This window comes from Thalassobacillus devorans (genome assembly GCF_900176565.1).
Lineage (GTDB): Bacteria > Bacillota > Bacilli > Bacillales > Halobacillaceae > Thalassobacillus > Thalassobacillus devorans_A.
In genome coordinates this window covers 1-57,671 of the sequence record NZ_FXEH01000006.1, presented here as the reverse complement: position 1 = coordinate 57,671, position 57,671 = coordinate 1, and the positions used below count along the sequence as shown (strand labels likewise).

The 57,671-nt window shown below is 43.7% G+C and carries 46 protein-coding genes, 19 tRNA genes and 2 rRNA genes (1 of these 67 running past the window's edge); 12 read left to right on the top strand and 55 right to left on the bottom strand.

The features are described from left to right. The 4 genes from B9Y67_RS11175 to B9Y67_RS11160 all read right to left on the bottom strand — a co-directional run. Positions 1-798 carry the 5' portion of a S1C family serine protease gene (locus B9Y67_RS11175; RefSeq protein WP_085506808.1) on the bottom strand. 15 nt of this gene lie to the left of the window's left edge, so only the first 798 of its 813 coding nucleotides appear in the window; it begins with the start codon at positions 796-798; its stop codon lies beyond the left edge, outside the window. 33 nt (positions 799-831) lie between these two features. After that, entirely contained in the window at positions 832-2,817 is a 1,986-nt protein-coding gene (locus tag B9Y67_RS11170; protein ID WP_085509156.1) for an ABC transporter ATP-binding protein, read from the bottom strand. A gap of 44 nt (positions 2,818-2,861) precedes the next feature. Continuing rightward, on the bottom strand, positions 2,862-4,610 hold the full coding sequence (locus tag B9Y67_RS11165; protein WP_085506807.1) for an ABC transporter ATP-binding protein: 1,749 nt from the start codon (positions 4,608-4,610) through the stop codon (positions 2,862-2,864). 383 nt (positions 4,611-4,993) lie between these two features. Further along, positions 4,994-6,061 carry a TIGR00341 family protein gene (locus B9Y67_RS11160; protein WP_085506806.1) on the bottom strand — a complete coding sequence of 356 codons (1,068 nt, stop codon included), beginning with the start codon at positions 6,059-6,061 and terminating at the stop codon, positions 4,994-4,996. 120 nt (positions 6,062-6,181) lie between these two features. Between B9Y67_RS11160 and B9Y67_RS11155 the strand changes: the two genes are divergently transcribed. Next, positions 6,182-6,742 (top strand): beta-class carbonic anhydrase, encoded by a 561-nt coding sequence (locus B9Y67_RS11155; protein ID WP_085506805.1) that lies wholly within the window; start codon positions 6,182-6,184, stop codon positions 6,740-6,742. A gap of 56 nt (positions 6,743-6,798) precedes the next feature. Here B9Y67_RS11155 and ku read toward each other — a convergent pair whose 3' ends face one another. Then, positions 6,799-7,671, bottom strand: coding sequence for a non-homologous end joining protein Ku (ku, locus tag B9Y67_RS11150; RefSeq protein WP_085506804.1), 873 nt, complete (start codon positions 7,669-7,671; stop codon positions 6,799-6,801). 96 nt (positions 7,672-7,767) lie between these two features. Between ku and ligD the strand changes: the two genes are divergently transcribed. From ligD to B9Y67_RS11135, 3 genes are all read left to right on the top strand, one after another. Next, the gene (gene ligD / locus B9Y67_RS11145; RefSeq protein WP_176223973.1) at positions 7,768-9,573 is read left to right on the top strand and encodes a DNA ligase D; all 1,806 of its coding nucleotides are present in this window, start codon (positions 7,768-7,770) and stop codon (positions 9,571-9,573) included. Positions 9,574-9,757: 184 nt separating this feature from the next. Beyond that, positions 9,758-10,318 carry a CotY/CotZ family spore coat protein gene (locus tag B9Y67_RS11140; protein ID WP_085506802.1) on the top strand — a complete coding sequence of 187 codons (561 nt, stop codon included), beginning with the start codon at positions 9,758-9,760 and terminating at the stop codon, positions 10,316-10,318. A gap of 184 nt (positions 10,319-10,502) precedes the next feature. Continuing rightward, on the top strand, positions 10,503-11,174 hold the full coding sequence (locus tag B9Y67_RS11135) for a hypothetical protein (protein WP_085506801.1): 672 nt from the start codon (positions 10,503-10,505) through the stop codon (positions 11,172-11,174). Positions 11,175-11,225: 51 nt separating this feature from the next. On the opposite strand, the gene B9Y67_RS11130 is transcribed toward B9Y67_RS11135, so the two are convergent. Further along, entirely contained in the window at positions 11,226-12,056 is an 831-nt protein-coding gene (locus B9Y67_RS11130) for an aldo/keto reductase (RefSeq protein WP_085506800.1), read from the bottom strand. A 146-nt stretch (positions 12,057-12,202) separates the two neighbouring features. Between B9Y67_RS11130 and B9Y67_RS11125 the strand changes: the two genes are divergently transcribed. Then, positions 12,203-12,469 (top strand): hypothetical protein, encoded by a 267-nt coding sequence (locus B9Y67_RS11125; RefSeq protein ID WP_085506799.1) that lies wholly within the window; start codon positions 12,203-12,205, stop codon positions 12,467-12,469. A 9-nt stretch (positions 12,470-12,478) separates the two neighbouring features. Here the strand turns inward: B9Y67_RS11125 and B9Y67_RS11120 are convergent, their stop codons facing one another. Both B9Y67_RS11120 and B9Y67_RS11115 read right to left on the bottom strand, forming a co-directional pair. Beyond that, the gene (locus B9Y67_RS11120; RefSeq protein WP_085506798.1) at positions 12,479-12,829 is read right to left on the bottom strand and encodes a hypothetical protein; all 351 of its coding nucleotides are present in this window, start codon (positions 12,827-12,829) and stop codon (positions 12,479-12,481) included. Between the two features lie 24 nt (positions 12,830-12,853). After that, positions 12,854-13,924 carry an undecaprenyldiphospho-muramoylpentapeptide beta-N-acetylglucosaminyltransferase gene (locus B9Y67_RS11115; protein WP_085506797.1) on the bottom strand — a complete coding sequence of 357 codons (1,071 nt, stop codon included), beginning with the start codon at positions 13,922-13,924 and terminating at the stop codon, positions 12,854-12,856. 120 nt (positions 13,925-14,044) lie between these two features. Here B9Y67_RS11115 and B9Y67_RS11110 point away from each other — a divergent pair, with 120 nt between their 5' ends. After that, on the top strand, positions 14,045-15,403 hold the full coding sequence (locus B9Y67_RS11110; protein ID WP_085506796.1) for an MATE family efflux transporter: 1,359 nt from the start codon (positions 14,045-14,047) through the stop codon (positions 15,401-15,403). Between the two features lie 39 nt (positions 15,404-15,442). Here the strand turns inward: B9Y67_RS11110 and B9Y67_RS11105 are convergent, their stop codons facing one another. The 17 genes from B9Y67_RS11105 to B9Y67_RS11025 all read right to left on the bottom strand — a co-directional run bounded on the left by B9Y67_RS11105 (position 15,443) and on the right by B9Y67_RS11025 (position 37,410). Further along, complete coding sequence (locus tag B9Y67_RS11105; protein ID WP_085506795.1) at positions 15,443-16,870, bottom strand: aldehyde dehydrogenase family protein; 1,428 nt, start codon at positions 16,868-16,870, stop codon at positions 15,443-15,445. Between the two features lie 124 nt (positions 16,871-16,994). After that, positions 16,995-18,188, bottom strand: a complete 1,194-nt coding sequence (locus tag B9Y67_RS11100; protein ID WP_085506794.1) for a NupC/NupG family nucleoside CNT transporter — start codon at positions 18,186-18,188, stop codon at positions 16,995-16,997. A 257-nt stretch (positions 18,189-18,445) separates the two neighbouring features. Further along, positions 18,446-19,108: a CAP domain-containing protein gene (locus tag B9Y67_RS11095; RefSeq protein ID WP_176223972.1), complete on the bottom strand. Its 663-nt coding sequence runs from the start codon at positions 19,106-19,108 to the stop codon at positions 18,446-18,448. Between the two features lie 59 nt (positions 19,109-19,167). Beyond that, the gene (locus B9Y67_RS11090) at positions 19,168-19,668 is read right to left on the bottom strand and encodes a hypothetical protein (protein WP_085506792.1); all 501 of its coding nucleotides are present in this window, start codon (positions 19,666-19,668) and stop codon (positions 19,168-19,170) included. Positions 19,669-19,749: 81 nt separating this feature from the next. Further along, on the bottom strand, positions 19,750-20,871 hold the full coding sequence (locus B9Y67_RS11085; RefSeq protein ID WP_085506791.1) for a Ger(x)C family spore germination protein: 1,122 nt from the start codon (positions 20,869-20,871) through the stop codon (positions 19,750-19,752). Beyond that, positions 20,868-22,016, bottom strand: a complete 1,149-nt coding sequence (locus B9Y67_RS11080) for a GerAB/ArcD/ProY family transporter (protein WP_176223971.1) — start codon at positions 22,014-22,016, stop codon at positions 20,868-20,870. The genes B9Y67_RS11085 and B9Y67_RS11080 overlap by 4 nt, the downstream gene beginning before the upstream one ends. Then, the gene (locus B9Y67_RS11075; protein ID WP_085506789.1) at positions 21,973-23,529 is read right to left on the bottom strand and encodes a spore germination protein; all 1,557 of its coding nucleotides are present in this window, start codon (positions 23,527-23,529) and stop codon (positions 21,973-21,975) included. Before B9Y67_RS11075 ends, B9Y67_RS11080 begins: the two co-directional genes overlap by 44 nt. A gap of 210 nt (positions 23,530-23,739) precedes the next feature. After that, positions 23,740-25,032, bottom strand: coding sequence for an NCS2 family permease (locus tag B9Y67_RS11070; protein WP_085506788.1), 1,293 nt, complete (start codon positions 25,030-25,032; stop codon positions 23,740-23,742). Positions 25,033-25,216: 184 nt separating this feature from the next. Beyond that, positions 25,217-26,032: a pyrroline-5-carboxylate reductase gene (proC, locus tag B9Y67_RS11065; RefSeq protein ID WP_085506787.1), complete on the bottom strand. Its 816-nt coding sequence runs from the start codon at positions 26,030-26,032 to the stop codon at positions 25,217-25,219. Positions 26,033-26,451: 419 nt separating this feature from the next. Then, entirely contained in the window at positions 26,452-27,948 is a 1,497-nt protein-coding gene (locus tag B9Y67_RS11060) for a potassium/proton antiporter (RefSeq protein ID WP_085506786.1), read from the bottom strand. Positions 27,949-28,635: 687 nt separating this feature from the next. Further along, entirely contained in the window at positions 28,636-29,796 is a 1,161-nt protein-coding gene (gene yhbH, locus B9Y67_RS11050; RefSeq protein WP_229717952.1) for a sporulation protein YhbH, read from the bottom strand. A gap of 249 nt (positions 29,797-30,045) precedes the next feature. After that, entirely contained in the window at positions 30,046-30,264 is a 219-nt protein-coding gene (locus B9Y67_RS11045; protein WP_062447664.1) for a hypothetical protein, read from the bottom strand. Between the two features lie 110 nt (positions 30,265-30,374). Continuing rightward, positions 30,375-31,676, bottom strand: coding sequence for a 2-oxoglutarate dehydrogenase complex dihydrolipoyllysine-residue succinyltransferase (gene odhB, locus B9Y67_RS11040; protein ID WP_085506784.1), 1,302 nt, complete (start codon positions 31,674-31,676; stop codon positions 30,375-30,377). Beyond that, a complete protein-coding gene (locus B9Y67_RS11035; protein WP_085506783.1) occupies positions 31,663-34,542 on the bottom strand; it encodes a 2-oxoglutarate dehydrogenase E1 component in 2,880 nt (959 codons plus the stop codon). Before B9Y67_RS11035 ends, odhB begins: the two co-directional genes overlap by 14 nt. A gap of 241 nt (positions 34,543-34,783) precedes the next feature. Beyond that, complete coding sequence (locus tag B9Y67_RS20690; RefSeq protein WP_176223970.1) at positions 34,784-34,945, bottom strand: hypothetical protein; 162 nt, start codon at positions 34,943-34,945, stop codon at positions 34,784-34,786. Between the two features lie 126 nt (positions 34,946-35,071). Then, a complete protein-coding gene (locus tag B9Y67_RS11030) occupies positions 35,072-36,967 on the bottom strand; it encodes a PrkA family serine protein kinase (protein ID WP_085506782.1) in 1,896 nt (631 codons plus the stop codon). A 167-nt stretch (positions 36,968-37,134) separates the two neighbouring features. Beyond that, entirely contained in the window at positions 37,135-37,410 is a 276-nt protein-coding gene (locus B9Y67_RS11025) for a hypothetical protein (protein ID WP_085506781.1), read from the bottom strand. A gap of 153 nt (positions 37,411-37,563) precedes the next feature. Between B9Y67_RS11025 and B9Y67_RS11020 the strand changes: the two genes are divergently transcribed. Next, positions 37,564-38,385 (top strand): lipoate--protein ligase family protein, encoded by an 822-nt coding sequence (locus B9Y67_RS11020; protein ID WP_139823789.1) that lies wholly within the window; start codon positions 37,564-37,566, stop codon positions 38,383-38,385. A gap of 28 nt (positions 38,386-38,413) precedes the next feature. Then, positions 38,414-39,358, top strand: coding sequence for a lipoyl synthase (lipA, locus tag B9Y67_RS11015; protein ID WP_085506779.1), 945 nt, complete (start codon positions 38,414-38,416; stop codon positions 39,356-39,358). Between the two features lie 62 nt (positions 39,359-39,420). On the opposite strand, the gene B9Y67_RS11010 is transcribed toward lipA, so the two are convergent. From B9Y67_RS11010 to B9Y67_RS10960, 10 genes are all read right to left on the bottom strand, one after another. After that, the gene (locus tag B9Y67_RS11010) at positions 39,421-39,618 is read right to left on the bottom strand and encodes a hypothetical protein (RefSeq protein WP_085509155.1); all 198 of its coding nucleotides are present in this window, start codon (positions 39,616-39,618) and stop codon (positions 39,421-39,423) included. 381 nt (positions 39,619-39,999) lie between these two features. Further along, positions 40,000-40,473 carry a tRNA (uridine(34)/cytosine(34)/5-carboxymethylaminomethyluridine(34)-2'-O)-methyltransferase TrmL gene (gene trmL, locus B9Y67_RS11005; protein ID WP_085506778.1) on the bottom strand — a complete coding sequence of 158 codons (474 nt, stop codon included), beginning with the start codon at positions 40,471-40,473 and terminating at the stop codon, positions 40,000-40,002. A 45-nt stretch (positions 40,474-40,518) separates the two neighbouring features. Further along, entirely contained in the window at positions 40,519-41,385 is an 867-nt protein-coding gene (locus B9Y67_RS11000) for an amidase domain-containing protein (protein WP_085506777.1), read from the bottom strand. Positions 41,386-41,967: 582 nt separating this feature from the next. Next, complete coding sequence (locus tag B9Y67_RS10995) at positions 41,968-43,245, bottom strand: IS110 family RNA-guided transposase (protein ID WP_085505375.1); 1,278 nt, start codon at positions 43,243-43,245, stop codon at positions 41,968-41,970. Positions 43,246-43,588: 343 nt separating this feature from the next. Beyond that, entirely contained in the window at positions 43,589-44,125 is a 537-nt protein-coding gene (locus B9Y67_RS10990) for a methylated-DNA--[protein]-cysteine S-methyltransferase (RefSeq protein ID WP_085506776.1), read from the bottom strand. Between the two features lie 71 nt (positions 44,126-44,196). Beyond that, positions 44,197-45,330, bottom strand: coding sequence for a tRNA epoxyqueuosine(34) reductase QueG (gene queG / locus B9Y67_RS10985; protein ID WP_085506775.1), 1,134 nt, complete (start codon positions 45,328-45,330; stop codon positions 44,197-44,199). A 23-nt stretch (positions 45,331-45,353) separates the two neighbouring features. Beyond that, complete coding sequence (locus tag B9Y67_RS10980) at positions 45,354-47,063, bottom strand: ABC-ATPase domain-containing protein (RefSeq protein ID WP_085506774.1); 1,710 nt, start codon at positions 47,061-47,063, stop codon at positions 45,354-45,356. A gap of 162 nt (positions 47,064-47,225) precedes the next feature. Next, positions 47,226-47,296: transfer RNA gene (locus B9Y67_RS10975), tRNA-Gly, on the bottom strand. Between the two features lie 331 nt (positions 47,297-47,627). After that, positions 47,628-48,317 carry a Crp/Fnr family transcriptional regulator gene (locus B9Y67_RS10965; RefSeq protein ID WP_085506772.1) on the bottom strand — a complete coding sequence of 230 codons (690 nt, stop codon included), beginning with the start codon at positions 48,315-48,317 and terminating at the stop codon, positions 47,628-47,630. 147 nt (positions 48,318-48,464) lie between these two features. Further along, positions 48,465-48,836 carry a YidH family protein gene (locus tag B9Y67_RS10960; RefSeq protein ID WP_085506771.1) on the bottom strand — a complete coding sequence of 124 codons (372 nt, stop codon included), beginning with the start codon at positions 48,834-48,836 and terminating at the stop codon, positions 48,465-48,467. Positions 48,837-49,026: 190 nt separating this feature from the next. On the opposite strand from B9Y67_RS10960, the gene B9Y67_RS10955 reads away from it, so the two are divergent. Genes B9Y67_RS10955 through B9Y67_RS10940 form a run of 4 tightly spaced genes read left to right on the top strand, consistent with a single transcriptional unit; the run spans position 49,027 to position 52,233 of the window. Next, complete coding sequence (locus tag B9Y67_RS10955) at positions 49,027-49,962, top strand: ornithine cyclodeaminase family protein (protein WP_085506770.1); 936 nt, start codon at positions 49,027-49,029, stop codon at positions 49,960-49,962. Positions 49,963-49,977: 15 nt separating this feature from the next. Continuing rightward, positions 49,978-50,202 carry a hypothetical protein gene (locus B9Y67_RS10950; protein ID WP_085506769.1) on the top strand — a complete coding sequence of 75 codons (225 nt, stop codon included), beginning with the start codon at positions 49,978-49,980 and terminating at the stop codon, positions 50,200-50,202. A gap of 15 nt (positions 50,203-50,217) precedes the next feature. Continuing rightward, the gene (locus tag B9Y67_RS10945) at positions 50,218-51,654 is read left to right on the top strand and encodes a sodium:solute symporter family protein (RefSeq protein ID WP_085506768.1); all 1,437 of its coding nucleotides are present in this window, start codon (positions 50,218-50,220) and stop codon (positions 51,652-51,654) included. A gap of 12 nt (positions 51,655-51,666) precedes the next feature. After that, complete coding sequence (locus B9Y67_RS10940; RefSeq protein WP_085506767.1) at positions 51,667-52,233, top strand: hypothetical protein; 567 nt, start codon at positions 51,667-51,669, stop codon at positions 52,231-52,233. 53 nt (positions 52,234-52,286) lie between these two features. Here B9Y67_RS10940 and B9Y67_RS10935 read toward each other — a convergent pair. The 20 genes from B9Y67_RS10935 to B9Y67_RS10840 all read right to left on the bottom strand — a co-directional run bounded on the left by B9Y67_RS10935 (position 52,287) and on the right by B9Y67_RS10840 (position 57,603). After that, a tRNA-Leu gene (locus tag B9Y67_RS10935) sits at positions 52,287-52,369 on the bottom strand. Positions 52,370-52,378: 9 nt separating this feature from the next. Then, positions 52,379-52,470 (bottom strand) — tRNA-Ser (locus B9Y67_RS10930). Positions 52,471-52,480: 10 nt separating this feature from the next. Continuing rightward, positions 52,481-52,564 (bottom strand) — tRNA-Leu (locus tag B9Y67_RS10925). A 104-nt stretch (positions 52,565-52,668) separates the two neighbouring features. Then, positions 52,669-52,750, bottom strand: a tRNA-Leu gene (locus tag B9Y67_RS10920). Positions 52,751-52,760: 10 nt separating this feature from the next. After that, positions 52,761-52,834: transfer RNA gene (locus B9Y67_RS10915), tRNA-Cys, on the bottom strand. Between the two features lie 24 nt (positions 52,835-52,858). Beyond that, positions 52,859-52,933, bottom strand: a tRNA-Gly gene (locus B9Y67_RS10910). Between the two features lie 8 nt (positions 52,934-52,941). Beyond that, positions 52,942-53,016, bottom strand: a tRNA-Gln gene (locus B9Y67_RS10905). 16 nt (positions 53,017-53,032) lie between these two features. After that, positions 53,033-53,108 (bottom strand) — tRNA-His (locus B9Y67_RS10900). 5 nt (positions 53,109-53,113) lie between these two features. Then, positions 53,114-53,187 (bottom strand) — tRNA-Trp (locus tag B9Y67_RS10895). A gap of 5 nt (positions 53,188-53,192) precedes the next feature. Continuing rightward, positions 53,193-53,278, bottom strand: a tRNA-Tyr gene (locus tag B9Y67_RS10890). 164 nt (positions 53,279-53,442) lie between these two features. Further along, a tRNA-Thr gene (locus B9Y67_RS10885) sits at positions 53,443-53,518 on the bottom strand. Between the two features lie 13 nt (positions 53,519-53,531). Beyond that, positions 53,532-53,607: transfer RNA gene (locus B9Y67_RS10880), tRNA-Phe, on the bottom strand. Between the two features lie 43 nt (positions 53,608-53,650). Beyond that, positions 53,651-53,727, bottom strand: a tRNA-Asp gene (locus tag B9Y67_RS10875). A gap of 75 nt (positions 53,728-53,802) precedes the next feature. Next, positions 53,803-53,879, bottom strand: a tRNA-Met gene (locus tag B9Y67_RS10870). Positions 53,880-54,075: 196 nt separating this feature from the next. Beyond that, a tRNA-Val gene (locus B9Y67_RS10865) sits at positions 54,076-54,151 on the bottom strand. Positions 54,152-54,159: 8 nt separating this feature from the next. Beyond that, positions 54,160-54,234, bottom strand: a tRNA-Glu gene (locus B9Y67_RS10860). A gap of 9 nt (positions 54,235-54,243) precedes the next feature. Continuing rightward, a tRNA-Ser gene (locus B9Y67_RS10855) sits at positions 54,244-54,336 on the bottom strand. A 1-nt stretch (position 54,337) separates the two neighbouring features. After that, positions 54,338-54,412: transfer RNA gene (locus B9Y67_RS10850), tRNA-Asn, on the bottom strand. Between the two features lie 25 nt (positions 54,413-54,437). Continuing rightward, positions 54,438-54,551, bottom strand: a 5S ribosomal RNA gene (gene rrf / locus B9Y67_RS10845). A gap of 136 nt (positions 54,552-54,687) precedes the next feature. Further along, positions 54,688-57,603: ribosomal RNA gene (locus B9Y67_RS10840) — 23S ribosomal RNA — on the bottom strand. Positions 57,604-57,671 lie beyond the last annotated feature (68 nt).

Here is a 57,671-nt window from a genome sequence, read left to right as displayed (position 1 = left end):
CTCATGGAAATAATCAATCGGAACCGCAAGTCCGACTTTCCCATGCACGTCGTGTTTCAGTGTGGCGAACACCACACCTATCACTTGCCCTTCATCATTGATAACAGGACTCCCGCTGTTTCCCCTATACACTGGGGCATCTAGCATCATCACAGGTTTTTCCCAGTTGTCCAGCTGGATATAATCGATGATGGTCCCCTGGTTAGCAATTCCTGTAAAACGAAGGGGGTTACCAATAAAATAAAAGGATTCATCCGTTTCAAAGGCAGTGCTTTCCGCCAGCTCAAGATGCGGAAGAGATTCGCCTTCCACCGCCAGAACGGCCAGGTCGACATCCGGGTAAGAAGCCTTAACCTCTGCATGAAACAACCCTTCCTCCGGAAAAGCTACAGATATCCTCTTTTCATTCTCAATGACATGATGATTTGTAATAATTGTGCCATTACTTGATATAGCGAATCCCGTCCCTTTACTTTCTCCCCCTTGAACAACCACTACAGCGTCCTGATACTCGTCAATATCCGGGTTGGCAGATAACTTAGCAGAAGTGACCAAAAAATCAATGGCAGGGATCGAATAAGTTTGCGGGATTACCGCTGCCAGATTCAAGACCATTACGATAGCGACAAGCCAAAACGCCCATTTGGGAAACGGGCGCCCAGGCTTCTCTTTTTCTTCACGGGCACGAGCGATGGCTTTTCGCTTTTCTTCCTGGACAAGCTCAAACATCTCTTCTTCATCTATTTCTTCATAAAGATCCTCATCAATTATATCTTTCTTCTGTTCATCTTTCCCCATGATGCCGCCACCTTATTAACAGAATGAAGGAAATCACATGGCAGCTGCTTTCACTTTTCCCTGCTGCATTTGATACATTTGATAATAAAGTCCTTCTTCAGCAAGCAATTGTTCATGTGTTCCCTTTTCCATCATTGTACCATGCTGAAGTACAAAAATTTGATCTGCCTGTTGAATCGTAGATAGCCGATGGGCGATGACAAGGGTGGTGCGCCCCTGCTTAAGGACCTGGAGTGCCTCCTGAATCAGTTTTTCCGTTTCCGTATCGATATTTGCGGTCGCTTCATCGAGGATAAGTATCGCCGGGTCAAAAGCAAGCGCCCTGGCAAAAGAAATAAGCTGGCGTTCCCCCGTGGAAAACGAGCTCCCTTTCTCTTTAACAGGTTCATCATACTGATTTGGCAGCTTTTCAATAAATCTATCTGCCCCAACAGCCTTCAGAGCATGAATCGCCATTTCCCGGGAAATATCAGGATCATTCATCGTAACATTCGACAAAATAGTTCCTGTAAACAAAAATGGATCCTGCAATACTATTCCCATATGACTTCGTACCTGCTGGCGTGACCAACTTTTTGTATCCTGCCCGTCAATTGTAATAGTCCCTTTCTGCGGGTCATAAAAACGAAACAGCAAATTCATGATGGAACTTTTCCCCGAACCGGTATGGCCGACAAATGCTGCCGTTTGTCCTGCTGTTACTTCAAAGTCGATATCTTTTAAGATATATTCATCTTTTTCGTAAGCAAAAGACACATGATCAAAGCGGACGTGCCCTTTATAGCGGGGAACTTTGGTATCTTTGACATCCTCGCCTTCCTCTTCCATCATTTCAAATACCCGTCCGGCTGCTACCCGGGCCTGTTGCAGCTGGGGAAGCTGGTTGACAAGGTCGTTGACAGGCTGAAACAGCCGGGTTAAATAGTCGACAAAAGCGTAGAGAACGCCGACCGTGATTACTCCTTGTGCGCTGATGGACTGGGACCCAAAGTACCAGATGAATGCTACAAATGCCAGGTTCCTCAAAACATTAACCAGGTTATGGGAAGTTAATGCACTCAGACGAATGAGCTTCTTCTGATAGGTGAAATGCTTACTGTTCAAAGCCTCAAATTCTTCTGATGTCTGATGTTGTCTACGAAAAGCCTGGATAATCGACATGCCCTGGATTGCTTCATTGATGTTTCCATTCATATCACTAACCGTAGAACGGACAACTTTGTTATATTTTCCACCATAATATTTATAAACACGCATCCATAACGCTATAATCGGCAACAGCAGCAGACACATAACCGCCAGCCGTACATCAAGCAAAAATAAAGCGATATAAATACCTGTCATATAAACAAAACTGGTCACAAATGTAGCCAAAACACGTACGTAAAGCTCGCGTATCGCTTCTGTATCATTCGTGACACGGGCAACAACCTTCCCTGCCGGCTGATTGATAAAGTAGCTGATCGGCAGCCGCTGGATATGGGCGAAGACATCTTCCCGCATCTGCTGTATGATTCGATTCGATGTCCTTTGCAATAAAAATGTATTCCAGAACTGAAATACTGCCGCAATTAATAGTAATCCAACATACAACCCTAACAGACGGTATATCGCCGGCCGCTCCGGCTGAAAGAAGCGATAAAGTTCTGTCAGGGAAAGCTTTTCTGCCTGTGCAGACAGCTTTTCATCCGGGGTCTGTATCGCCAGCGTTTCGCCTTCTATTTCTCTTTTTCCTGTCGTAGGCACCATTTGATCAACAAAATAATAGCTGCTCCCTACTTGAAGAATGGTGGCTGGATTATCCGTAGTTTCACTCCCACCAAGACGGTCTTCCCGTTTGTATAAGGCTCCTTGATAATTAACCGTATAGTCATCCTCACTTTTTACTTGATGCCAGGTCGATTCAATGCCAACGACATGCTGATCAATCAGTCTTTTTGCGATAAATGGACCAGTAAGTTCCAGTGCTACTGCAAGAACAAGGCAAATTAATCCGATGCTGATGGGTTTACGAAACATCCATGCGTAGTGAAACAATTTCTTCTCTGTCTTGTGTCCTGCTCTCACGAGACCGCCCCCTTTTCATCCATTTGCTGAAGTTCATATTGGGACCGGTACCAGCCACGCGATTTCATCAATTGCTGGTGGCTGCCTTCTTCCACAATTTTGCCATCCTCCAGTACAATAATATGGTCAGCATGGGCAACTGCAGATAGACGATGGGCAGCAATCAATGTGGTCTTCCCTTTTCGTTCTTCTTTGAGATGTTGAATGATATTCGCTTCTGTCTTTCCATCAACCGCTGACATGGCATCATCCAGAATCAAAATCTCTGGCTCCATGACAAAAGCTCTTGCAATCGCTACTCGCTGTTTCTGACCTCCCGACAAGGTGACTCCGCTTTCACCGACCTTTGTATCCAAACCTTCACTCAAGTTTTTGATATCCTCGAGAAAATGAGCAAGCTCCATTACTTGGTAGATTTCGTCATCACTGGCATCCGCTTTGCCGAATTGTATGTTTTCCCTCACGGTTTTTGAAAACAATACTTGTTCCTGAGGCACATAACCAATCCACGCTCGTGTAGTTTCTAATGAAAAGTCTGAGATCGGCGTGTTAGAAATCGTCAAAGAACCGGTCATACCAGGATAGTCTCTTAACAACTGTCGAAACAGCGTGGTCTTCCCTGCTCCTGTTTTACCAACGACGCCAATTGTCTGCCCGGGTTCAATTTCCAGGTCAATCCCCTGCAGGCCTGTCAATGAGCTTTCAGGATACTGGAAGGAAACATCCTTAAATACAATTCTTCCTGGTCGCTTTTGTCGTTTCGGCTGAGAAGGATCAATGACATCGGGTTTATGGTTCAGCGTTTCATTTACACGATCAAGCGATGCATTTCCCCGTTGCATGACATTGATCAGTTCTCCAACTGCAAACATCGGCCAAATCAGCATTCCGAGATAAACGTTGAATGAAACCAGTTCTCCAAGCGTCATCACGTTTTGAAAAACCAGGGACGAGCCGTACCCCAATCCAATCGTGTAAGAGATTCCTACTAATATCGTTATTGTCGGTTCGAACATGGCATCAATTTTAGCGACCTCAACATTCTTGTCATAAACATCTTCCGTCATAGCCTTGAATCGAGTTTCATCCTGCTTTTCCTGCACAAAGGCACGTATGACCCTTACACCCTTCACAGATTCGAGGACATCATCGTTCATGTTTCCAAAAGCTTTCTGTGCTTCCATAAACCGCTTGTGTATCGCTTTTCCATAGCGGTTCATCACCACAGCCATGATCGGTAATGGAATCAGCGCTGCCAGTGTCAGTTTCCAGCTGATCGTAAATCCCATAACTGCAATCAAGAGGAACATGAAAATCGTGGAATCAACGAGGGTAAGAATACCGAAACCAGCCGTCATATTCAATGCCCTTAGATCATTGGTAGCCCTCGCCATCAAATCTCCAGTCCGGAACTTTTGGAAGAAACTTGGCGTCATCCTGAGAAAATGATTCATCAATTTCGAGCGCATCGCCTGCTCCATCATGATTGCCCCGCCGAATAACGTATAGTCCCATAGGAAGGATATCGTATAACTTGCGACGATCAGGCCTCCATAAATCAACATAATTTCTGCTAACCGCTCCAAACTGAGACTGTTGAATTGAATTTCATCAATTGCCATTCCCACTAATTTTGGCGGGATAATATCAATCACACTCGCAATGACCAAAGCAATGATCGCAAATGTGTACCTTTTCCAATGTAATTTAAAAAACCACCCTAACTTACTGAACACACCAAACATGAACTTCTCCACATCCCTTCTGATTTAGTTGCTATCCGCCATCTTTCCATTCTTCTGTTACCTGCTTCTTCAAACGCTTACAAATTTCCATACTAATTCCTCCTAAAAAATTTTATAGTAAGCAATAGGCATTGCCTTACCAACGTAAAAAGGCATACGTCCGTGACGTATGCCAAATACATATAAAAAGGCCACGAAGCTATACGTGGCCTTTTTTCCGCAATAATTTAAACAGGGTGGTTGTGCATGATTATCTATTCAGGCATCAACCGGGCCACGTTTCTTATGAAATTGGTCTTGCACATTTAAAACTAGACGCTTTTTCATTGTCGTGGCCTCCTTTTCTTAATAATTATTTATTATATAGTTTTCAAAATATTTAATCAACAGTTAAATGAAACTTTCGTGCTATATATTTCGACAAATGTCCCTAATACTCCCTGTCCGAACAAGATAGTTAATGCCAAAATGATTACCAATAACGTTATAAATACAATCGATAATGGCCGGGATACGTTGGCCTTTTGCACCTCTTCCCACCGGATCGGGCGAATACCTGCAATCGAAAAAATCGAGACAGCAGCTAATAAAATAGAAGAAATATTAAGCATCAGGAGTAAAAAAGCCCCATATGCATTCCCCCATAATCCCTCACCGATGGAAATACCCAAGGCGACTGTGGGGGGAAGTAATGCTACCGCTACCATTACACCGACCAGGTTTCCGGATAGTCGGTTCAAAAAAGCCAGAGCCCCGGCTGCCCCGGAAGCAATCCCCAGGAATATATCTGATATGGATACCTCTGTTCGAGCCCAGTACTGGGCGGTTTTTAAATCGACATTGAAAAAATAACCAAGTGTCACTGAAATGAAAATAACGATAAGAACCCCAAAGATAGATGCCTGAAAGGCTTTCCATAGGCGTTTATAATCACCGAGTATCGAAGCAAAAGCGATAGCAATGACAGGGCCGATCATGGGAGCGATTACCATTGCACCAATGACAACTGCTTCACTGTCTTTGATGAACCCAACGGTTGCTACAATGGCAGATAAAACGATCATCATCGTATAATTCAAATTAATATTGCTGCTTTTTTCTACGTTACTGATCAATTCATGACGACTGGCCCGCAAAAGCAATGCTTCTTTGTCTTCTTCCTCGTTCTCTTTCTCTTCTTCCTTATCTTCAGCTTTATTGACGGTTTCTTTAGAAAAATATGCCCGAACCGGAAGAAGCATCGTTTCAAACCCATCTACTACGCCTGATACGCCTTCCAAATAATCCAATACATCTTCTACATCTTTTGTCGTTACTAAAATACGTACCAGCTTCCGGTCTTCTGACTCGTTCGAAACCCAGATAGACTGTGCGTCGAAACTTTGCAGCTTTTCATATACTGATTCAAACCGCTTATTAGGAATATAAACCTCAACCAGTTGCATGTCCATCCGCATGTCTCCTTACACGTCGTGCCAATTGTTTCCTAAATCATACCCGAATTATCAAAATACCTGCAAATCGGAAGCTTTTTCGTTAGAATATTAGATAAGCTAATTAGGAGGGATTCGATGTTATTAGATGAGATACTGGATTATAACAGTAAATTCGTTGAAGAGGAAAAATACTTAGACTACAAGACGGACAAGTTTCCGAATAAAAAGCTTGCCATCTTAAGCTGTATGGATACCAGACTGGTGGAACTGCTTCCCCGCGCCTTGAATGTAAAAAATGGCGATGTCAAAATGGTCAAAAATGCCGGTGCCATTGTCACCGACCCATTTGACAGCGTCGTGCGAAGCTTATTTGTAGCTGCGTATGAACTGAAAGCTGATGAAATCATGGTAATCGGTCACCATGGCTGTGGCATGAAGAACTTCGATGGCGCTAGTACGATCTCCAAGATGAAAGATCAAGGTGTCAGCGATGAAACTTTAACAACATTAGAATATGCCGGTGTCAACGTGAATGACTGGCTTCAGGGATTCGAAAGTGTGGAAACATCCGTTCAGAATAGTGTTGATATTCTTCGCAATCATCCACTGCTTCCGAAAGATACACCAGTCCATGGACTCGTCATTGATCCGGAAACTGGCAAACTGGACCTGGTTACAAAAGGCTATCAGCAATAACAGGATTCATAAGGCTGTCCATTAGATGGACAGCCTTATTACATTTTTGAAACGGATCAGGCATTCTTTTTAGCTTTGCTCTTGGAATCCGTACTCTTTTTGGTTGTATTGCTTTTCTTTGCAGTCGTTTTCTTTTTACCCGTTTTTGCCCCACTTTTATTTGCTTTATCAAGAGAAGCCTGGAGTGCATCCATCAGGTTGGTTACATTATCAGGCGCTTTTTTGTCCTTCGCTGTCGCCACTTGATCCCCACTTTTCTTCTCCTCAATCAGTTCCAGCAAAGCATTACGATAATCGTCCTGGTATTTTTCCGGATCAAACTCTGTCGTCAACTGATCAATCAGCATTTTCGCCGTATCTAATTCTTTTTTAACGGTCTCTCCTTGTTCAGGTACGTTAGGTACATCTGCCGTCTGACGAACTTCATCCGGATAATGAATCGTCTCCATTACCAGCGTATTCTGATAGACGCGGATAACAGCCAGCTGCTCCTTGGCACGGATCAATATTTTTGCAACACCGATTTTACCAGTATCCTGCAACGCTTCCCTCAGCAGTACATAAGCCTTGGAACCGCCCTCGTTAGGAGAAAGAAAGTAACTTTTCTCAAAATAAATCGGATCGATTTCCTTGAGATCGACAAAATCAACAATTTCCACTGACTTGTCGGTGTTTTCCTTTTTTAATTCTTCCATCTCTTCGTCATCGAGCAATACAAATTTATTCTTTGCATACTCATAGCCTTTGACGATTTCTTCCTGTTCCACTTCCCGTTCACAAACAGGACATACTTTTTCATACTTGATGGGGGATTGACATTCCTTATGGAGCTGACGCATCTTTACATCTTTATTTTCTGTAGCCGCATGTAATTTGACCGGGATATTTACCAGTCCAAAACTGATAGTCCCTTTCCACATCGTGTGCATTGCTTCACCTTCTTTTTCATTAGTTTAAACATCCCGGGAATAATTATGTTTAGCATTTCTTTCGATTGCCAAACTAACGCTAAAGGTGGTGTCGTCATGAAATATAAAACCATGCAGCCCGTACTTGATAATAGCTTACCAAAGGGAAAAAATTGGTTATACGAAGTGAAATATGATGGGTTCCGCTGCCTCGTCCACTGGGATGAAGCTAAAGTGGAACTGATCAGCCGTAACGGCAAGTCACTGACAAAACAATTCCCGGAAGTCAGTGTCTTTTTTACCGAGCAAACGAGCAAGGTTAAGGATCACCTTCCCATTGTTCTGGATGGTGAATTAGTTGTATTGAACACGTTATACCAGTCCGATTTTCATACATTGCAAACGCGCTCACGGATGAGCAACAAGGCACGGATCCATAAAGAAAAGAGTAAACGTCCTGCCCATCTTCTTGCCTTCGACATTCTCGAGTGGGAAGGTAATAAATTGACAGCCCCTTATACCGAAAGAAAAAAACAGCTGGAGCGATTATTCCGGTTATTAAATCTATCCCTTTCGATCGAACAAGCTGTCCCTTTCGGGTATGTGAAACCATCCACTCGAAAGCAGGACATCCAGCAGTGTATGGACGATCATCTTGGAGAAGGGATAGTTGCCAAACTTAGATCGGCTCTTTATGAAGCAGGGAAAAATGAAAAATGGAAAAAGATCAAGAATTGGCGGACAATCACTGGAATTGTCACTGGTTATCATCAACAAAACGACTATTTTGATATCGCTATCTTTGATAAAAATGAATCATTATATCCAATCGGTAAATGCAAGCATGGCTTAGACCAAACTGAAAAGGAAACGCTGGTCCAGACAGTAAAAGAACGAGGAGCAAAGAAAGGGGATTATTATCAGGTACCGCCCGCTATTTGTATGGATATCCATTGTCTAGGAATCCATGGAGGAGACTTAAGAGAGCCGGTTTTTCACGGATTCCGATTGGATGTCCAGCCACAAGATTGTACGTTATCTCAATTGGACTGGCAATTGAGTATGCCTCCGAAGGATGTCGCATACACCAACTTAGACAAACCTTTGTTTCCGGAGATTTCTTTAACGAAAGGCGAGCTTATCGGTTACTTGCGACACATTTATCCTTATATGAAACCTTTTTTAAATGACAGAAAAATCACCGTCATCCGTTACCCGGATGGGATCGATAACGAATCATTCTTTCAAAAAAACCTTCCCGACTATGCTCCCGACATTTTTGAGAAACAGAAAGATGGCGACCAATTTATCTCGAAAGCGGCCCATATCGCATGGTTCGGAAACCAGGCGGCAATCGAATATCACATTCCTTTTCAAAAGCGGGATAGCGATTATCCTTCAGAAATTGTGTTTGACCTGGACCCTCCTGACGATAAATCGTTTCACCTTGCCGTCCAGGCTGCTAAATATCTGCATACCATTTTTCAGGAGCTGGAGATTCAGGATTTTGTTAAGACTTCAGGAGGAAAGGGGCTACAGGTCTATCTGCCATTACCGGACAAGTCTTTAAATTACGAGGAGACAAGCCGGTTTACAGAAGTGATCGCTGCTACTTTAGTCAATTACCAGCCAGACTTGTTCACGATCGAACGGTTGAAGAAAAACAGAAAGGGCAGGTTGTACATCGACCATGTCCAGCACGCTCCCGGGAAAACGATCATCGCCCCCTATTCCCCCCGAGGAAATAGGGCAGCCAGTGTATCTACCCCTCTATTTTGGGAAGAACTGGAGTCCCTTGAGGATCCGAAACTATTCACGATCCGTAATACGCTTGACCGACTGCGTGCAAAAGGCTGTCCCTTCCGGACGATGAATGAAGTCAGAGAGCAACAGCCTTTGGAAAACATGAAGCGGCTGATATAACAGGACTTGACCCGTTTTTCCCAAAAGAGACAAGTATAATCATGACATGCTTGTCCAGCTAGGCGTTTCTACCCCGGACACTCGTACATTTACAACTCCACTAGAGACAAACTCCCATGCACTCCCGTAACCTCGGCATATTCTATTAGTACCTTCGGGTAATAGAAATAAAGGAGTGGAAAATATGAGTTGTAAATGTAAAAAAGCCAACTGTGTGTGCCTCAAAGTAAGAAAAATTGCCGAGGCACAAGATGCAGTGGAAAACAACAATTGCTGCAGTAGTGGATCGTGTGAAAATGCAATCAAAGACTTGCTCTCACCAACAGGTAACGGCAATGGGAATGATACAATTCCGTTCATGCTCTTGTGCGGCTGTGAGAATACCTTCGCAGGACTTCTCCCGTACTTTGCATGGGGTATCTTCGAGTACCAAAATGAGTGTAGCGGTCCAATCCCTTCACCTTTCTTCCGTGTAAAGAAAGTGAAAGATGACTGCTGTGCAGTCTTGGAATTGCTCTACCCTAGTCTATGTGACGCATCCTCATTCCCGCTAAATCTAATCCAGTACGACGGATGGTATGCTACAGGTGCTTGTGTAGAGGTAGACTTGAGCTGCTTCACTGGCATCACTTGCTTCGAACCAACCACAACAACACCAATCACTAACGCAGCCCTGGCTGCTGGACTTGAAGCGGTCAACGACATGCGTGCAGACAGTGCAAATTTCATGACTAAGAAAAAATAATCAGTTATTCCCCTTTCTGATTATAATATAAAACGACCTTATCTCTCCCAGGGTAAGGTCGTCTTTTTTATTCCCTGATTTGTACAACATGCAACTTTAGGACTCTATGTGTTGCATACCTCTTTGTATTAATAGAAATAGCCTTCTCATAAGATAAAACAAAGGCTTGGAAGGTAGGGATGAGATGATGGAATGGATTCTAAGCTTCTGGGAAGCGAATCGAAATAACATTATCGTATCTTTCGTCAGCGGATTATTGTTCTTTATACTCGGACCAATAGGTTTATGGTTTTCTGGAAAAAAAGTAAGAAAAGAGAGAATCCTTAAAGCGATCGATACGTTACTGGATATCGTTGAGGGCATGTTAGTCAGCGAAGAAGATATATCGCGCCATAAATTAATCATGATATTCCGTTCGGTGGAAAGAGATATGAATGTAGACTTAGAGGCTCATTACGACTTAGATAATCTTTTAGGAGACCTGGTTTTGCGATTTGAAAGAAGCAAACACCTGGATGCTGGTCAAAAAGACAGTTATTTTCATAAAATTATTAGTCTGGAACAAAAAGTGAATGGAAAAGAAGAACAGAATTATACCAACCAGGTAATACCAAAAGCCTTTACTAAGGTGATAAATGAATTAAGAGAAGCTAATAATATAAATAACCAAAAGCAGATTCACCGTCTGTTGGATGAGTTGGAGAAAAAATTAAGTAATAAAAGTTCGTGGGCTGAACAAAATATCTCATTCCTTAAAAAACCAAAAGTGTTTTTTATGACTCTGCTGCTTTACCTTGTGTTTTTAGTTCTTGTTTTTACGCTTATTTCTTTTGTCGAAGGCAGCTTGTTTCTTTGAGTCAAAAAATAAAAGGCATGGCCTTTAATGTGGCCATGCCTTTTGTGCATTTTAGTAATCAAATGTGTCAGGATGCGGGCCGTTGCGGCCTTCTTCTCCCAGATCAAGCTCATCAATACGCTTGATTTCCTCTTCGGTCAATTCAAAATCAAAAATATCGGCATTTTCCTGCTGTCTTTCTTTCTTAACAGACTTAGGAATGGTCACAATGCCGCTTTGGTAATCCCAGCGCAAGATGATCTGGGCTGGCGTTTTATCATATTTCTCGGACAGTTCCTTCAAAACAGGCGCATCAAAATACTTGGCACGCGCAAGCGGTGACCAGGCTACAACCTGAATGTCATTTGCTTCACAGAATTCTCTTGTCTGCTGCTGATGGAGTTCCGGATGCAGTTCTATTTGATTCACCATCGGCGTTTCTTCTGCATCCTTCATCACCTCTTCCAGGTGATGCGGCAGGAAGTTGCTGACACCGATTGCTTTCACTTTTCCATCGTTATAAAGCTTCTCTAACGCCTTCCAGGTATCCACGAACTTTCCTGGAACCGGCCAATGAATCAGATAGAGATCAAGATATTCAAGCCCCAGCTTGTTAAGGCTGCGGTCAAATGCTTCTAATGTTTCCTCATACCCTTGTTCATCATTCCATACCTTTGTGGTAACAAATAAATCTTCCCGCGGCACATCACTCTCTTTGATTGCCTGTCCGACCCCTTCCTCATTTTTATAAAAGGAAGCAGTATCGATATGACGATAGCCAATTTCTAAAGCACTTTTAACGGAGTCGACCACTTCCTGACCATCCTCCATTTTATATACACCTAATCCTACCCAAGGTATTTCAACTTGATTACGTAATTTGGTCGTTTCACTAAGACTCATACACTATCTCCCCTTTACTTGTTTCTTACTACATAATTTGATTCACTTTAGTTGTCTACCCTTTCACACATTCATGTGAAACCTTCTAATATCCATTCTTTGGCATTATACTGTTTATAAGAGTCAAAGGAAGGGAGCGGTCATTCATGACAGAAAAAGCATTAACGAATAACAAAGCGATCACTGGTCTCGCATTAGGTATTCTTTCTATCATTATCCCTTTGCTCGGTTTGGTATGTGCAATTGCTGGTATTTTTTACTATCGAAGCAGCAGTCGGGAAATCAAGGTGAAAGGCGAAGCAGGGATTAACATTGCCATCGCCGGATTCGTATGCAGCATATTAGGACTCATTATACAGTTCTTTTATATACTTGCGCTCCTTGCGTACTACTTAACGACCACCTTAACTTAAGTACAGGTACTATCGCTTTTTATCTGAACTTAGTTTAGGCAGGGTAAGCTCAATGAGTACAAAGGATAGAACCCGTAAAAAAACGGGATATAAAGCGACCAGGCCGATTAAATCACCAATCATGCCGAGCGTGTCTGTCAACAACAGCCATACAGCCAGCACAACCATGATGATAAAGCTCAGATTACCCGCAGGACCATTGACGGGATTCCAGGCGTTAATGCTAACGGTTATTTCCTGCTCTTGTTCCTTGAAGCATTTATAATGAAAAGCCTTGATTCGAAACCAATTCGAAGCAGTAACCAGCTCATCCCTGTCCTTCACTTCTTTTTTACAGTAATGACAAATTACATGTTTCACGATAATCGACTCCTGATCCCCTTATTATCTTTCATAGCTTTGTATCAATTGTACTACTTTGTCTTTGACTTGCTGACTTTGATAGTTTTCCATATTTCGCAGGATTTCCTCTTTTGAACTAATCAGCTTATCGACTTCTGCTACCAGCCGATCTTCCGTCAAATCTTCTTCTTCCAGTTTCCTCGCATACCCTTGCTTAACGAATGAATCGGCATTTAAAATCTGATCACCACGGCTCGCCTGACGGGACAATGGAATCAACAGCATCGGCTTACGTAAGGCCAGGAATTCAAAGATAGCATTGGAACCTGCCCTGGAGACGATAAAGTCAGTCGCAGCAAAAAGATCCTTTAATTCATCCGTTACATATTCAAATTGGGCATAGCCCGGCTGCTTTACCGATTCTTCCACATTTCCTTTTCCGCAAATATGAATGATTTGCATTTTCGGCAGCAATTCATCCAGCTGGTTTCGGATCGAATCATTGATTTTTTTTGACCCCATACTTCCTCCCATAACCATCAGAACAGGTTTCGAAGCAGTGAATCCGCACATCTCTAATCCTTTTTGTTTATTTCCTTCAAATAATTCTTCCCTGATGACAGCTCCGATGTATTCTTTCTTTCCTTCAGGTAGATACTCCATCGTTTCCGGGAAAGTCGCCAGGATTTTTTTCGCAAATCGTGATGCCAGTTTATTAGCAAGTCCAGGTGTATAATCGGATTCGTGGATAATGGCTGGTATACGGTTCATCCATGACGCCGCTACTACTGGCACAGATACAAAGCCGCCTTTTGAGAAAATGACATTGGGTTTCCGTTTCCGGATGATATTCCACGCCTGCACGGTTCCTTTCATGACTTTGAAGGGATCTTTCAAATTTTCTTTCGACATATAGCGGCGCAGTTTTCCGGTAGAAATAGCGTGGTAGGAAACGCCATCGATATCTTCGATCAATTGACGTTCTATCCCGTTGTGGGAACCGATATAATCAATTTCATATCCCTGTTCTTTGAATTCCGGAATCAAAGCCAGATTTACAATGACATGTCCCGCCGTGCCTCCACCGGTGAATAATATTCTTTTCTTCCTCATTAAAAACTTCCTTTCTCTTCGTCATACTATCTATTTCATCATTTCATGTAGGTTAACTTTTGTTTTTGTGCTATAATCCTCTCTATCCTAAGTGAATTGTATCAGAAAAGGAAGATACATATGTATGAAACTTCAACCTTGAAACAGAAAATCAAACTTTTCCTCATCATCCTTATCCCGATTCTTATCACCCAGATCGGCATGTATGCGATGAATTTTTTTGATACCATCATGGCCGGCCAAGCCGGTGCCGAGGATTTAGCTGGTGTTGCCATCGGTTCCAATGTATGGCTGCCTATTTTCACCGGACTGAACGGTATCATGCTGGCCATCTCTCCTATTGTGGCACAGCTAAAGGGAGCGAAACAAGACAGCGACATTCCTGTCGCCGTCAAACAGGGGGCGTACCTGGCAGCCGTACTTGCCATCTTTATCGGTATTGCTGGATTCTTTTTGATCGATCCCGTACTTAGTCTGATGGATATCACAGATGAAGTTAATTATATTGCTAAATATTACTTAATCACACTCGGGGTGGGAATCATTCCGTTATTCGTGTTCAATATCTATCGCAGTTTCATAGATGCTTTAGGATATACAAGGATATCGATGATCATCATTCTTCTTACCCTTCCGACCAATATTTTATTCAACTATGTATTCATTTTTGGGAAGTTCGGATTTCCGGCACTCGGCGGTATCGGTGCCGGCCTGGCTACTGCTTTGACCTACTGGGTCTCTTTCATCATAGCTGTCATCATCCTTCAAAAGGTTCAGCCATTCCGCCATTATCGAATCTTTTCCCACTGGATCCGCCCCTCGTTGAAGTCCTGGGGAGAGCAGCTGAAAATCGGCATTCCCATTGGATTTGCGATTTTCTTTGAGACCAGCATTTTCGCAGCGGTCACTTTTTTCATGACTGCTTATGATACGTATACCATTGCCGCGCACCAGGCGGCCATCAATTTCGCATCTTTGTTGTACATGATTCCGCTTAGCATTGCCTTCACCCTTACGATTGCGGTCGGATTTGAAACAGGAGCAAACCGTCATCGGGACGCTCAGACTTATTCTTATTTAGGAATCTTGATTGCGGTAGCAATGTCTGTGCTGGCCGGGGGTATATTATATGTCTTTGATGATTCGGTTGCTCGTCTGTATAGTTCCAATCCTGCCGTGATTGAATTGACGAAGAACTTCATTTTCTTCGCGATCTGGTTCCAGTTGTCGGATGCTGTCGGAGCACCAATCCAGGGGATTTTGCGTGGCTACAAAGATGTCAATATCACGCTTGTCATGGCATTTGTCTCCTACTGGGTAATCGGGCTTCCAAGTGGCTGGCTGCTTGCCAACTATACGACTCTCGGACCTTATGGTTATTGGATGAGCTTGATTATCGGTTTGACAGCAGGAGCCATCACTTTATATGGACGGATGTTTTTACTGCAACGAAAAAATATCAGGCTATATCATATGTAAAAAACCAGCCGGCACTGAAGTGTCAGCTGGTTTCCTCTATTATTGATCAAGGTTAAACACAATCAACCGCTCTTCGGTCATATCCTCAATCGCATATTTAGGTCCTTCTTTTCCCCAGCCGCTGCTTTTCACACCGCCATATGGCATCAAGTCGACACGATACTGGGAAGAATCGTTGATCATGAGACCTCCAACCTGGACATGTTTAGCCGCATAGAAGGCTGTTTCCAGATTCTTCGTGAAAATTCCCCCCTGAAGCCCGTACTGGGATTTGTTCACTTCATCAATGCATTCCTTGATATCTGAAAAAGGAATCATGCTAACAACTGGTGCAAAAATTTCTTCACAGACAACCTTCATATCATTTTTCACATTAGCAACCACCGTTGGATGCAATAGTGCTCCTTCACGCTTGCCGCCATAGACAACCTTTGCGCCGCTTTCTTCAGCTTCTTGAATCCATTGTTCGGCGCGTTCTGCTTCTTCTTCACTGATCATCGGTCCTACATCCGTCTTTGGATCATTTGGATCGCCGACATTCAATTGGTCGATCGCCTGGAATAATTTGTCCTGGAATGCTTCCTGGATGTCTTCATGGACATATAGACGCTGAACGGAAATGCAGACTTGCCCCGCAAATGCGAAACTCTTCTGAGCAATGTTGCTCGCAGCTTTATCTAAATCTGCCTCTTTGTCAACGATGACTGGGGAGTTATTTCCTAGTTCAAGTATCAGCTTGTTCAAACCGGTATTCTGTTTTAATTTTAAGCCAACATTAGCACTTCCGGTGAAGGTGTATAAATTGATTCGTTCATCTTCCATCATCTGCTGCCCAACCGTTGAACCGGGACCGACAACAACATTTAAAAATCCCTTCGGAAGTCCTGCCTGCTCAAATAATTCAGCAAGCTTCAACGCAGTAGTCGGTGTGTTGCTCGCAGGCTTCAATACTACGGTGTTCCCTGCTGCAATAGCAGGCGCAATTTTATGCGCTACCAGGTTCATTGGGAAGTTGAATGGACTGATTGCCCCGACAACTCCGACGGGAACCTTCATCGTGTAAGCCATTCGGTTTTCTGAACCAGGAGCCGCTTCCACCGGAACGCCTTCCCCATGGATGCGCTTCGCTTCTTCTGCTGACAATTCAATCGTCTGGGCAGCCCGGTCAACTTCCGTCCGTGTCTGTTTTAATGGTTTTCCGGCTTCCATTGTAATATTTTTGGCCAGCTCTTCTTTATTTTCCCGGAGCAGCTCACTGACTCTGCTTAGAATTTTATATCGCTCGTAGGGAGGAAGCGGATTTTCTTTGAAGGCTCTGTCAGCAGCGGTGGTCGCCTGCTCTACTTCTTTTTCTCCCGCCTTTGACACCCTGGCATAAACTTCGTGTGTGTATTTATTAAGTACTTCCAGCTGATCGTCTGTCTTCACCCATTCTCCATTAATATAAAGGTGATATGTCTGTACCATAACATCGCTCCTTCTTTAGTATTCATAGTGAATTATTTCCGAAAAGCCGATACACGAAACACTTCTGTTAAAAAGCAAAAAAGCACTACCCTTGTTATCAAGGATAGCACTTTCTGTCAGTTTCTTATAGGAATAGACCTGCGATTGTAGCAGATAGAACAGATCCTAGTGTAGCACCAATCAATAGTTTCATACCAAAGCCGGAAACTCTTCCGCCTTTTTCTGAATCGATACCTTGCACCGTACCAGCGATGATACCGATGGAAGAGAAGTTCGCGAAACTAGTCAGGAAGACAGTGACGACACCAACCGTCTTCTCAGACACTTGATCCAGCATGTTTTGGAACTCGAGCATAGCTACGAATTCGTTTGTTACAATTTTTGTACCCATAATAGCACCAGCATCGATAGCCTCAGACCATGGAATACCCATCAATAAACCAAGTGGAGCAATGACATAACCTAAAGCTTCCTGTAAAGTAAATCCATTAAAAATTCCGGCAAAAGCCCAGTTCACAAGCTCTAGTGATGCAATGAAGGCAATTAGCATGGTTGCAACGATCAATGCGATACGACCACCATCAAGGGCACCGTTACCCATCGCTTCGAAAAAGCTCTTCGCATTGGAAACATCCTGGATTTCTACTATGTCTTCTTTCTTGTCTACTTTGACAGGTGCAATGATAGAAGCTACGATCAAAGCACTAAACATATTCAATGGCAACGCTACAAGCACATATTGTGCCGGCAGCATTCCCAGATACGCCCCTACGATGGAAGCAGATACTGAGCCCATGGCAGATGCACTGACGATATAAAGACGATTGTCGCTCAATTGATGGAATTGAGATTTAATCGCAATCAAAGCTTCAGACTGACCGAAGAAGATACTGTTGACCGCGTTGAAGGACTCGATTTTTGGAAGGCCTGTAATATAAGACAGAGCCTGTCCTAGATATTTGATGATGAAAGGCAATATTTTCAAATAAGTCAATACAGAAAGAATAGTCGCAAAGAAAATGATCAATAGTAAGACGTTGAAAAAGAATACGCCTCCGCCGCCTTCTTCGACAGCGATTCCCCCAAGTACAAAGTTGACACCTTCTGTACCGAACTCAATCAATTTATTGAAACCGGCTGAAATTGCACCGATGATTGCTTGTCCGATATCTGTGTTAAACATGAACCACGTCGTGAATAGCTGTAAAGCAAGCATGATTCCAACCCCACGAAGGTTGATGTTCTTTTTGTCATTGGACATCAGGAATGCGATACCCAATACAACGACAATGGCCAAAAGACCTAATAAAATTCCCATTTTTTTGTTCCTCCCTCAAAAGTTGTCCGCCTCGGAATGAAAATGCTTTCATAAGTTCATTTCATATTGGATTTTATCAGGTTGTCAGACGTCATGCAAGTGTAATTTTTCGTCATATAACTGTAAACGTTGTCGTAGCAGTGTTTACAATTTTTGAAAGTATTGTGAACGCTCAATCTTTTTTACTATTTCCCGCAGGACTTTATTCACCTTAACAAAATTATTAGATGACGTCACCCTCATTATGTCCGTTTCTATCATTTTTGAATGAAAATTTGTACCCAGTACCCGCTTCCATTCTTTCCTTCTGCATACCCTACACCGATATGCGTCATTCTCGGGTTCAATATATTTTGCTGATGGCCTGGATGTTCCAGCCATTGGGAAACGACTTCTTCTGGCGAAAACGATACAGACGCGATATTTTCAGATGCCCGCTCGTAATCAATGTTGAAAGCACGAAGCATCTCAAAAGGAGAACCGTATGTGGGGGATTGATGACTAAAATAGCCATTATCCGCCATGTCCTCCGCTTTGACAGCCGCAACACCTTGTAACGCTCCATCTATACGTACCGGCTTGATTCCCTTTTGACTCCTGGCCTCATTCGTTAACCTGACCACAGTGTCTGTAAGGTCTTTAGAGGGAATCAGCAGTTGGTCGCCAGGAAAGATAACCTCCGGTTTTTCAATATGTGTGTTGCTCGCTTTGAAGTCACGAAAGGAAAGATTATAGCGGAGGGAGATCTTCCACATGGTATCTCCCGGTTTGACGTGATAAGTCATCGTTTTGGCATCAACCTGATTTTCAGTTGCGGAAAACAGCAAGCAAATGAACACCAACAAGCAAGCAAGCGTTTTTCCCACTGTTATTCTCTCCTTTTCGAAAATATCTGCCTTAGTTTCTTCTACTTTTTCCATTTTCATGTATGTGGGAAGAATGAAACCGCCAGACCTGTTGGTTAGGGTCTGGCGGTTCATTAAAAATGGAACGAGCGCGCTACATGAAGTAAATCTGATTTTTCCACTTCACTGTCGTTGTCAGAAAAGTTACTCGGACGATAGGTCATTTTGTAAGTGACCCCGTCTTTCTGCCATGTCACAGTTTTAGAGTAGGAATTATCAACATACAGACCAGTAAGAGAATCTGTAATTTCCACCTGTTCCGGTGAAAACAATTCCATTTCTCCTTCCCCCTCCATAAACTGCATGGTCAATAAATCATTTTCTTCAGTGTAAAAACTGATATCCAGTGCTTCATCCCCTTTGACTTCATACACATCCGAGACCATCATTACCATCTCAATTGGAATGAACTCCGGCAATTCCAAGTCAAACCCCAACTGACTGACAGCTTGTTCTGCCTGCTCGTGATCGTAGTTGTAATAATCATTTTTATCCGCTTTGGTAGTCTGACAGGCTGCCAGCAAAAAGACGAAAACCAGCAAACCAAAATAGATACCGACTTTTGTTTCTTTCATGTCTCTTCCCCCTGAATAAATATTACTCTATTTCTGTAGACGTTTTCACCGCTGGGAAAGTTTCAAATTTTGACATATTTTTTAACCAATGGTTCCATGTTCCTGAATAACGACATTGACTTTTGGAGTTATTGTGATGGTTTTAAAGTCCTTCTCCCAATCCATCTGTTTCCAAGTATCATAATGGAAAGCTTCTGTTCGCCTGCCAATCCCAAGAACATCACTGTGCGCCTCTTGCAAAAGTGAGATGACCTCTTCCGCTTCTTTTGTTAAAGTTTCCGATAGTTTCTTTTCTAATTCTGTTATTTTATTGGGATCTGTCAATTTATCCAGCGGGTACTCCACCACATTCACATATAAATCCAAGTTGATATCTACAGAAATCGTTCCTCCGGAAGGTGTGATCTTTAAATTACGGTTATGATTGGTAACTTCGGCACTTAAATATCTAGCCATCCTCGGCTCCCCTTTTTCACTTACTTTCCGAGTGATCCTGGCGACCTTGCCCTTTTTATTATCCATCAGCAGCAATAACGTGGCTTGCTCAGCATTAAGGGAGGTTCCATGATAATGTTTATCATGGAATAACGCTAATCCTTTATAATTCACTTTGTTTGCATCTTTATCTACCGTGAGTAGCGGTAGAGCAATATCGATCCCCGGTTCGAAAAGCTCAGCACAGATCAGCTGTACATTGTCCCCGTGAGAATGGGTAGTATCAGAAACAGCATCAAGTAATCCGACAATATGTTCAGATATCCGTGGTTCCTGGTCAGTGGTAACGGCAAATGCTTCAGCAGCTTCTCCTTCTACAACTGCTATCTCTGCGCTTAAATTATTTCGTGGCGCCCGATAATACCCATCTAATACAGAGTAAATATCCTGCTTTGCAAGTTCTTCCCCAATGAGCAATACTTCCAATTTAGAGGGGTCAAATTTATAAGCTAATTGTTTATCGATTTCATTCCTGGCATCGAACAAGTTATCACCGATACCGGTCTCAATATGCGCGTTTCCTTCCGTTGCCCTTTCTGTACCTGTCTCTGGAATCAGTACGGATACGGTATCTTTTACTTGTCCATCATCCGTAAGATCAAAAGTTGCCCCCATGATTAACTTAGCGTCTTTGAATAGTCGTTGATCCCAGCAGCCTGTTAGTAACACCAAACAACAGATGAGCAGTAATAAACTTTTCTTTTTCATGTGGAATCCCTTCCTGTAAGCTCCTTTTTACGAGCCAAGAATACTACTAATAAAAGAACAGGCAGTAAGCCAGAGAACAGATAGCCGAACTTCATCACGATATCTCCATATTGGCCGATCAGCTGCTCTCCCCTCCCGAAGGTCAATCCTAAAGTCAAAGCAACGCCAGCCATCATCACCATGAAAGGCATTTCCTTGTTACTATCAAGCATGTGCTTCAGTCCTTTCCCGGCCATATATAGATAAGTCGTGAAAGATGTGGTTACTGACACGATCCAAACGGAGATGAAAAATAGGTCCAGCCGTTCAACAACGCTGAATTCATATGCCTTCAACATGTATAATACCGGCTCTGGGACGAGTAAGATTTCTTTGGCTCCAAAGAAAGTAAACGTTGAGAAAACCACTAGCAGGTAAAATCCCAGAATAAACCACTGGGTATAAAATATCGTTTTTAATTTCTCTTTATCGGTACCTTCTACAAGCGGGTAGATGATTAAGACGAACACAAAACCTAACAAGGAAAGTACCCCTTCATTAATACCTTTTAAAATAGGCTCTATCCCTGCTTTACCAATCGGTAAGATGAAAATAAAATTGGCATCTCTGATGCCGTAAATCAATGAGACAACCAGGATGAGCATCAGCCCGGAAAAAAGTGTATAGGCCCTTGCCAATACTTTTATTTTTCCGGAAATCAAATACAATCCGGCAGAAACCATTAATGTCATCAGTATCCATTTTGGCGTATTGATCAGCATCCATAAATTGATGACCCGCGTATAAAGTATGAGGATTAAAGCTCCAACTGCAATAAAATATAAGCAATAAAACAACGTAGCAGCCTTCCCGGGCCATTTCCCAAAAACCTTTTCTAAATTCATAAATAAATGCTGTTTGGGAGTATTCTTAAGAAGCAGCCAATAAAGTAACAGGATCAGCTGAACAATCAGACTTGCACCGATAAGCGATATCCAACCATCCTGTTTCGCGACTTGCTGGAGGTTGTAAGGGAGAGATATGACCCCGACGCCAATTTGAGTCTGAATAATTAGAAAGAAAAATTGAAGGCGGGTGATTTTCGTGTTAAGAAAGGCTGCATCATTTTGACTTTTTGGTTTGTTTTGATTTTTTTGATTTGCCATTTCTCTTCCACTCCCTTGATTCTCCCATCGACTGCTCTTTGATTGGATTCGCATCTTTCGGTCTGGTATCTAATTTAAATAAAGGTATCCGGACAAACGTATCTTTTAAATCTTGAATCCTTAACGGTGATACAGGAGCGAAATAAGGATTGCCGAAAGACTCTAACTTGACCAAATGGATGAGGATAAACAATATGCCAAAAACGATCCCGATAAACCCTAGAGTGCTTGCAAGAATAATCAACGGGAATGTCAACAACCGGAGTGTCGTACTTAATTCATGAGAAGGGACGACAAAAGAGGCGATCGCTGTCAACGCGACGACAATCACCATCAAATTAGAAATAAGCCCCGCCCTTATGACTGCATCACCAATGACCAAACCTCCCACGATACCGATGGTCTGTCCTACAGGCTGTGGCAGTCTGATCCCGGCTTCACGAATCAATTCGATGATGATGACCATGATGAATGCTTCCACAAATGGTGGATAAGCAATCTGATCAATCGCACTCTTGACAGGCGGCACCAGATCATCCGGTATCACTTCAAAATGAAAACCGATAATAGCGATATACATAGCCGGAAGACCAATAGCAATTAGGAAACTCATTAAGCGGATAAGACGGATGAAAGTACCAGAAACCCACCGGGCATTATAGTCATCCGGTGACTGGTAAAACATAAAAAAGGTGGATGGGAGAATGAGCACAGTGGGACTGCCTTCTGCCATTAAAGCTACTTTTCCAGACATGATATTCGCAATTACCCGGTCCGGCCGCTCCGTACTTAATGTTTGAGGAAACGGCGACATCGGATTGTCTTCGATGAACTCTTCCATAAAACCAGGACTGAGAATAGTATCCGCAGTGACACTTTTAATCCTTTTCTCAACTTCCTTAACTAACTCAGGGTTTGTAATTCCATCCATATAAGCAATGGCTATATTTGTATTTGTTTTTTTACCAACTCGGAAGTATTTGATTGTTAAATCCCGATGTTCCAATCGTTTCCGAACCAGATTAATGTTGATCATGATATTTTCTACAAAACCTTCATGGGAGCCTCTAACCACTTTTTCGTTCTCCGGTTCCTCTACGCTCCGATTGTAGGTCGTGGTGACTGAAAAGTATGCCAGTGATTTACTTCCCTCTTCTATATAAAGCGCATGCCCCCGCAAAAGCACTTTGAGTGCTTCTTCTAAATCGTCTGTCTGTTTCCCATTTGGGAGTTTAGATATAGAATCAAACTTTCCGTTTTCTATTGGCGTAAATATATTTTCTTGTAACTTTTCCTGATCCGATAGTGTCTCAAAGAAAAGAAGTGCTGCCTGGCCTTCATTTAATATACGAATCTTCAAATCATTGGAATGTTTTAAGGCTTTAGTGAGATATTCGATATTTCTAGATAGCTGGGAATAGCTAGGCTGCTCTGGCTCCTTAACGTCCGCTTCATTACCAGGCTGCTCTTCAATTAATTTATCCTGTTTCGACTTACGTCTCCGATAACCCATCCCACTCACCACCTTCATCTATACATAGTAATTCTTAGTATGGACGTTCCGCCGCTATTTAGTCATTTCTGGAAGAAAGACCATTAGAAAAACTTGACTTATCCCCAAGTATTGAAAGCCTTAGATTTTCTTACTTTAATCCTTTAACAAAGTTAAACATTCTTAAAGTATAAAAAAATGCCACCCGCTTAGGCGAGTGGCATTACTTTATTAATGGGCTGGAAAGAAGATCATCTGTAAAACAAAAATGATACCGAAAAAATATAATATCCAGTGTACCTCTTTCCCTTTTCCACTAACAAGCTTCAATAAAGGATAAGTGATGAAACCGATAGAAATCCCAGTTGCAATACTTGAGGTAAGCGGCATCGTCAAAAGAATCGCAAAAGCAGGAAAAGCTTCGTCAAAGGTCTTCCAATCAACCCGTGCAAGACCTTCCATCATAAAACAGCCAACAATAATTAATACCGGTGCGGTAATGGCAGGCAAATCAGAAATGGCCGCTACGATGGGGGATATAAATATCGACAAGAAAAACAACGAGGCAACAACAATAGACGTAAGTCCAGTCCGTCCTCCGGCAGCTACCCCTGAAGTAGATTCGATATATGCCGTAGAAGGACTTGTGCCGAACATAGACCCGGTTGTTGTGGCAATTGCATCAGCCATCAAAGCTGACTTCGCCCTGGGCAGGCTCCCATCTGCTTTTATGAAACCAGCCTGCTCAGCGACTCCGATCATCGTGCCAGTTGTATCAAAAATTGTCACTAATAAGAATGCGAACACAACCGTATATAATCCTTGGGAAAACACACCAGCAACATCGATATCAAAAAATACCGGAGCCGGAGGAGCCGATACAAAACCTTCAAACTGCAGTTGCCCAGTAATATAACCAAGAATCCCCGTAATTACCATTCCTAGAAACAGCGCACCTTTTACTTTCCGGGCCATCAGTCCGAGCGTAATGAATAAACCAGCCAGGGTCAGCAAAGTGACAGGCTGGTGCAAATCTCCAAAGGTGACCATTGTCGCTTCGCTCGGAACGACAATTCCTGACATTTTCAACCCAAGAAATGCAATGAACAATCCAATCCCGGAAGTAATCCCATATTTCAATGAGTCAGGGATCGCCATAATTAACGTTTCTCGTAACTTCGTCAAGCTTAATAATATAAATAATAGACCAGCAATAAAAACAGTTCCAAATACAACTTGATAGGATACCCCTTGAGAAGCAACCACACTGGCAAAATACGCATTCAGCCCCATTCCGGGAGCAATGGCAATCGGGTAGTTGGCTGCGAATGCCATGATTAACGTACCGACAAGCGCAGAAATGACGGTAGCCATAAACACCTGTTCAAATGGTACACCAGCTGAAGATAAGATAGCAGGGTTGACGACAATAATATAGACCATCGTAAGAAAAGTGGTCACTCCTGCCATTACTTCTGTTCGTGGATTTGTATTATTTTCTTTGAGACGAAAAACTTTCTCCATATAAAACACCCGTCTTTCCGAATAATATAAACAACATTTACTATATTATTCGTTTTTATAGGTGTATGCAACCTTTTTACAATATCCTAGCTTAAAGAAAAAACTGACTAATATCCAGGAAGTTTAGATGTGAGTCTGGAATTTTATGAAATCACAAAAAAAGAAGCCGAAAGTCCGGCTTCCTTTATTTTTTACTCTCGGAAAGGAATTTAGCTCTTTTTGTGCATGCATCCATTGCGGACTGTACCGCACTCCTGAAACCTGCTTCCTCAAGAGCTGTTACAGCTTCAATCGTGGATCCACCTGGCGTACAGACGTCATCTTTCAGCTTCCCAGGATGTTCGCCCGTTTCTAATACCATTTTAGCCGCTCCTAAGACGGCTTGAGACGCCAGCTTATAGGCTTGCCCTCTTGGGATTCCCTGCTGAACCGCTCCATCGGCCATCGATTCAATGAACATGTAGACATAGGCCGGTGCAGAACCGCTGACAGCTGGGATAGCGTCCATCAGCTTCTCAGCCATTACTTCTGCTTTTCCGAAGCTTTCGTAAATAGCTTTCACTTCCTGAAGTTCCTCTTCGCTTACAAATTCATTCGGGCAAAGCACACTCATCCCTTCCCCTACGAGGGAAGGCGTATTAGGCATGGTTCTAATTACTTTGACCTGATGGTCGAAAGAATTTTCAATGTCGCCAATGGTGATCCCTGCTGCTATAGTGATGATAATGGCATCAGCACGCACATAATCCTTGATTTCTTCAATTACCTCTTTATAAATATACGGTTTGACAGCAAGGAATAAAATATCGCTTTCACTTGCCAATCGTTTATTGTTATTAGATGTATCAATATTGAACCTGCAGGCCGCTCCTTCGATCGTTTCATCGGTAATCGCTGTAGCTGACACCTGGTCTTTAGTTACAATGCCAGCTCTCAACATGCCCTGGATCATCGCCTGCGCCATATTTCCGCAGCCGACAAAACCGATTTGCTTATCCATCTGCTTACCCACTCTCCTTTAAAATCTAACGCACAAACACCTTTACAGCTGATGTACTTTTTTTCAATGTTTCTTCGTATGCCATGAACATATATAGTTGTAGCGAAAAACAGTTACCATTGTAGAATAATTATTGTGAAAATACAATTCGCTCTCCCTGGCCTTCGACATTTTTCGTCTTTGTGAGGTTTTCTTTTATATTCCCCAAATATTCCTCAAATCCCTCCCTATTCCTTTATTCTTTCGCAGGAAATATGAAAAATGGCATAAATTTCTGCGAAAGGGTTTACAAATGAAGGCCAGTTTCTTATAATTAACCATGTAATATTCATATCATAACGATTCACCAAAAATATCATAGCTGCTACGAGAAAAGCCGAGCTGATACCAGCTCGGCTTTTCTCGTGTTCATTCCGTGCTTATTCTATTACCTCTTCGGCACCTCCCTTGACTTCTTTCAGCAACTCCTGCACCTGCTTTTTCACACGTCTGGATACCGTGACATATAAAGTATCACCAGCCTGTATCGCTGTTTGTCCATAGGGGGTGATGATATCACCGTCTCTGATAATAGCATTAATCAAGGCTTTATCCGGAAGGTCCATATCTTCCAGTTTTTCTCCCACAATCTTATTATTTTCAGAAACATCAAACTCGATGATCTCCACATTCGCTTTTCCTATCGAAATCAGTTCCAAAGAATGAATCGGATTGCTGAGTTTATCAGAAACAAGGGAAAGCTTTTCCGCCAGCCAAGTAATTGTCGACCCTTGAATGAGCGCCGAAGTAAGTACGATAAAGAAAACGATGTTGAAGATCAACTGGCTGTTTTCCACACCAGCGAGCATCGGAAAGATGGAAAGCACAATTGGAACAGCACCACGAAGACCGGACCATGATAACAATACTTTTTCCTTATTGGTGTAACGGAAAAATACCAGGCTAATATAAACAGCAATGGGTCTGGCAAGAAACATGAGAATTAAAGAAATCAATATTCCTTTCCACATAATATCTGCCGTAAACACCTCAGATGGAAATACAAACAAACCCAAAATGACGAACATCAAAATCTGGGCCATCCAACCGAACCCTTCGTTAAATCTTAAAATAGAATATCGGTAGGCAAGCTCAGAATTTCCGATTACTACTGCTGTTATATAGACAGCCAACAGACCACTGGCCTGCACGAGGGAACTGATGCTATAGGATAATAGTGCGAATGCAATAGCAAAGAGCGGATAAAGACCACTTGAATCCAAGTTGATTCGATTTAAGGAAAAACTCGAAATATAGCCAAGTAGAAGGCCAACGACCGCTCCTGCCCCCATTTGCCAGAAGAACAACATAATTGTACCTAAGATACTTGATGAGTCCTCGGTTAATAACTGAATAAACGTGATCGTCAGGAATACGGCCATCGGATCATTTGTACCGGATTCCGCTTCCAGTGTTGCTCCGAGTTTATTACGGATATTTTTCCCTTTCAATACAGCAAAGACGGCAGCTGCGTCCGTAGAACCAACAATAGAACCTACAAGAAACGCTTCCAGCCATGATACGTCAAGAATGAATTTTGCAAGCAATGCAACCATGCTTGATGTTAATAAAACACCAAGGGTAGCTAATGTAATTGAGGGAGCAAGAACCTTTCTCATAGCGCCCCACTTCGTCTGCATCCCACCCTCAAACAAAATGATCACTAAAGACATAACACCGATGAGCTGTGCCAGTTCAGCATTATTGAAATAAATGATATTTAATCCATCCGACCCTACAACCATTCCGACCATGATGAATAAAACAAGAGAAGGAACACCTAACCTTGAGGAGAACTTCGTTACCAGAACACTGCTTACGAGCAATAATGCGATAAGGAATATATTTTGATTAGATTGCAGTACTTCTTGAATCATTGCTATGAACACCCTAACTGATTGCTTGTCTACTATGATTATAAACTTTTTTCCTAGTAAGCAAAATTATTCCACTCGCTATACCACTTAAAACATTTACATTATAGGCTTATTCAATTAAAGGACCGAAAAGTCGAAGACTTGATTTCGAGATATTTATTGGGGATTAGGGGCTACGGGAAACGCTTCGCTTTCCGTGGGCGTGTGCTGAGTCTCCTCAGGCTTCGCCTTGCGGGGCCTCAGCGATCCCGCATATCCCACAGGAGTCTCACCGTTTCCCTACGCCCCTTTGCCATAGGGAGTTCTCGAAATCACACTTGTACAAAAGTGCCCTATGATAATAGAAAGAAGATTTTGGTCCCCTTACATCCTTTATAATAGCCTGAGAATAAAGGTTTTATTGTACGCCCTTTCCCCTTTTGAAGGGTCCGTTTATTACAAAAATAGCTGGATGGGCAGGGAAACGGGGAGACTCCCGCGGGAGAAGGGGCTAGGCGAGATCCCGCAGGGCTTTAGCCCGAGGAAGCTTGCCAGGTCCCCCGCAGGAAAGCGAGTCGTTTCCCAGCCCATCCCTTACCTTTCGGTAACGGACCCAACTATCTTGAAACTGAGTCTTCAGCAATTGGGAGCTTATAGTGAATTTTAAAAGAGACATACAAAAAAGAACCAGCTCTTTGATAGAGCTGGTTACACTGTCATCTCTTCTTCTTTTTCGCTCAGGAACTTCTGCATGGCGTAAAGAACATCTGCTTTCTTTCTCAAAACATAATAACTGAACTTTGGATGTTCGATTTTCTTATACACTTGCATCAGGCTGGAGTGCCGGTTGTATTGATTTACTTCTCCATATCCAAACAGACTGGATACCTTCAGGAGCTCATCGATAAGCTGCAGACATCGTTTGTTATCGGATGTTAAATTGTCTCCATCTGAAAAATGAAAAGGATAGATATTATAACGTTCTGGAGAATATTTTTGATCGATCAGCTCAAGAGCTTTACGGTAAGCTGAGGAACAAATCGTACCCCCGCTTTCTCCTTTGGAAAAGAAGTCATCTTCACTAACTACCTTTGCTTCCGTATGATGTGCGATGAATTCAATATCCACAGTTTCATATTTAGATTTCAAGAAACGATTCATCCAAAAGAAGAAGCTTCTTGCCATATACTTTTCCCACAATCCCATCGAACCTGAGGTATCCATCATCGCAATGACGACCGCTTTTGATTCAGGCTTCACGACGTCATTCCAGGTCTTATAGCGGACATCTTCTGGATAAATCGGTGCAAACGATGACGTCCCTTTCATGGCGTTTCGTTTGAAAGCCTCAAGCATCGTACGACGTTTATCAATATTTCCCGTCAGACCTGTTTTCCTGACATCACTGAATTCAATGTCCGTCGTGACAATATTGTCTTTCTCTTTTTCCTCCAGGTTCGGCAGCTCAAGTTCTTTAAATAATGCCTCTTCCAGTTCAGCAAGACTAATTTCTGCCTCGTAATAATCTTCGCCTGCCTGATCACCTGCTCCTTCACCTTTACCTGCTTTCTTGTCACCCGATCCGTCTCTTGCAACCACGTCACCTACTTGGCTATCTCCATCCCCTTGACCAACATGTTTATTTTTGTCATGGTTGTAGCGGATTTTATATTCATCCAGTGATCGAATTGGTATTTTAACAACATGTTTGCCCTTTGACATGATGATGTTTTCTTCCGTGATCAAATCTGGGAGTTGATTCTTCATGGCCTCCTGAACTTTTTCCTGATGTCGCTTCTGGTCGTCATGTCCTTTTCGGTGGAGGGACCAATTTTCTTCTGCAATCACAAAATTCTTCTCTTCAGCCAACTTCATCCCCTCCTGCTATAGTATTATTCTATACTATGCAGGTTTGTCGATTTTGATTAAATATTCAGACTATTAATTTCAAAAAATACCACTCATATTTCAAATATAGGCTTAAAAAACCTTGATTTGATAATGATTCCACCAGCTTGTTTTCTATTCTATTAATTTTATAGAATATCTCCGAAAAAAAGAGAGAGATAAAATAAAAATACATCCCATGGTTAGACCCATGAGATGCACACGGACATTTTATTGATCTTCATCATTTTCTTCGTTTTTCTCAGCTTTCATTTGGGAAAGGAGCTCTTCGCTCGCTTTTTCTGCTGATGTCACTTCCGTCAACCCCATAAAAGACCAGCCCTTCGATTCGACCCAGTCCATGAACTCATTCAAAAATTCATCATGGGTGAGATCAACATCATAAATCGCTCCGTTGATGGAGATCGTTTTCTTTGGGTATAAAATCATGTTGAAAGATCGTGGTGTCTTCATATGATCCCACCTTTCCTGTTGATACTAACAATGTACCAGATAAAACGAATCCTCGCCATAGGCTATGGCGAGGATTCACAAAATGTTTAACCTTCCAACAATAGATCGTATGGGTCTTCAATCAATTCCTTCACACGTACGAGGAATTGTACCGCTTCTTTTCCATCGACAATACGGTGATCGTAGGAAAGCGCAATGTACATCATCGGACGTACTTCGATGCTGTCATCCGGCATAACCATGGCACGCTTCTGAATGTTGTGCAAGCCAAGGATACCAACTTGTGGTGCATTCAAAATCGGTGTGGAAAGCATAGAACCGAAAGTTCCTCCGTTTGTAATCGTAAAGGAACCTCCCTGTAATTCATCCAACTGCAATTCTTTATTGATCGCTTTCTTAGCCAGACGGGAGATGTCTTTTTCAATTCCAGCAAAGCCTAAGCGGTCTGCATCACGAATGACTGGTACAACCAGACCTTCATCTGTAGAGACTGCCATACCGATGTCATAGAACTTCTTCTTAACGATTTCGTTGCCTTGGATTTCCGCATTCAGTAATGGGAATTCTTTCAAAGCACCGATGACCGCTTTGGTGAAGAAAGACATGAATCCAAGCTTGATATCATGTTTCTTCTGGAAGTCTTCTTTACGTTCTTTACGCAGCTGCATGACAGCAGACATGTCTACTTCGTTGAACGTCGTCAACATCGCAGAGTTTTGCTGCGCTTCAACAAGACGCTTCGCTATCGTTTGACGACGACGGGACATTTTCACGCGCTCGACCGGCTTATCAAATTCAGTTTTTTCATTGTTCTGTTCCGCTTTTTTCTCTTTCTTAGGTGCCTTTTGCTTCGTCTCTTTTTCTTTAGAACTGCTTGATGCAGCGTCTACATCCTCAGGACGAATGCGGCCTAATGGATCACGGGCACTGATTTCATTCAAGTCGATTCCCAATTCACGGGCACGCTTTCTGGCAGCCGGGGTTGCAATTACTTCACCTTTGCCATTTTCACCATCGGATGTTTCTTCTGCCTGTTTACTTTCTTCTTTCTTTTCTTCCTTCGCTTCTTTTGGTTCTTCTTTCTTCTCTTCTTTAGGCTCTTCTTTTTGTTCTTCTTTATCGGAGGAATCATCAGAAGATCCGCCAGCTTCACCATTTTCATCTACTTTAGCAATGACATCGCCAACTTCAACGTCGTCTCCGGCATCTTTTACGATTTCGGTCAATACTCCGCTGGCATCAGCGTTTACTTCTACGTTGACTTTATCTGTTTCGAGCTCCAGAATCGGATCGCCTTTTGATACCTTATCACCTTTTTTGACAAGCCACTCGGCAATCGTTCCTTCTGTAATGGACTCAGCTAATTCAGGGACCTTAATTTCTTTCACTTGAATTTCCTCCTTTAGACATCATTAGTGCTTCGTTTATAATGCGTTTTTGTTCTGTCTTGTGGATATTCGGTTCACCAACTGACGGAGATGCACGATGTGGACGTCCGACATAGCGGTGAATTTGGCCTTCTTCCAATAACCTGTGGAGGATACCCTCGACGAAGTACCAGCTTCCCATGTTTTGTGGTTCTTCTTGTACCCATACCAATTCTTCCAGGTTCGGGTATTCATTCATAATTTCTTTCAGGCGTTCTTCAGGGAAAGGATAAATCTGTTCTACCCTTACTCCGGCAATCGTATCAAAATTGTGCTCTTCTGCCTTTTCTGCAGTGTCTTCAATTTCTACCATAATTTTACCGCTGCCAATCAGTAATGTCTTGACCTTATCCTTGTTTTCACTTAAACCAGGCTGGTGTTTAAGAGTTTCGAATTTACCTTCAGCGAAATTTTCTCCAGGATCAGCTACTCGCTGGTTACGCAATAGACTCTTCGGTGTCATTAACACCAATGGACGTGCTTCTTCCTTACCACTGATTGCCGCTTGTCTGCGTAATAAGTGGAAGTATTGAGCAGCAGATGTCACATTGGCAACCGTCCAGTTGTTTTCCGCGGCGAGCTGTAAGAAACGTTCCAGACGGGCACTGGAGTGCTCAGGTCCTTGTCCTTCATAACCATGAGGCAGCAAGAAGACCATGCTTGTCTTTTCTCCCCATTTGGCACGGCCGGCTGCTACAAACTGATCAAAAATGACCTGACCCGCATTAGCAAAGTCACCAAACTGTGCTTCCCAAAGCACGAGTGATTCCGGAGCCTGCACACTGTAGCCGTATTCAAACCCTAACACACCTGCTTCTGATAGCGGGCTGTTATGGAGCGCAAATGATGCTTTCGCCTGCTCCAGTCCATGCAACGGGTTATAGGTTTCACCTGTTTCGACATCATGCAGGACCATATGACGATGAGCGAACGTACCACGTTCACTATCCTGTCCGGTAAGTCGGATCGGCAGGCCATCTTCCAGAATAGAAGCGAATGCAAGTGCTTCCGCTGTCGCCCAATCTACCTTTCCGCCATCTTCAAGCATTTTCTTCCTGCGTTGGAGAATTTTTTCTAATTTCTTAAAGCCATTGAAACCTTCCGGACGCTTCAACATTCCTTCATTCAAAGCCTTGAGGCGGTTGATATCAATGGCGGTTTCAATTTCATCCAATGTACTTTCTACCGCTTCCGGACGCTTCTCTGCCTCTGGTTCGGCCGTTTCATTTTCTTTCATATTCCGATAGAGTTCCCGGAGCTTGTTCTCGACTTTTTCTGTCATGTCCTTGAACTCTTCTTCTTTTATGACTCCTTCCTGCTGCAGTCTTTCCTGGTAAATATTTGCTGCAGTCGGATGGTTGTCAATTTCCTTATAGAGCTGGGGCTGTGTAGCGCGTGGTTCATCCATTTCGTTATGACCATAACGACGATAACCAACCAGGTCGATCAGGAAGTCTTTATGGAATTTCATGCGATATTCATAAGCGAGTGCTGCCGCTGATAAACACGCAACCGGATCATCCGCGTTAACATGGACCACCGGGATTTCAAAACCTTTCGCCAAATCACTGGCATAACGAGTAGAACGTCCATGTTCACGGTTCGTTGTAAACCCGACCAGGTTGTTGGCAATGACATGAAGCGTACCGCCTGCACGGTAGCCAGGCAGATCACTCATGTTCAAAGTTTCTGCAACGACACCCTCACCAATAAAGGCTGCGTCCCCGTGAATGACAATACCAAAAGCTTTATCCTGGGAATGCTTAGGTGCTCCAGCCTGGGAGCGATCATCCTGGGCAGCCCGTGTAAAGCCTTGTACCACTGGATTGACAAACTCCAGATGGGATGGGTTGTGGGCGAGCGTCACACGAGTCGAATGCTGTTCGCCATTCTTTATTTCACGACGGGCACCAAAGTGGTATTTCACATCGCCTGTCCATCCATAGTTGATTCCCATGGAACCTTCAGATGGCACCAGCTCCTTATCAGGAGAATGGTGGAATTCGGAAAAGATCTTATCATATGGCTTACCAAGAATATGGGCCAGTACATTCAAACGCCCACGGTGAGCCATCCCCATCATAATATGTTCTGTTTCATCTGCGTAAGAAGACTGGATGATATGCTCAAGCATTGGCACCATGATATCCAGGCCTTCAATCGAGAAACGTTTCTGCCCGACAAACGTCTTGGCCAGGAAATTCTCAAATCCTTCGACATCAACCAGCCTGCTGAGCAGCTGTTTCTTTTCTTCATCGCTTAAAGATACAACAAAGGAACCGGTATCTACTTTATCCTGCAGCCACTGTCGCTCTTCCTCATTATGCACATGATCATATTCGAAAGATATCGTGCCGGCATAACGTTCTTTCAATGTCTTGACTACTTGCAAAGCGTTGTTCAATTTGACCGGAGAATCAGGCCATACCCAATTTGCCGGGATAGCTTCCAAATCCTCTTCCGTCAAATTATAAGTAGCAGGATCAAGCAGCTCGGAATACCGTTCTTTCCCCCCTACGGCATAAATATCTGCTTCTAAATGTCCATGACGACGAATAGCCTCAACAAGCTTGTATGCTGAGGTCACCTTTGCGATGTCCTGTTCCGATGGTGCAGCAGCGCCGTTGCTCGTAGAGCGCTCGACCCCCGCTTCCATCCATACAGGAGCCCCATGCTCATCGAACATTTCCTTCAGTGAAGGATCGACAGCATCAGGGTCTTGCGTATAAAGTTCATACTGTTCTTCAATGTACCCCATATTGGGGCCGTGAAAGTTTTCCCAGAAGCTTTCCTGAGACCCATTGTTTGACAAGTTGATTACCCCCATGTAGATTGGTCTATCGTTGCGATTAACGTAAACGTTTGCAAACCTAAGTTACATTATAGGTTCGAGTAGTTAGTTCTTCAAGAATTATAACCTAATTTTTCGACTGAAAACAACAAAACCATTATAACAAGAAAGACGCACCTTTGGGTACGTCTTTTACAACTTTTCGACAATGTTTACCATGAAAAGGCTGGAAAATATATGTCAAAGTGAAAATGCTGTGAAATTTTCTTAAAAACAGTTATTTTTCGTGCTGTTTGGGATCTGGATCCTGCCCTTTATCTCTCACTTCTTCGTTCGTCTTCATACGCTCCATTACTCTGCCCTGGTATTTGACCTCTTTCATATCTTTTGCCATGGAACTATTATCAGGCTTATTCTTTTCCATTCTTTTATCACCCATACCTCCACCACCTTTTTTATTTAAGATACCCCAACTTCCTTCTGGAAAAACCTGAAAAGAAATTAAAAGAGCTTAAGTAATTAAAAAAGCATGGAAAAGGAAATCCTTTTCCATGCTCTTTTGGTATTATCTGTTTAAGAGGCTGCCGACGTAGCGAAGCAGTTCGTTCGCTGAGCTGGAGTTGTAGCCATATTCATCGACCAGGGTTGCGATGACTTCATTCATTTTCTTAAGCTGCTGTTCATCCGGCGTCTTTGTCGAGGTCGTAATCTTGACGATATCCTTCAAATCTGCAAACAGCTTCTTCTGGATCGCTTCGCGCAGGCGTTCATGGGAATGATAATCAAACTTCTTCCCTTTACGTGCATACGCGCTGATCCGGATCAAAATTTCTTCACGGAATGCTTTTTTGGCATTTTCAGAAATTCCAATTTGTTCTTCAATCGACCGCATCAGTTTTTCATCCGGGTTCATTTCGTCTCCTGTCAGCGGATCTCTGATCTTAGTCTTATTACAATAAGCTTCCACATTATCTAGATAATTGTCCATTAATGTTACGGCCGATTCTTCATAAGAGTAGACGAAAGCTTTCTGGACTTCTTTCTTCGCCAGCTCATCATATTCTTTACGGGCAACAGAAATGAAATTCAAATAACGTTCCTTATCTTCTTTAGAAATGGAAGCGTGGCTATCCAAACCATCCTTAAGTGAACGTAATACATCGAGCGCATTGATCGACGTCATCTCTTTTTTAATGATAGTAGAAGAAATCCGGTTGATGACATAACGTGGATCAATCCCACTCATTCCTTCATCCGGATGTTCTTTACGCAGTTCCTCTACATCCACGTCACTGAACCCTTCTACATTCTCTCCGTTATAAAGTCTCATTTTCTTCAATAAGTCTACTTGCCCGCGCGTAGAATCTTTCAGTCTCGTCAATATCGTAAACATCGCAGCAATTTTTAACGTATGTGGCGCGATATGGACATCCTTGATATCACTCTGCCTGATCATCTTTTCATAGATCCGTTCTTCTTGACTTACTTTTAAGTTGTAAGGTACAGGCATGACAATCATTCGCGAATGGAGTGCTTCATTCTTCTTATTGGCAATGAAGGAACGATACTCCGCTTCGTTCGTATGCGCAACGATCAACTCGTCTGCTGAAATCAATGCGAATCTTCCTGCCTTGAAGTTCCCTTCCTGGGTCAGTGACAGCAGATGCCACAGGAATTTTTCGTCACACTTCAGCATCTCCTGAAACTCCATCATCCCACGGTTGGCTTTATTCAATTCCCCGTCAAAACGGTAGGCGCGCGGGTCTGACTCAGAACCATATTCGGCAATGGTCGAAAAGTCGATTGAACCAGTAAGGTCAGCAATATCCTGGGACTTCGGATCCGATGGACTGAATGTGCCAATGCCGGTACGCTTATCCTCAGAAAAGAAAATACGCTCTACCATTACGTCTTCGATCCTGCCGCCATACTCTTCTTCCACCCTCATCATATTTAGCGGCGACAAGTTTCCTTCAATTCTAATGCCGTATTCCTCTTCAAAATCAGGACGTAAGTGGTGAGGAATCAAATGTAAAGGATCTTCATGCATGGGACACCCCTTGATGGCGTATACTGCCCCCTGGTCCGTATGCGAATACTTTTCTAAACCACGCTTCAGGATATTGACGAGCGTAGATTTACCGCCACTGACAGGACCCATCAATAGTAAAATCCTCTTGCGGACATCCAGTCGTTTGGCAGCCGGATGGAAATATTCTTCAACCAGCCGCTCCATCGCTTCTTCCAGACCATAAATCTCATGTTCAAAGAACTTGTACTTATGATGCCCTTCTCCCTCTTCAATCCCTGCGTCTTTAATCATATTATAAACACGCGAATGTGCAGATTGAGCTAAATAAGGCCGTTCCTTCAACAACTCTAAATAATCAGAAAAGGTTCCTTCCCATTTCAGCTTCTCCTCTTCTTCCCGGTAACTTTGAATCTTTTTCAAAATATCCAATGTACTACCTCCCCTGTAGATAATGGGCAAAAGCTGATTAGTAAAGTCTATGTAGCTACCGTATAAGTAATGAATAGATAATGAGAAGAACTGAAAAAACTTGTCCATTCAAACATAGGAAGACAACAAATCGAGGAGCAAACCAGAAAAAGACTGACCCATAGCGGTCAGTCATCCTCATCCATATAGCGCTTTTCAAATTGGTACTGCTTCCGTCTCCTTAACCCTAAGATAAGGAAGACAACAAAGAGGGTAATATTCAGAATTCTGAAATCAGGATAGATAAATGCTAAAACGGCCCAAATGGCTGCACTTGCTAAAAACAATATACTGGAATAAAGCGTCTGGCTCACCAGGGACTCCTCCCTTATCGTGTAGTTGGCTTGCCTCTCCTGTCCTTCCTTGCTTTCCTTTATCTTATCGACAAATAAATCGGATGACAATCCTTTACAACCTGAATCTGCCTCTTTTCAAACCAATTCAAATCGTATGCATTAGCAGGCTTATCTTTTTTGACACACAAATAGCTGCCTTGTTAAACTTAATCTGTGCATTTTACTTAATTAAAGTACGAACTTTTAACAGAGAAGAGGATCATAATGAGTGAGACTTGGTATTATGTCGACACTGGCCATGCAACTCCTGCCTTCAATATGGCAATGGATGAGTTGCTGCTTGATTGGCATAGTGAAGGAAAAATCCCGCCAGTATTGCGCTTTTACGGTTGGGAACCTGCCGGCCTTTCGGTTGGCTACTTCCAAAAAGTAAAAGGGAAAATAGATCTTGATGGTGTCAAACGCCACGGTTATGAGTTAGTCAGGCGTCAGACAGGTGGCCGTGCTGTACTTCATGACCAGGAATTGACCTATAGTGTTATTGTATCAGAAGAACACCCTGATATGCCTAAATCTGTCAAAGAAGCTTATCTTGTGATCTCTAAAGGATTGCTGCACGGATTCCGGAACCTCGGCGTTGAGGCTGATTTTGCCATCCCGGAAGGAAAATTGGAAACGACAGGTTCTGCTGTCTGCTTTGAAGAGCCCTCCTGGTATGAGTTAATTGTAGAAGGTAAAAAAGCGGCCGGCAGTGCCCAGACCCGGAAAAAAGGTGTTATCCTGCAGCATGGATCAATTCCAATTGAAGTGGATGACGGCAAATTATTCGATATGTTCATTTACCCGAATGAACGTGTGAAGGAACGTGCGCGTAAAGCGTTTGGGGATAAAGCGGTAGCGATCAATGATATCATTCCATCCCCTGTCACATTCGACCAGACAAAAGAAGCATTCAGACAAGGATTTGAGAAAGGTCTTGAAATCAATCTGGAGCCGTATCAATTGACTGCTGAACAATTAAAAGCAGTGGAGCAATTAGCAGAAGAACGCTATCGTAGTGACGAATGGAATTATATTCGATAAGATTATTACAAAAGGAGTGTACACTAGCATGGCTAAAAAAGAAGAGTACATACGGAAACCGGAATGGCTGAAAATCAAAATCAACACAAACAAATCGTATAATCGTTTAAAAAAGCTGATGCGCGATAAAAAACTTAATACGGTTTGCGAGGAGGCACGCTGCCCTAACATTCACGAGTGCTGGAGTGAGCGCAAGACTGCTACTTTCATGATTCTTGGTGATACGTGTACACGAGGCTGCCGCTTTTGCGCTGTCAAAACAGGGCTGCCTAATGAGCTCGACTGGGGTGAGCCGGAACGTGTAGCAGAATCTGTTGAAATCATGGGACTGAAACACGTTGTAGTCACAGCAGTTGCTCGTGATGACTTGAAAGATGGCGGTGCAGCAGTTTTTGCTGAAACTGTCAAAGCAATCCGTCGCCGAGTACCAGGCTGTACAGTGGAGATTCTTCCTTCCGACATGAAGGGCGACTATGAAAGCCTGCATACATTGATGGATGGCAAACCAGACATCTTCAACCATAATATTGAAACTGTACGTCGTCTGACAAAGCGTGTTCGCGCTCGCGCTATGTATGACCAATCACTCACTCTTCTGAAGCGGGTAAAAGAAATCGCTCCAAACACCCCGACAAAATCAAGCATCATGGTCGGACTTGGAGAAACGAAAGAAGAGATCATCGAAGCGATGGATGATTTGCTGGCACACAATGTTGATATCATGACAATTGGCCAGTACTTGCAGCCAACGAAAAAACACTTGAATGTAGAGCGTTATTATCATCCCGATGAGTTCGAAGAGCTGAAACAAATCGCCATGGAAAAAGGCTTCAAGCACTGCGAAGCCGGTCCGATGGTTCGTTCTTCTTATCATGCAGATGAACAGGTAAATGAAACCTCTGCCCAGCGACGCATCAAGTATATGCAAGGTTATGAATCCCAGGGTGAAGAACTTGATAACGTAAAGTTTTAATTACAAGTTAAACTTTAAAATATAGAGAATCCATCCTGATCAGGATGGATTCTCTTGTTCAATCAATAATAATACGGCGGATAGTAATATGGTGAATAATAAGGTGGGTAATAATAATATGGCGGATACGGGTACAAGGCACTTCCGAGCAAGCCTCCTAATACACCACCTAAAAACGGTGCACCGTAAAACCCTCCTCCGTAGTAGTATGGCCTTCTTGGACGTCTTCCTGGACGCGGGCGCTGCCGATCATCATCCATCTCCATCATGGTGTCCGGTAAATACTCAACGTTCATTTTTCCTCCCCCTTTTTGTACAGTAATACCTATGGTTCACTGTATGTGGGGACATACCCAGATGTATGGGCGAATGTGCATCTATCCATTCGTTGATATTTTACACGATTAGTAATTCACATCTTTGGATAATTTAGTTATAATAAGTGATAGTTGAACTTGTACAGAATAAAGGAGGCGCCATTGTATGAAACTAGCGTTGATCATCGGAGTATGTACGGTATTCCTTACATCCATATTCGCAGCTGGATATGACGAAAAGCCAGGCACCCCGCAAAAATAAACATTAGCATGCTAAAACCCGCATCGAAAGCCAAGATGCGGGTTTTTTATTAAGTGATAAATTCATGTGAGCCCAGGAAAGTCCTGTTGGCGCAATGCTTCATAAATCAATATAGCAGCAGTATTGGACAGGTTGAGTGACCGGACTTTATCCGTCATATGGATTCGAAGGCAGCGGTCTTCCTTTCCTTCCAGCAATTCGAGAGGGATACCATCTGTTTCCCTTCCGAATACGAAAAATAAGTCCTTTTCCGGCTGGTCGAAATTATAATCGGTATAATGCTTCGTACCGAAGTTCTCAATATAATAGAACTCCCCTTCCGGGTAACCTTCATATAAATCATCGAGACTATCATGATAATGAATGTCAACATCATGCCAGTAATCAAGTCCGGCACGGCGCAGCATTTTATCATCAGTCGAGAACCCGAGCGGGCGAATCAGGTGTAAGCTGGAATCGGTAGCAATGCAGGTTCTTGCAATATTTCCGGTATTAGCGGGTATTTCAGGTTGATATAATACGACATGGATCGGCATGTTCTTCACCTCTAGTTGCATAATGACCCGCTTATTATAACATATTCAATCACCGATCCGGAAAAACTTGTATTCGATATTTGGCGTATAGGCCGTGGAGTCTTCATAAGACCAATAACGATGCCTGCTATTATAGGTATGGGCATTAACCAAAGGCATGCCATCGCTGTCTTTCATGACGACAATCGTGTTGTGATTCCACCTTCCGTCCCCTTCAAAATCGTAGCAGATGACATCTCCAGGTATCAGATCCTTCGGTGAATCTACTTCTTTCCCCGTCAGTCCCTGTCGTGAACCGCTTAAATACCATCGGAAAGAGTGAGCGACCGCCCAACTGTAACTCCAAGACTTTCCGGAATACCACCAGCCTTTTCCCCGGTTAGGAGATCCCCACATCGGCGCACCGCCTGCACGCATGCATTGAGATATAAAATTGGTACAATCATCTGTGAACTTCCGGTACTCGGGATTGTAACTATTCCACCAGCGTTCGGCATACCTTACTGCGCTCCTTCGATCATAGGTAAAACGGAGATCCGTGACTTGGTCCATCGGGATTGGTTCATATTTTTTATCCCTTTCCACCGGTGCTGACAATTCTTCTTCGAATTCGTGTCTGTCGATTACACCATTTTTCAACTGCGCCCTGCAGTCTAATTCAGACTCTTCCACATAAAAATCTTCTTTCTTCTTAAGTACAAAATTTGTTTTCAACAAATACCGTACATCCGTTTTCCTGTCTGAATACTTCAGTTTTTGATAGGGGGTTACTTCCCCGGTTACACGTACAATGCGATAGCCCCTGTCCCGATGAAGCTCCCACTTTCGTTTCAACCATGGGACGGTTTCCATATCCCTTTCATTCGTCAAAACTTCGTTCCAGTATTCCGTCAACATTCTTCCGTTTTCCATTCCCCTGATCCCTCCCCTATCAGTTTATGAAAAGAATCAGAATTCATTAGAAAAAACTTGGCTTACCACCAAACCTTTACAAAATAGAGTGAGCTAAGCATGAAATGCGACCTAAGCCCTCGCCTCTGTTCAAATATTATTAAGCAACGTAGAAGGCAACTACAATTTGACAGGTGGTTCGTTTCTCTCATCTTTAGGATGGGTTGGCTGGGCAACTGCGAGACTCCCTCCGGAAATGTTGATACACCAAGGGTTAAAGATCGTTTTAACACTTTTAAATTTTTTTTATACTTCATTTGTTAAACAAGTTATTCCTTTTCTTCAATATTAAGGAAATCGAAGGGACGCGTTGCGTTTCCTAACTGTATTAGGCGATCTTTTTTGTATGAATCGATGCACCTTGGATCCCTGCTTTCTTATGAGGACTTACCCTCCCATGTCTCTTGGCGTCGTGCGCCTACATTCCTTCGTTTGGTCTCATCATAAGGCAGAGGCCGGCTTTATTCTCCCGCATAGACTCGTAGTCTGTTGTCTCGCTTTGCGCCAGCTTCTCCGTGTCATCTTATGGGTCAGAAATATAGGTTACGCTGCCTGTTGAAGACAGTGGAGGTCCTGTTTCATTCGGTCCTCATTGAAGTGAACCTGGCGGTTCGATAAACCAAAAAAGATCTTTAACAGTTTTCCGCACAACACGACCATTGCTTCCTTCTTTTTCAAAGGATTAACGGGACGAGTAATGTAGTACTGGTACAATTCTTTAAACGCACGATTATTTTGAATCAAAGGCAATATGGCGCGAAAAAGAAGGTTTCTGAGCCGTTTTCGTCCCCGTTTGGAAATTTTCTTTTGACCTTTATGGTAACCGGAAGAGTTCTCGCGCAGTGTTAATCCCGCTAATTTAATGAGTTGGCGTGAATGTGTGTACTGCTTAAGTGAACCCGTTTCCGCAATCAAATCAATGATCGTATGCTTTCCAATGCCGGGAATCGATATCAGGTATTCGTATTCATCCAGCTGGGTGACTAAATCTTCTAAGTGATGATTGAGTTCTGTCAGTTGACGTTCGATTAGAAGAAACTGATCGACAAGTGCGGCGATTTCAAAGCGTGCCACCTCTTTGCCTGTCGAAATACCAATGGAGTTTTCAGCTGCCCGTTTCATCTCTCGAATCTTACTTTTCGAAGGAGAGGATATACCCGCTTTTTCTTTATACATCAGTGCCAGTTCCTCTACCTCCTGGTTTAGTAGATCCTCAGGAAAAGGCGTGTATTTCAAAATGGCGCAAGCCAATTGACCAAACCCTTTGATGACGGTTTTAAATTCAGGAAAGTACTGGTCGATCAACCCCGTCATTTGGTTTTTCAACATCGCTTGTTTGTCTTTCAGTTTCCACCGCGTTATGGAGCCGTTTTTCAGTTCAGCTTCTATACCTTCTGGAATTCTGGGATAGCTGAAATTACCACCAATCATGAGTTTCGCAATCAATCTTGCGTCCTTTTTATCGTTTTTTGTTTGAAGATTATCATCAAACTCTTTCGATTGTTTCACATGCGCAGGATTGACGACCACAAAAGAGATGTCCTCTTCAAGGAGGAAAGCAGCCAGGTTCATCCAGTAATGACCTGTGGGTTCAAACCCGATGATAACCTCACTTTTTCCATGTTGGTGCAGCCATTCCTTTATCTGTTTGTGAAACCCTTCGAAGCCAGCCCTACTCTGAGTAAATCCAACGGGACGTTGGAGTTCCCGTCCGCGATCATCGACCGCGCATGCATAATGGGTTTTTTTAGCGATATCGATACCGATCACTAAGGATTCTCCAGAGATTTGATTTATTTTAGCATTCCTATTAGAATTCAAGGGGAAGTCCTCCTTTTGATGTTTGTTTGTATTTGGTTGTACAAATGCATCATAACGGAGGGCTTTTTTTCATTCAAGACCCCTCTACTGAATCCCACAGGAATCTCCCGCGGGAGAAGGGACTAGGCGAGACCCCGCAAGGAGTGAAACGACTGAGGAGGCTTGCCGGTCCCCCGCAGGAAAGCGAGTAGTTTCCCGGCCAACCCTGACGCTATTATGGTAAAGAATTCCTGATATCTCGAAATCAAGTCTTCGACTTTTCGGGTCTTTTATTGAATAAGGGCTTTTGGTAGATCTACACAAAAAAGCCGTGATTGGACGGGTCCAACGCACGACTTAGCAGTTAAAAGTTGAAAAGCATCTGCGGCATTTCCAACTCCAATAATTTTCTTTTCTTCTCTAGGCCACCATTATAGCCTACTAATTTACCATTTGATCCAATGACACGATGACATGGAATAATGATGGATAATGGATTGCGGTTGATCGCTCCCCCTACAGCCCGAATTGCTTTCGGAGACTGAATCGCTTTTGCAATATCTTTGTACGATCGTGTTTCGCCATAAGGGATTTCTGTGGATAACGCCTTCCATACCTTTTGTTGAAAAGGGGTTCCATACATTTGGTAATCAAAGGAGAAATGATGTCTGGTTCCTTGAAAATACTCTTGGAACTCCTTAATGGCCGCTTCTAACAACTCACCATCCTGAACAAATTTCGGACATAGGAAATACTGTCTCGCCCAATTATTATGATGTGTTGCTAATTCTTGATAGCTTCCATAATCGATGCGACAGACACCGTCTTTGTCAGCGACTAATGTCATCGTACCTAGTGGAGTTTCCAATTCATCATAATAAAGAAAGGAACGTTTAGTCATAAACAACCCCTTCTTTTGAAAAGTTTGTTTTATTATACTAGAGAAATGCAAAGATGGGAAGAAGTTTTCTGTTAATTCAGCTGAAATCCAAGCCCTTTTTCCATTTCAAATTTAACTTGCTTATCCGTTTCCTTTTCCATTGCCGCTTCAATAGCCTCGAATACCCCAGGGGAGCCGATTTTCCCAAGGGACCAGGCAGCCGTTCCACGAATGACCGGACGTGGGTCTTCTTTCATTAATCGAATTAAATCGTCTACTGCCGTTTCATCTTTGTAGTGTCCTAATGCAAGAATTGCATTTCGCTGAATCGGCTTCTTGCCACGCCATGAACCGGCAATCGGACCGAACTGCTCCTTGAACTCCCTGTTCGATATCGAAAGCAATGGCTTCAGCCTCGGCTTGGTCACTTCTGGGTCCGGTTCAAACTCCTCATGCAGGTGAAAATCTTTCTTTTTATTTTTCGGACAAACCGTCTGACATGTGTCACAACCATATAAACGGTTGCCAATCTTCACACGATATTCATCCGCAAGAAACCCCTTTGTCTGTGTCAAAAATGCGATGCACTTATTGGCGTCAAGTTGTCCGCCCTGGACAAGGGCTCCAGTCGGACAGGCATCTACACAGATATTACAGTCGCCGCAGCTATCCTCGACAGGTTCATCCGGTGCAAACGGAATATTTGTAATCATTTCCCCGAGATAGACATAGGAACCAAACTCCGGCGTGATGATTGCGCAGTTTTTGCCGCTGAATCCAATTCCAGCACGTTCCGCTACGGCGCGATCGGCAAGTTCCCCTGTGTCTACCATCGATTTGATGCTGACTTCCGGGAATCTCTCTGTTAAAAACTCACCGAGCTTTTGCAGACGGTCCCGCAGGACATCGTGGTAATCTTTCCCCCACGAAGCCCGGCAGAAGATCCCCCGCCGGTCACCCTTTTTACTTTTGGGTGCATCTTTCATTTTAGAGGGATAAGCTAAAGCAATCGAAATGATCGATTGGGCTTCTGGTAATAATCGGGCCGGTTCGGTACGTTCTTCGATACTTCCCTTTTCAAATCCTGACTGATAAGAAAGCTCTTCCTGTCTCTTGAGCCGTGCTTTCAATTCACCGAACACATCTACAGAAGCAAATCCAATCTTATCGATTCCGATTTCCTTACTATAGGCGATGACTTCATCCTTTAATTGTTGATAATCCATCCTTATCCCTCCTTTCTCATTCGTTATGATAAAGGTTTAACCTTTGCTGTCCTCATCCGGTTTAAAGTCGCGGCGATTTCAAACCGCCGCGGCCTAGCCAATTCGCCTGGATGCTGGCCTTGAAACGGAGCAAAAGAAGACAACCCTTTTTCGTTCAACTGATTTTCTATAGCATCTAGCAGTTCTTTTAATGACCATTCTTTTTCCAGCCAGCCTTTTTTATCAAGATGAAGCAGCATATCCGCAATCATCCTCGTTTGGGATTGATCTACCAGCTGCTCGACATAATGGAGAGAAATCTCGGTATTTCCTTTTAGAATCATCGATTTGCTCTTCGATTGTACTTTTGACTTTCGCCCTTTTTGTGTTTGCAGGCTGCTAGGCAAAAACCTGCGTTCTGTTACCTCTCCAAAGGTAATATCTTTATCTGCTTGGCGTTGCTGGGGATGTCGATCGGCAATTTCTTTCGCCTTTTCCGTTACATTATAAGGCAGGTATTGATCCATCATAATAACCTGATCAGCAGCATCAAAATAATCACCAGAACCACCCATGACAAGAATAGTGGATACATCAAGTTCATCACGAAGCTGCTTGATTTTATCGATGAATGGGGTGATCGGCTCTTTTTCTTTCACGACCAGCTGTTGCATTCTTTCGTCCCGAATCATGAAGTTCGTCGCACTTGTATCTTCATCTATCAATAAGGTCGAAGCCCCTGCCTCTAATGCCTCTACTACATTCGCAGCCTGCGAGGTGCTCCCGCTGGCATTATCTGTTGAAAAACCTGTTGTGTCCGTCCCATGAGGAAGTTTTTTGATGAAGGGTGAAATATTTACCGTAGAAACTCTGCGACCATCTTCTGCCCGGACTTTTACAGCAGCTGGATCCGTCAGAACATATTCTCGCCCATCCCCTTTAATATGAGGATACACCCCACGTTCAACTGCATTCAACAGGGTACTTTTACCATGGTACCCTCCCCCGACGATTAAGGTGATTCCTTTCTTCAAAGCCATGCCTGTCACCGGTTCATTACGGTGTGGCAAGTTGATCGACACACGGTCTTGCCCCGGACTTTGAAATGATACCGCCCCTTCCATCGGACGGTCACTGACCCCACTTTTCCGCGGAAGGATAGCCCCATCCGCAACGAAGGAAACCCAATCATTCGCTTCCATTTCGTTACGAATAGCCTCATGCTGATCGGAAAGCCTGACCACGTCTTCAATCTCCTGATCATTTATGCTGAAAACGGAGTGATCCATCAGTTGTGGCAGCACTTGAAAGAATAATTTCTCTGCCTGCTTGCCATTGATCCGTCTGCCATTTGCAGGCAGCCCGATAGATAGGCAGATAATCATATGATCTTCATTCAAGTCCACAGCAGTCCGTTCCAGAATTTCCTGTCCTGGCCGGTCGATCGCTACAAGTCCACTTTTACCTGACCCTTTCACATTAGCATTCAGCTTCAGTATAGCCTTGGCAACTTTTCTTGTTATCACATCTTCTGCATAAATGCGGCGATTCCTACCTTGCCGCCATTCTAGTTTGATTGGACGCTCCTTAAAAGGAATCTGTATCCGGATTTTTGACGGAGCCGCAAACGGATCTCCCTGAACATAATCAATCCAAAGTTTATAACGCTCGAATTGATAATTACCTTGTAACTGCTTATATCCTTTATAACTTTTACCATCTATTTGCCGTAATTGCTGTTGAAGTTTATTCATAATGAACCTCTCCAATCCAATTAATCGAATCAATCTACTATTTAGCCTAGCCATTTTTCCAACATAAAAAACGCAATGCTTCGTTGTCACCTAGAACGAAACACTGCGTTGGTTAACTTGATTGGGGTAATAAATCAATTGCCGGAACTATGCGGCAATAAGAGCGGGTGATGGGAATCGAACCCACATCATCAGCTTGGAAGGCTGAGGTTTTACCACTAAACTACACCCGCATAAAATAAAAAAATTGTTTCCTCGGTCTTGCTCACGAACTGTCATGCCTCTTCCTCTGCTAGCCAATTCAAGGAAGCTGTATCCGTCGAGGCAACTCGCAGCTTATTCGGTGGATGCTTTGCTCGTGGCTGAGGTTTTACCACTAAACTACACCCGCATGAAAACTTTTGAAGAGTCCCCTTTTCGAAATTACATTTTTCATTATAACAAGCGTAATAAAGTGCTGCAATGGAATTTTTAAATTTTTTGTCGAAAATTTGCTGGAAAAATATTAGCCAGCGATACATCAAAAAACTGATTGCAAACTAAAAAGAGGCTTATCACCTCTTTTTATAGCGTACAGTTTCGAACTCCACATAAATCGCACATCAACAAAGAACGGAAGTACTCGATATCACAGATAAGAAATTTTTTAGCCTCATTTTCAATAAGCCCCTGGTCTTTCCATTTACTAATTACCCTGCTGGCCGTTTCTCTAGTAATCCCTACGTATTTAGCCACATCCTGGACAACCACAGGCTCAGTAATTTCTATTCCCCTGGCAGTCTCTTTCCCATACATGTTGCTTAACCGAATGAAAATCGAAGCGACCGCCCCTTCCGAACCAAAGACCAAATAGTCACGCAGTTTTGCTTTGCTGGCTTCCAGTGACTCGGCGAGCCATTTGGTGATCTGCAATGCAAGACGCCCATTTTGAGCCATTAACGTTTCCATGTCGCTTTTAGAAATATAAAGCAAGGAAGCGTCGGTTAATGCAACAGCAGAACAAGAATAAAATTCACTGGAAAAAATCCCGATCTCCCCAAATGCATCATCAGCTTTACGTAGAAACACAGTCACTTCTTTATTTTGTTTCATTTGCTTATGAACACGAATGGTCCCATCCATAATAAAATAGAGGTCGGAAGCTACGGATCCTTCTTCAAAAATAATCTCCCCGCGTTTAACAGTGAGTTCCCTGGAGTTCGCAAGCAGCAGTTCCCTTTCATTTTCTTCTAATCTATTGAGTAAAGGCTTCATTGTGCCTACCTCCTGTATGGTGAATATACTAATAGGATAAAGGAGAAAACTTAAGGAGGCTGTGATATTTATCACGTTTTCACTATCATAATAATTAAAAGTTAATCTAAAAGAAAAAAGACACCGAAATAGCCACAGTGTCCTTACTCAGCTTTCTAAATATAAGAAATACGCCAGGATAAATATTAAGATAATAATCATCAATGCAGAGACTAATGAAACAGATGTATTGGATGGAGTGAAGCTTTCATCATTCATGATCTGTTTCTTTTTATTGAAATAAGCGACAGTTGCTAAAACGATGATAATGAAACCTAACAAGACTGCAAACACACCTAAGGCCAGGCTGATCATATCGATGGTACTGTTTCGCTGTACGCCGATTGTAAAATGCAGACTTGTATTTAAAAAGCCAATCCCTACAATAGCGATGACAGTACGAACCCATGCCAGGTAGGTACGCTCATTTGCTAGGTGCTGCTGGGCGTATTTCAATTGATTTTTGTCTTCTTTTTTCATACCATCACTCTCTCATTTCTTCCTGGTTATTTAGGTTGTGTCACTCTGTATTAATCATACGATTAAGAACTTTAAAAAGCTAATGCTTCAAATCGTTGTACAGGTGATGTACCTTCCCTGCTATGTAATCGGTTTAACTTTTCAGAAAACTTTGTTAATATCTTAAAGTATACAGAAAGGAGAATGGCAGATGGAAGTAATTACAGCAGAAGCAATCAAGAAAAAATTTTCTATGAAAGAAACAATGGAAGCAATCGAAGGCTTCTACAACGACAAACAAGAAGACTACATATCTCCAGATCGTATGCATATCGAAGATGGGAGTAACACCGCTCTCCTCATGCCAGCATTTTATGGCAATTACTATGCAACAAAATTAGTGGGAGTTGCTCCCTCCAACACCAGGCTAAATAAAGACACGATTCATGGATTAATGATCCTTTATAATCGTGAAACGATGGAACCATTATTTTTATGTGATGCTACCGCCATCACTTCCTTGCGTACCGGAGCTCTTGGCGGCTTAGGAATGAAGTATTTAGCGAAAGAAGATGCGAAAACACTAGGGATTATCGGCACAGGCACACAAGGATGGAGTCACTTGCAATCAGGACTTGCTGCTCGCGATATTAAAGATGTATACATTTTCAATCGTACAGCAGAAAAGGCTCACAATTTTAAAAAACGGGCAGAAGCTGCTTTTCCGTCGGTCACCTTTCACGTTACATCCGTAGAGGAGCTCGTAAAAAAGTCAGATATTGTTGTAACAACCACTACTTCCACACATCCAGTTTTCCCTGAACTTGACTCCTCCGAATGGAAAGGGAAACTAATTGTCGGAGTTGGCTCATTTCGTCCTGACATGCAGGAAATTTCAGATCAAGTATTGCGTGAGGCCGATGATATTTTTGTGGATGCCGCTAGTGCATTACATGAATCCGGGGATATGCTCCGGGCTAAAGACCTTCGTACTAATATGGATAACACCTGGGACCTCGAAAAGATTATCCAGGAAAATCACCGCCCAGCGGACGTCCATGACAAAACAATGGTTTTCAAGTCTGTCGGTGCCTCTATTTTTGATTTGGTAACAGTTAAAGCAATTTATGAAACCTTTTACAGCTAGGAAGGAGATAGAGAAATGAAACAACTGACAAGGAAAAAGTGGAAAGACCCTGGTATCGTAATGGTAATTATTCTGTCACTCGTGTCCTTATTTGTATGGATCTGGTGGCCAACAGAGACATTTATTGGCGGTATATCATTAGCTGGCTGGGCTATGTTTGTCTGCTTCTTCATTTGGTTAGCCCTGACAGTAGCTTATGTTATATGGATGGAAAAAATAGAAAAAGAAGAAATAGAATAAAGGGAGTGAGAAAGCATGCAAGTAATGGAAGCAATCATTTTAGCAATTTATTTAATTATCATGACCTTCATTGGAATATGGTTCGCAAAGCGGGCTCACTCTTCCGAAGGGGATTACTGGACTGCCGGGGGCAAAATTAACAGTTTTGTTGGCTCGTTCGCCTTTTTTGCAGCCGTAGCAAGTTCGAGCTCCTTAATGGGAGCGGTCGGTTCCGGTGTGGCTTTAGGCGTACCATTCTTATTAGCCTACGGGTTTGGAGCGGTAGCGATCCCCTCATTTGCCATGTTTTTAATTTCCGGTCAGATAAGGAGAACCGGCGTAAAAACATTGCCTGAGTTTTTTAAGACCCGATACGGAAAATCTGTTCAAATAGTTTCAGCTATTCTGGTCGTATTGAGCATGACCTTCTATATGATTCCGCAGTTAACAGCCTCAGGACTGATTGGTTCTTATGTCTTAGGTATCGATTATGTAACAGCGGTCATCATTCTGGGGTTAGGGTTCACCCTTTATGCCGCGCTTGGGGGTATGTGGGCGATTACATACACAGACTTGATTCAGGGCGCTGTCATGGTCATAGGGATGTTCATTCTGGCAGTCATTATCCTGATGGATCATGGTGGTGTCGGTTCCCTTATCCAGGATGCATTAGCGGTTGACCCTCAATTTGGATCGATCACTCAGCCATGGATGTCTTATTTCGGACTATTTGTAGCATTCCTATGGTTTGGAGTTGTATCGCCATCTGCAGTAATGAGGAACTTTGCTGCCCGTGATGCTAAAACTGCCCGTCGCTCTGCCTTAGGTGCCTGTTTTCTTTATGTAACAGTATTCATATTCGGATTCGTGATCGCCTCCGCTGGTGCAAGCCTGGGAATTGCAGAATCCCTGGACAACCAGGATATGATTTTCATTTCAGTAATTGAGCATTATATGCCTGCATTATTAGCCGGAGTCATGCTTGCAGGCTTACTGGCGGCAATTATGTCTTCCGCAGACGCAATGCTGCTCGCAGTTTCTGCAGGGATTGCCCATGATATTTATAAAGAACATATCAATAAACAAGCTTCTGAAAAAACAGTCACTCGCTTAGGGCTTGTCGTTATGATTTTAGCCAGTATAGTCGGTATCATTTTCGCTATCGATCCACCTCAACTGATTGCTGTTATGGTAGGCTGGGTAAGTGGTGCCATGCTTTCCGCATTTGGTTTTCCACTTGTGTTAGGACTTTGGTGGAAGCGTACCAATACAGCAGGAGCTTTGGCGGGAATGATTGGAGGAACAGTGGCCTTCATCATCATGGCATTATTGCCGTTCGCATTAGTTTCGGAACATTTGGTGTCTGCACCTATCTCTGCTATCCTTACCATCGTTGTAAGTTTAATGACAGAACCACCATCCGAAGAAATACAATTACAAGTTGATCGTTATCATACCAACATTGACGCTTAAGCAGGTGACATAATGAATGTGAACGTATTAGGGGAAGACACCCTGGAAACACACGAGCTTCCAGCGTATATATATAAAAGTTTGAAGCCATCTCTAAAGTTAAACAGACAATTGAACAAAGAACTTATAGAAAAAGGGATTGTAAAAAAAGAAAAAGTCTATCACCCGATGTGGATCGTTAAAATGCTTGAAATTGCAGACAGAAAACCCTTTCCACCGCGAAAACGACCAAACATGTTATTTGTAGATGCTAGTTCAGGTTATCGGGGACTATTTCCAAATGTCCCCCCTATCACACAAAAAGAAGTCAGTTCATCAAAACTAAAAAAGGCTTCGATAACTAAACAAGAGTTGATAGAAAAGTATATAGTGGATGTCCAGGAAAAACAAATCAATCGAAAATATGTGCTAAAGAAGCCGAGATATGAGATTAAAGAAAAAGAAATGGTGTATCTGCCGTTATGGATGGTAGAAGTCGAAACTGCTTTCTTCACTAAAACCTTCGTCATAAATGGAAATACTGGAGAATCAGAGGATTTGTTGATGAAGCTTTGGAAATCGCAGGAGTGGAAGTTATAAAGCAAAAAAGTGCTTGCAGCGAAGCAAGCACTTTTTGTGTACGCTTATTTAAATACCGGTGGCCGGGGTCGAACCGGCACGGGATAAACCCACACGATTTTGAGTCGTGCGCGTCTGCCAATTCCGCCACACCGGCATAGGAAATTGGCGGAGAAGGTGAGATTCGAACTCACGCGACGGTTGCCCGCCCTAGCGCATTTCGAGTGCGCCCCCTTACAGCCACTTGGGTACTTCTCCTTTTTAGTGATGCGGATGAAGGGATTCGAACCCCCACGGTGTTGCCACCACTAGACCCTGAATCTAGCGCGTCTGCCAGTTCCGCCACATCCGCAAAATATTAAATAGTACAAGGCATCTAATATAGTAAGACAATAAGAAAAAAGACTCTTTCAAAATGAAAGAAGTCAGTTCTCTTACAAATAAATTGTTAAGTAGTACCGGTGGCCGGGGTCGAACCGGCACTCCCGAAGGAACACGATTTTGAGTCGTGCGCGTCTGCCAATTCCGCCACACCGGCATATTGTTTATGGAGGCGGCAACCGGATTTGAACCGGTGATAAAGGTTTTGCAGACCTCTGCCTTACCACTTGGCTATGCCGCCTTGTGATACCCTGAAAATTAAATTTGGAGCGAGAGACGGGATTCGAACCCGCGACCCCCACCTTGGCAAGGTGGTGTTCTACCACTGAACTACTCTCGCAATTTAAATGGCTGGCCCAGCTGGATTCGAACCAGCGCATGACGGAATCAAAATCCGCTGCCTTACCGCTTGGCTATGGGCCAACAGGTAAAAATATAATGGGGCGACCGATGGGAATCGAACCCATGAATGCCGGAGCCACAATCCGGTGCGTTAACCCCTTCGCCACGGCCGCCATAATGGCAGGGGTAGTAGGAATCGAACCCACATCAAAGGTTTTGGAGACCTTCGTTTTACCATTAAACTATACCCCTATATATGGTGGAGGGAGTAGGACTCGAACCTACGAACCCGATGGGAGCGGATTTACAGTCCGCCGCGTTTGGCCAACTTCGCTATCCCTCCATATAGTTAAAAAGACTTTCAATGGTGCACTTTGCAGCACTACTATCGTTCCCTAGCTTAGAAGATTATTCAACGTAGTAAAGGAACCGTTCAATGGTGCACTTTGCAGCACTACTATTGTTTTCCAGCAGGAAGTCTATTCGACGTTGTAGGAAAACATTCAATGGTGCCGGCCAGAGGACTTGAACCCCCAACCTACTGATTACAAGTCAGTTGCTCTACCAATTGAGCTAGACCGGCTAATCAGAAATAATGGTGGCTTGGGACGGAATCGAACCGCCGACACACGGATTTTCAGTCCGTTGCTCTACCGACTGAGCTACCAAGCCGACATAAGTATTAGGAATTAATGAAACTATGTAAATGTAATAATGGCGGTCCGGACGGGACTCGAACCCGCGACCTCCTGCGTGACAGGCAGGCATTCTAACCAACTGAACTACCGGACCATTGGTTGCACTTTGCAGTACTACTATCTTTTCACTAGCAATGATGATTGATCAACGATGCAAGTGAAAATAATTTGGTTGCGGGGGCAAGATTTGAACTTGCGACCTTCGGGTTATGAGCCCGACGAGCTACCAGACTGCTCCACCCCGCGATAGTGTAAATGCATTATTTTGCGCACTTACGATAATAGTGTACGACTGTTCGTCGTGTTGAAAGTGAATTCAGAGAAGTTGCACTCCTCACAAAACCTACTCAGATGTAGTTCAAAGATGTTTACGGTTTTGCTCCACCCCGCGATAATGTAAGACACTATATCTTACGATACTCACTTGGAAATGTGAATGATATGGTGGAGGATGCAGGGTTCGAACCTGCGACCCCTTGCTTGTAAGGCAAGTGCTCTCCCAGCTGAGCTAATCCTCCTATGTAAGTGGTGACCCGTACGGGATTCGAACCCGTGTTACCGCCGTGAAAGGGCGGTGTCTTAACCACTTGACCAACGGGCCAATATGTTATGGCGGAGAGCGAGGGATTCGAACCCTCGAGACCGCGGTAACGGTCTACACGAATTCCAATCGTGCTCCTTCGGCCAACTCGGACAGCTCTCCATGGCTCCACCGGTAGGATTCGAACCTACGACCGATCGGTTAACAGCCGATTGCTCTACCACTGAGCTACGGTGGAATAACTTTAGAAAGAAATATGACAGGCTTGGCAGCGTCCTACTCTCACGGGGATAAACCCGACTACCATCGGCGCTGGAGAGCTTAACTGCTGTGTTCGGCATGGGAACAGGTGTGGCCTCTCCGCTATCGCCACCAACCCTTTTTTCTTTTTTTAAGGACAAGGTATATTATATGCACCTTTGACCAAAATTTCAAGGGTTTTTATAAAAAATATGTAAACCCTCAAAACTAGATAAGCAACATTCAACGACGAACATCTTTCACGAAATTAGGTTAGTTAAGTCCTCGATCGATTAGTATCCGTCAGCTCCACGTGTCACCACGCTTCCACCTCGGACCTATCTACCTCATCGTCTCTGAGGGATCTTACTCACTCGAAGTGATGGGAAATCTCATCTAGAGGGAGGCTTCATGCTTAGATGCTTTCAGCACTTATCCCTTCCGCACGTAGCTACCCAGCGATGCTCCTGGCGGAACAACTGGTGCACCAGCGGTGCGTCCATCCCGGTCCTCTCGTACTAAGGACAGCTCCTCTCAAATTTCCAACGCCCACGACGGATAGGGACCGAACTGTCTCACGACGTTCTGAACCCAGCTCGCGTACCGCTTTAATGGGCGAACAGCCCAACCCTTGGGACCGACTACAGCCCCAGGATGCGATGAGCCGACATCGAGGTGCCAAACCTCCCCGTCGATGTGGACTCTTGGGGGAGATAAGCCTGTTATCCCCGGGGTAGCTTTTATCCGTTGAGCGATGGCCCTTCCATGCGGAACCACCGGATCACTAAGCCCGACTTTCGTCCCTGCTCGACTTGTAGGTCTCGCAGTCAAGCTCCCTTGTGCCTTTACACTCTGCGAATGATTTCCAACCATTCTGAGGGAACCTTTGGGCGCCTCCGTTACCTTTTAGGAGGCGACCGCCCCAGTCAAACTGCCCACCTGACACTGTCTCCGGACCGGATCACGGTCCTGGGTTAGAATGTCCGTACAGCCAGGGTGGTATCCCACCGGCGCCTCCACCGAAGCTAGCGCTCCGGTTTCTCAGGCTCCCACCTATCCTGTACAAGCTGTACCAACATTCAATATCAGGCTACAGTAAAGCTCCACGGGGTCTTTCCGTCCTGTCGCGGGTAATGCGCATCTTCACGCATAGTATAATTTCACCGGGTCTCTCGTTGAGACAGTGCCCAAGTCGTTGCACCTTTCGTGCGGGTCGGAACTTACCCGACAAGGAATTTCGCTACCTTAGGACCGTTATAGTTACGGCCGCCGTTTACTGGGGCTTCGGTTCAACGCTTCGCTTACGCTAACGCATCCCCTTAACCTTCCAGCACCGGGCAGGTGTCAGCCCCTATACTTCGCCTTACGGCTTCGCAGAGACCTGTGTTTTTGCTAAACAGTCGCTTGGGCCTTTTCACTGCGGCTCCTCGCAAGAGGAGCACCCCTTCTCCCGAAGTTACGGGGTCATTTTGCCGAGTTCCTTAACGAGAGTTCTCCCGCTCACCTTAGGATCCTCTCCTCGCCTACCTGTGTCGGTTTGCGGTACGGGCACCTCTTTCCTCACTAGAGGATTTTCTTGGCAGTGTGAACTCAGGAGCTTCGGTACTTTAGTTCCCTCCCCATCACAGCTTGACGTTGCCGGACGGATTTGCCTATCCGACCGTCTCACTGCTTGGACGCGCTCATCCAATGGCGCGCTCTCCTTATCCTCCTGCGTCCCCCCCGTCGTTCAAACGGAAAGGAGGTGGTACAGGAATATCAACCTGTTGTCCATCGCCTACGCCTTTCGGCCTCGGCTTAGGTCCTGACTAACCCTGAGAGGACGAGCCTTCCTCAGGAAACCTTAGGCTTTCGGTGAAAGAGATTCTCACTCTTTTTTCGCTACTCATACCGGCATTCTCACTTCTAAGCGCTCCACCAGTCCTCACGGTCTGACTTCGCCGCCCTTAGAACGCTCTCCTACCACTGATCGTAAGATCAATCCGCAGCTTCGGTGATGTGTTTAGCCCCGGTATATTTTCGGCGCAGAGTCACTCGACCAGTGAGCTATTACGCACTCTTTAAATGATGGCTGCTTCTAAGCCAACATCCTGGTTGTCTAAGCAACTCCACATCCTTTTCCACTTAACACATACTTAGGGACCTTAGCTGGCGGTCTGGGCTGTTTCCCTCTCGACTATGAACCTTATCACCCATAGTCTGACTCCCAGAGCTAAGTCTCTGGCATTCGGAGTTTGACTGAATTCGGTAACCCGGTAGGGGCCCCTAGTCCAATCAGTGCTCTACCTCCAGGACTCAATCTCTGAGGCTAGCCCTAAAGCTATTTCGGAGAGAACCAGCTATCTCCGTGTTCGATTGGCATTTCACCCCTACCCACACCTCATCCCCGCGTTTTTCAACACGCGTGGGTTCGGGCCTCCAGTCAGTGTTACCTGACCTTCACCCTGGACATGGGTAGATCACACGGTTTCGGGTCTACGACCACATACTTCGTCGCCCTGTTCAGACTCGCTTTCGCTGCGGCTCCGTCTCTTGGACTTAACCTTGCATGGGATCGTAACTCGCCGGTTCATTCTACAAAAGGCACGCCGTCACCCATTAACGGGCTTCGACTACTTGTAGGCACACGGTTTCAGGTTCTCTTTCACTCCCCTTCCGGGGTGCTTTTCACCTTTCCCTCACGGTACTGGTTCACTATCGGTCACTAGGGAGTATTTAGCCTTGGGAGATGGTCCTCCCGGATTCCGACGGAATTCCTCGTGTTCCGCCGTACTCAGGATCCACTCCGGAGGAGATCCGGTTTCAGCTACAGGGCTGTTACCTTCTTCGGCTGATCGTTCCAGATCGATTCGCCTACCGGATCTCTTTGTAACTCCAAAGGAGTGTCCTACAACCCCAGAAAGCAAGCTTTCTGGTTTGGGCTGGTTCCGTTTCGCTCGCCGCTACTCAGGAAATCGCGTTTGCTTTCTCTTCCTCCGGGTACTGAGATGTTTCAGTTCCCCGGGTCTGCCATCCTGCACCTATGTATTCAGTACAGGATACGACCCCATTACGGGCCGTGGGTTTCCCCATTCGGAAATCTTCGGATCCTAGCCTACTTACGGCTCCCCGAAGCATATCGGTGTTAGTCCCGTCCTTCATCGGCTCCTAGTGCCAAGGCATCCACCGTGCGCCCTTATTCACTTAACTATCGTTCGTGAAAAGACGTTGATTTGATGTCGTTGAATGTCTTGCTCTTATCTAGTTTTCAAGGTTCA

Bases quoted from the DNA above. Each gene is read 5' to 3' on its own strand.
- B9Y67_RS11170 (WP_085509156.1), bottom strand. From the start codon at position 2,817: ATGTTTCGTAAACCCATCAGCATCGGATTAATTTGCCTTGTTCTTGCA.
- B9Y67_RS11165 (WP_085506807.1), bottom strand. From the start codon at position 4,610: ATGTTTGGTGTGTTCAGTAAGTTAGGGTGGTTTTTTAAATTACATTGG.
- B9Y67_RS11160 (WP_085506806.1), bottom strand. From the start codon at position 6,061: ATGGACATGCAACTGGTTGAGGTTTATATTCCTAATAAGCGGTTTGAA.
- B9Y67_RS11155 (WP_085506805.1), top strand. From the start codon at position 6,182: ATGTTATTAGATGAGATACTGGATTATAACAGTAAATTCGTTGAAGAG.
- ku (WP_085506804.1), bottom strand. From the start codon at position 7,671: ATGCACACGATGTGGAAAGGGACTATCAGTTTTGGACTGGTAAATATC.
- ligD (WP_176223973.1), top strand. From the start codon at position 7,768: ATGAAATATAAAACCATGCAGCCCGTACTTGATAATAGCTTACCAAAG.
- B9Y67_RS11140 (WP_085506802.1), top strand. From the start codon at position 9,758: ATGAGTTGTAAATGTAAAAAAGCCAACTGTGTGTGCCTCAAAGTAAGA.
- B9Y67_RS11135 (WP_085506801.1), top strand. From the start codon at position 10,503: ATGATGGAATGGATTCTAAGCTTCTGGGAAGCGAATCGAAATAACATT.
- B9Y67_RS11130 (WP_085506800.1), bottom strand. From the start codon at position 12,056: ATGAGTCTTAGTGAAACGACCAAATTACGTAATCAAGTTGAAATACCT.
- B9Y67_RS11125 (WP_085506799.1), top strand. From the start codon at position 12,203: ATGACAGAAAAAGCATTAACGAATAACAAAGCGATCACTGGTCTCGCA.
- B9Y67_RS11115 (WP_085506797.1), bottom strand. From the start codon at position 13,924: ATGAGGAAGAAAAGAATATTATTCACCGGTGGAGGCACGGCGGGACAT.
- B9Y67_RS11110 (WP_085506796.1), top strand. From the start codon at position 14,045: ATGTATGAAACTTCAACCTTGAAACAGAAAATCAAACTTTTCCTCATC.
- B9Y67_RS11105 (WP_085506795.1), bottom strand. From the start codon at position 16,870: ATGGTACAGACATATCACCTTTATATTAATGGAGAATGGGTGAAGACA.
- B9Y67_RS11100 (WP_085506794.1), bottom strand. From the start codon at position 18,188: ATGGGAATTTTATTAGGTCTTTTGGCCATTGTCGTTGTATTGGGTATC.
- B9Y67_RS11095 (WP_176223972.1), bottom strand. From the start codon at position 19,108: ATGGAAAAAGTAGAAGAAACTAAGGCAGATATTTTCGAAAAGGAGAGA.
- B9Y67_RS11090 (WP_085506792.1), bottom strand. From the start codon at position 19,668: ATGAAAGAAACAAAAGTCGGTATCTATTTTGGTTTGCTGGTTTTCGTC.
- B9Y67_RS11085 (WP_085506791.1), bottom strand. From the start codon at position 20,871: ATGAAAAAGAAAAGTTTATTACTGCTCATCTGTTGTTTGGTGTTACTA.
- B9Y67_RS11080 (WP_176223971.1), bottom strand. From the start codon at position 22,016: ATGGCAAATCAAAAAAATCAAAACAAACCAAAAAGTCAAAATGATGCA.
- B9Y67_RS11075 (WP_085506789.1), bottom strand. From the start codon at position 23,529: ATGGGTTATCGGAGACGTAAGTCGAAACAGGATAAATTAATTGAAGAG.
- B9Y67_RS11070 (WP_085506788.1), bottom strand. From the start codon at position 25,032: ATGGAGAAAGTTTTTCGTCTCAAAGAAAATAATACAAATCCACGAACA.
- proC (WP_085506787.1), bottom strand. From the start codon at position 26,032: ATGGATAAGCAAATCGGTTTTGTCGGCTGCGGAAATATGGCGCAGGCG.
- B9Y67_RS11060 (WP_085506786.1), bottom strand. From the start codon at position 27,948: ATGATTCAAGAAGTACTGCAATCTAATCAAAATATATTCCTTATCGCA.
- B9Y67_RS11045 (WP_062447664.1), bottom strand. From the start codon at position 30,264: ATGATTTTATACCCAAAGAAAACGATCTCCATCAACGGAGCGATTTAT.
- B9Y67_RS11035 (WP_085506783.1), bottom strand. From the start codon at position 34,542: ATGGGGGTAATCAACTTGTCAAACAATGGGTCTCAGGAAAGCTTCTGG.
- B9Y67_RS20690 (WP_176223970.1), bottom strand. From the start codon at position 34,945: ATGGGTGATAAAAGAATGGAAAAGAATAAGCCTGATAATAGTTCCATG.
- lipA (WP_085506779.1), top strand. From the start codon at position 38,414: ATGGCTAAAAAAGAAGAGTACATACGGAAACCGGAATGGCTGAAAATC.
- B9Y67_RS11010 (WP_085509155.1), bottom strand. From the start codon at position 39,618: ATGGATGATGATCGGCAGCGCCCGCGTCCAGGAAGACGTCCAAGAAGG.
- trmL (WP_085506778.1), bottom strand. From the start codon at position 40,473: ATGCCGATCCATGTCGTATTATATCAACCTGAAATACCCGCTAATACC.
- B9Y67_RS11000 (WP_085506777.1), bottom strand. From the start codon at position 41,385: ATGGAAAACGGAAGAATGTTGACGGAATACTGGAACGAAGTTTTGACG.
- B9Y67_RS10990 (WP_085506776.1), bottom strand. From the start codon at position 44,125: ATGACTAAACGTTCCTTTCTTTATTATGATGAATTGGAAACTCCACTA.
- queG (WP_085506775.1), bottom strand. From the start codon at position 45,330: ATGGATTATCAACAATTAAAGGATGAAGTCATCGCCTATAGTAAGGAA.
- B9Y67_RS10980 (WP_085506774.1), bottom strand. From the start codon at position 47,063: ATGAATAAACTTCAACAGCAATTACGGCAAATAGATGGTAAAAGTTAT.
- B9Y67_RS10965 (WP_085506772.1), bottom strand. From the start codon at position 48,317: ATGAAGCCTTTACTCAATAGATTAGAAGAAAATGAAAGGGAACTGCTG.
- B9Y67_RS10960 (WP_085506771.1), bottom strand. From the start codon at position 48,836: ATGAAAAAAGAAGACAAAAATCAATTGAAATACGCCCAGCAGCACCTA.
- B9Y67_RS10955 (WP_085506770.1), top strand. From the start codon at position 49,027: ATGGAAGTAATTACAGCAGAAGCAATCAAGAAAAAATTTTCTATGAAA.
- B9Y67_RS10950 (WP_085506769.1), top strand. From the start codon at position 49,978: ATGAAACAACTGACAAGGAAAAAGTGGAAAGACCCTGGTATCGTAATG.
- B9Y67_RS10945 (WP_085506768.1), top strand. From the start codon at position 50,218: ATGCAAGTAATGGAAGCAATCATTTTAGCAATTTATTTAATTATCATG.
- B9Y67_RS10940 (WP_085506767.1), top strand. From the start codon at position 51,667: ATGAATGTGAACGTATTAGGGGAAGACACCCTGGAAACACACGAGCTT.